The organism is Acetanaerobacterium sp. MSJ-12, assembly GCF_018917875.1.
In the GTDB taxonomy this organism is placed as follows: Bacteria; Bacillota; Clostridia; order Oscillospirales; family Ruminococcaceae; genus Bittarella; species Bittarella massiliensis.
Genome location: NZ_JAHLPK010000007.1, coordinates 115,344 through 170,697, shown reverse-complemented (window position 1 = coordinate 170,697; position 55,354 = coordinate 115,344). Strand labels below are relative to the sequence as shown.

Sequence of the window (55,354 nt, the reverse complement as noted above, 5' to 3'; positions counted from 1 at the left end):
AGCGGTTTTCCTGGGGCCGCGCCGCCCGGGAGGAGACCGCCTCCCCGGCGACGCCCGAACCGGCCGCACCGCCCGCCCCGGCGGGCGAAGAGGAGCCGCCGCGGGAGTCGGTTCCCACCCCCGCCCCCCAGGCGGAGCCGGTCGCCCCTGCCGGGAGTGGGGAAAAATCGACCCCCGTCCCGGCGGCCCCCGCCCCGGCGGAGGGCGAAGGGGAGGGGGAAGGGAGAGAAAAGGCGGTCGACGCACCGGCGGCCCCTGCGTCCGAACAGCAGGAGCGCCGCCCGGCCAGCGAGACCGACGTCTTTCGCGCCATCCGCGAGCCGGTGCCGCTGAACGTCTCCGGCCAGGAGGAGATCTTTGTCGAGCGCAGCGAGAAGCACGCCCGGGAACTGGCAGCGGAGGCCCCCTCCGGCACCTTTGACATCAGCGAGCGGATGGACCGGGAGATGCGCCAGGCGGTGGTCGAGGCCGAGAGCCTGGACACCCGGGAGCTGCTGCGCCGGGCGCGGGCGCCCAAGGTGTCCCAGTTCACCATCGAGCACGGGGCCATCGGCGACGCCGAGGCCTTTACCGGGGAGGAGGAGTCGGCCTACACCCAGGCCGAGGACGAGGAGGACTTTCTCACCGACAAGGACGAGCACACCGCCCTGGAGAAACTGATCTCCCTCAAGGGGAAGCTGAAGATGCGGATGGGCATCACCTTCGCCCTCTTCCTGCTGCTGTGCTACCACAACCTGGTGCCGGTCTTTGGGCTGCCGGTGCCCGCCTTCCTCTCCCCCGGGGAGGGGCCCTATCTCTACCTGGGGCTCAACTTGCTGCTGCTGTTGGCGGGGGTGTTCTGCTGCACCTCCACCGTGGTCAACGGCTTTCTCTACACCTTTACCCTCAAGGGGGACAACGACTCCCTGGTGGGGCTGGCCTTCTTCGGCTGCCTGGTGCAGGCGGCGGTCCTCTTTGCCAACCCCGGCTATCTCAAAAGCCCCGACGTCTTTCTCTACTCGTCGGTGGCCATGTTCTCCCTCTTTTGCAACTGCATGGGCAAGCTCAACATGGTGCACCGGGTGCTGCGCAACTACCGCTTCATCGCCTCGGACAGCGACAAGTACACCACCGAGATGGTGGAGCCGGCCTCCCTGGCGGAAAACATCGTCAAGGACCTGGCCATCCGCGAGCCGGTGCTCTGCTACCGCAAGCGCAGTCAGGTGCTCGACGGCTTTGTCTCCCACAGCTTTTCCGAAGACCCCTCCGACCGCTGGGCGCGGGTGGCGTCGGGCATCTGCCTGGTGCTCTCTCTGGCGGTGGGCTGCGGCCTCTACTTCTTCAAGCAGGACCTGGTGGGGGCGGCGGGGGCCTTCTCCCTGCTGCTTTGCCTGTCGGCCCCCTTCTCTTTGATGTTTGCCTTCAACGTCCCCTTCAGCCGCACTTGCAAGACCCTCAACCGCTATGGCGGGGTGCTGGCGGGCTACTCGGCGGTGGAGCGGCTGTACGACCTCAACGGGCTGGTGGTCAGCGACACCGACCTCTTCCCCCGGGGGAGCGTGCTGCTGCACGGCATCAAGGCCTTCGGTGGGGAGCGGATCGACGAGGCCATCCTCAAGGCGGCCAGCGTCCTCTGCGCCGGGGAGTCCGACCTGAAGCCGGTGTTTATGAAGGTGATCGAAAACCGCACCGACATCCTGCTGCCCTACGACAGCTTTGCCTATGAAAACGCCATGGGCTACTCCTGCTGGATCGAGAACAAGCGGGTGCTGGTGGGCAACCGGGAGCTGATGCGCAACCACGGCATCGATCTGCCCTCGGCCGACTACGAGGCCAAGTACCGCAAGGAGGGGGAGCGGGAGCTGCTCTACCTGGCCACCTCGGGCGAGTTGACGGCCATGTTCGTCCTCAGCTACACCCCCAACGAGCAGGTGGGCCAACTGCTGTCCCGGCTGGACAAGACCGGCGCCCTGATTGCGGTGAAGACCGGCGACCCGGGGCTGACGGTGTCCCGCATCTCCGAGACCTACGGCCTGCCGGAGGACATGTTCACCCTGGTGCACAGCCACACCGCCGCCCAGCTGGACGCCCTGCACGACGACCGGCCGGGGGACTGCGGGCTGACCACCATGGGCTCCTTCCTCTCCTTTGCCCAGGGCATCCTCTGCGCCTTGGGGGCCAAGAGCGGGGTGCTGGCGGCCCTGGTGGTGCAGTTTGTAGGGCTGGGACTGGGGGTGGCCCTGGCGGCCCTCTTCGCCCTCACCGGCGGCGCCGGACAGCTGAGCACCGCGGTGGTGCTGGGATACCAGTTTATCTGGCTGGTGTTGACCGTGGCCCTGCCCGCCCTGAAAAAACAGTGACCTCTGCGGCAAAAAGCCGCGATGCAATAAAAAGAGAGAGGGCGGCTTCCCGTTTGGGGGAAGCCGCCCTCTCTCTTTGTCTGCACGGGCAGGCGGAGCGGTCTATTTGAGCCCGGCTTTTTGCAGGGTCTCGTCGCTCTGGGCGTCGATCCAGGCCTGCAGCCGCTGCTCGGCCTGGGGACAGTGGTACTCGTCGATGACCAGGTCGCCCTTCTGGTCCTTGTAATAGGTGAAGGAAATCTCGTCGCCGGTGCGGATACAGGCACTGGGCTCATAGTCGCTGGCGGGAAAGATGCGGTAGGTGTCGGCGGTGCCCTCAGGCAGGCGGATGGAGTAGGCGGTGTAATATGTCTTGTAGGCCGCACCCTCGCCGCCCAGGTAGTCGCTATTGCTGTAACTGCCGGCGACGACCCCCTCGGCCTGGTGGAGTTCCCGTCCTTCCCAGGCCCGGTCGAGGGCCATCTTTTCGCCGTTTTTGGTGTAGTCGTAGCCGTTGCAGATGAGGTCGACAGGGTCCTCCCCCGGAAAGACGGACACCGAAATCCCTCGGTTTTCATCCAGAACAACGGGCTTTTCTATGAAAGTGTACCAAATCCAGTCCATGATGAGGGGGCGCAGGGCAATCCCCACCACCAGGACGAGGACACAGATGAGAAAGATGAGCCCCTTTTTGTTTTTCACGGCAGTTACCCCCTTTTGAGCCCGGCTTTTTGCAGGGTCTCATCGCTCTGGGCGTCGATCCAGGCCTGCAGCCGCTGCTCGGCCCGGGGACAGTGGTACTCGTCGATGACCAGGTCGCCCTTCTGGTCCTTGTAATAGGTGAAGGAAATTTCGTCGCCGGTGCGGATACAGGCATTGGGCTCATAGTCGCTGGCGGGAAAGATGCGGTAGATGTCGATGGTGCCCTCGGGCAGACGAATGGAGTAGGCCCAGTAGTAGGTTTTGTAGGCAACCCCCTCGCCGCCCAGGTAGTCGCTCTTGCTGTAACTGCCGGTGACGACCCCCTCGGCCTGGTGGAGTTCCCGCCCTTCCCAGGCTCGGTCGAGAGCCATCTTTTCGCCGTTTTTGGTGTAGTCGTAGCCGTTGCAGATGAGGTCGACGGAGTGCTCTCCCGGAAAGACGGACACTGCGACCCCTCGGTTTTCATCCAGAACAACAGGCTTTTCTATAAAAGTGTACCAAATCCAGTCCATGATGAGGGGGCGCAGGGCGACCCCACCACCAGGACGAGAATGCAGATGAAAAAGATGAGCCCCTTTTTGTTTTCACGGCAGTTTTCCTTCTTTTATCAGTATAACAGGGGGATAGCAGAAAAGATATGGAATATCTGCACATTCCGGCTCTTTTTGAACTATTAAAAACTACAAATTGATATTATTTTATATAATATGATTGATTTTTTCTTCAAAAGGACTATGCTGGGTACAGGGAGATAATTCCGTTGGACGGAGAGATTGGACGGTAGCTGGCGTTCTGCCGCTTTTATCTGGGAGAGGCAATCAGGGCGCCAGGTGGCTTGGGGTGCGGGTGTCTGCAGTGGTGGCGCTTCCCGCCTTTTCGCCCCGCCGACAGTGCGAGCGCCCATGGGGAGCGGCTGAAAAGTGCTCTTTGCCGATGCCCGCCATTGGGGAGGTCCAAAATGGTTTGACCTCACAGATCAGTTCGGTGGGTGGGCCGCAGGGAGTAGCCTTTGACGTGCTCGCCCCGTTTCCGGGGGGACGCTGTTTGGACGGTCTGCCAATCTCTGCCATTGGCGGAAAGCGTTGCGTTGGCACCGACAGCCGAAGGGGTTGGGGGTGCCTGCTGTCCCTGACGAGTAGAAAGCAAATGAGAGGGGAGGCGCTGCTTTGGCGGCGCCTCCCTATTTTGAAAGGGGATGGGCCTGGTGAAGAGGCTGGTTTGTTTGACGGTGCGGCGGTTTCGCAAAAAATCTCTGCTCTTTGCGGTGATCCTCTCCCTGGCGGCAGCCCACTTTCAGTGCCTGTCCTACCTTGGCGGGCCATTTTCAAAATACGCGGTGGAAGCGGTCAACCCGTCGATGGTCAATACCATGACACTGAGCTACTCCCTGGTGCCCTTTCTCTTCTGCCTCTTCATCGGGTATGAGTTGAGCGAGGGGATCCGCGCCGAAAATCTGCAGGAGGTCTGGGGGACCGGCAGAAACGGCCTGGGGCGGGTGGTATTGGCCCATCTGCTGGTACTGGCGGGCTTTGCCTTCCTGCTGACCCTGCAGTACGGGGGGTACAACCTCTACGCCTGCCTGCGCTACCAGGGGGCCACGGCGGGGTACGGGCTCAACCTGCTGGGCGCGCACCTGCTCTACCTCTTCCTGCCCTGCTTTGCGGCCTGTCTCATGGGAACGGTTCTGGCCCTTTTTGCCGGGCGCTACACCGCCTACGGGGTGATGGTGCTCGTCGGCTACCTCTCCTCCAGCCTCTTTGCCGAACTGCTGGAGGTGGTCAATGTCTTCGGAGGGAGGGCTGCCGGGCGGTTGCTGACCCTCTTCACCCTGCCCTTCCAGAGTCGGTCGCTCTTGGACGAGGACTACGGCTTTGGCCTGGAGGGATACCGGTTTTTCCGGGTCGCCTTCTGGCTCCTGTTGCTGGCGGGCCTTTTCTGGCTGGGCTGCCGGATGCGGCGGCGCTGGCCCGCGCTGCTGTGCGGGGGGCTGACGGTCCTCTGCGTCGGGGGCTTCTTTTTCCGCGGGTCGGCCTTGGTGCGGGAAAACGGACCGGACAGAACGTCTGACCTCCTCTACTCCTATTACGAGAAAAATCCCACTCGGAACCAGCCGGCGGACTTCGCCGTTTGCTCCTGTGACCTGAAGCTGAAAATCACCGACCGGCTCAAGGGGACGGCCACGCTTGCGGTGGAGAAAAACGAGGTGGGGGCGGACTGCCGCTTCACCCTCTACCACGGCTACAAGCTCACCTCCCTCACCGACGGGGCGGGCGACCCCCTGGATTACAAGCGGGAGGGCGACTACCTGACGATCTACCCTCCTGCGGGGGAGCGGTTGGAGGAGCTGGTTTTTCAGTACAGGGGCGAGGGTGGGCTCTCCTACTCCAACCGGCAGGCGGTCTTTCTGCCGGCGGGGTTTGGCTACTACCCCCTGGAGGGGTGGGTACCCCTGTATGAAGAGAACGAGGTGCCCTTTGCCGCCGTGGGGGCGGAGAAGGACTTCACCTTACAGGTGTCGGCCTTCTGCCCGCTGGAAGTCTCCCTTCCCCCGGCGGAGAAGGGGTATGCCGGGCGCACCCAGGGGGTGACCCTGCTGGGTGGACTGGTGACCCACGGGGACTGCGGGGGGATGGAGCTGGTGAGCGCCTCCCTCTCCCACCGCATGGGGAACATCTTCTGGGACGAGTACCAGAGCCGGCTGGACGCGGCCGCCCAGCTGGGGTTTGACTTCTCCGACAAGCTAAAAGACAAACCGGTCTTTCTCACCGACCAGTCCGACTGGGCGAACTACACCCCCTTTGTGGAGTTCTCCGACCACTATCTCTGCCGTGTCCCGCCCATGCGGTGGGTGGCGGACGAATTCGTCCACCAGGCGCTGGCGGACGCGCCGGAGAAGGAGAAGGTGGCGCAGACGGCCATCTTACTGCTGGACGAGCGCACCCGCAAGGCGTTCGAGGTCAACTGCGTGGGGGCGGGGCTGCCGGAGCCGATGCTGGGGGTCATCGACCTGGACAGGTGCGGCGGCTGGACGGTGGTGCAGCCCTTTGGCGAGGCGGTGTTCCGCCTGGGGGAGGAGCCGGTGATCGCCCAGGTGAAGGCCTACCTGGCCGACGGGACCGACACCCGCACCGCCCTGGAATTTTTGAATGACCTGCGCAGGGGGGCGGAGGGATGAACCGATTGTGTTACTGGAAGATGCGGGGGATGGGCTGGTGGTACCTGCCGCCGCTGATCGCCCTCTGGCTGGTGCTGCCAGGGATGCTGGCCGTCTGGTACCACCAGGACCCGCTTTTGGCCGCCACCAGCTACCTGCGCCTCTGCGAGCAGGTGATCCCCCTCTTTTCAGTCTGGTGGCTGGTGATGGCCCGCAAGGAGGAGCTCACCGGCGACGGGCGGGAGCTGCTCTACATCTACGGGGGCTACCGGGGCCGGCTGGGGCCGGTCCTCTTCACCCTGATCTGGTACCTCCTCCACGCGGCCCTGCCGGTGGCGGCGGGGGTCTGGCTGCTGCCGGAGATGGGGGCGGAACACCTGGTCAAGACCGGGGCGCAGGTCCTCTTTGTCTGGGGGCTCTGCCTGCTGCTGATGGAGCTCCTGCGCTCCCTGGCGGTGCCGCTGCTCCTCTGCGCGGCCTACTGCTTTGGCGCCTATCTGCTGGAGCGGGAGGTCATGGAGCAGACGACCATCTTTTTCGACGTGCACACCGGCCCCACCTTCTGGCCCAAGTGCGGGGCCATTGCGGCGGCGGGGCTGCTGCTGGCGGCCCTGGGGTGCTGGGGCCTGCGGCGGATGCGGGAGTGAAGGGGCCTTAGAGAGGGCGCAGGCAGCCTTTCAGCGGTCTCTCCCCTCCAAAAGCGGGGGAGAAGAGCCCCCAAAGACGAGTGAAGAAAAGCCGGGCGGATCCGCCCGGCTTCCTCTTTTTCCCTGTAAAACCGCTATTTTACCCCCCTGCCGTTCACAGAACGTTAAAATTGCAGTCACAATTGTAAACTATACTGCCAATTGCAGGGGTGATTCCCTCTGTTCGCTTTAGTATTGCACAATTTCGTGAAATATCTTCGCGTTTTATATTGCACAAATACCAAAAGCTGTGTACAATATAGATAATATGGTTTGGCAATACTGGCATTTTCCACAATGGAGGTGGCCGGGTCCCCCGCCCCAAGCGGGGCCCTTTTGCCGCCAGGGCCATGCACCTTCGGAAAAGAGAGGAATCGCACTATGTCTAACAGATTATTTCAGGGCATCATCCACCAGATGAAAGACACGGTGGACCGGGTCATCGGTGTGATCGATGACAAGGGGAACGTCATCTCCTGCAGCGAGCTGACCAAGATCGGCGACGTGTTTGAGGGCTGCAATCTGCAAAATGCCAATTTGAAGGAGTGCTTTGTCAAAGAGGGCTATACCTTCAAGCCCTTTGGCACCAACGAAAAGGGCGACTACGCCGTCTTCGTGGCCGGCATCGACGACATCTCCGCCAGCTATGCAGGGCTCTTGACGGTGGCGCTGACGAGCATCAAGCAGTACCACGACGAGAAGTACGACCGCAACAACTTCATCAAAAACGTCATCCTGGACAACATCCTGCCCGGCGACGTCTACGTGAAGGCGCGGGAGCTGCACTTTGGCACCGACGCCCACCGCATCGTGCTGTTGGTGCGCACCGTGGGCAAGACCGAGGTCTCGGCCTACGACGTAATCGTCAACCTCTTCCCCGACAAGCAGAAGGACTTCATCTTCAACATCTCCGAGACCGACACCGTCATCGTCAAGGAGATCCACCCCGACATCGAGACCAAGGACATTGAGAAGCTGGCCCGCAGCATTGTGGACACCCTCTCCAGCGAGTTCTACATCCGCTCCTTTGTGGGCATCGGCACCGTGGTCACCGGCATCAAAGACCTGGCCCGCTCTTTTAAAGAGGCCCAGGTGGCGCTGGAGGTCTCCAAGGTGTTCGACGCCGAGAAGACCATCGTCTCCTTTGACAAGCTGGGCATCGCCCGGCTGATCTACCAGCTGCCCACCACCGTCTGCGAGATGTTCCTCAAAGAGGTGTTCCAAAAGGGTTCCATCGACCAGCTGGACCAGGAGACCCTCTTCACCATTCAGCGGTTTTTCGAGAACAACCTCAACGTGTCCGAGACCTCGCGGGGGCTGTTTGTCCACCGCAACACCCTGGTCTACCGGCTGGAAAAAATCAAAAAACTCACCGGGCTGGACCTGCGGGAATTCGATCACGCCATTGTCTTCAAGGTGGCCTTGATGGTCAAGAAATATCTGAACTCCAACCCTGTGAAATACTGATATTGAGGCAGTTTTTACATGATTGAATTCAAAAATGTGTCCAAGGTGTACCCCAATGGCACCTACGGGCTCAAGGACGTGAGCGTCCGCATCGACGACGGGGAGTTTGTCTTTGTCCTGGGTGCGTCCGGCGCGGGCAAGTCCACCTTTTTAAAACTCATTATGCACGAGGAAAAGGTGACCTCCGGCGAGCTGGTGGTCAACGGCTTCTCCCTGGCCGGGCTCAAGCAGCGGGAAGTGCCCAAGCTGCGCCGGTCCATGGGCATCGTCTTTCAGGACTTTCGCCTGATTCCCTCGATGAACGTCTACGACAACGTGGCCTTTGCCCTGCGGGTGACCGACACCCCCTACCGGGAGATCCGCAAGCGGGTCCCCTTTGTGCTGGATCTGGTGGGGCTCATCCACAAGGCAAAGAACATGCCCAACGAGCTCTCCGGCGGGGAGCAGCAGCGGGTGGCGCTGGCCCGGGCCCTGGTCAACAAGCCGGCCCTCATCATCGCCGACGAGCCCACCGGCAACATCGACCCTGAGATGTCCATGGAGATCGTGGACATGCTCGACTCCATCAACAAGGTGGGCACCACCATTTTGATGGTCACCCACGAGCACGAACTCATTCGCCGGTACGACCACCGGGTCATCACCATTGAGGGCGGTTCGATTTTGAGCGACCGGCCGGATTGGAGGGATGCGCGGTGAAGGGAAGCGGAACGGGATACTTAGTCAAAACCGGAGTCAAGAGCATCTGGCAGAACAAGCTGATGAGTCTGGCCTCCATCGCCGTGCTCAGCGCCTGCCTGATGATTTTGGGGGTCGCGGCCCTCTTTTCGGTCAACATGGGCGAGGCCCTGGCCTATGTGGAGAGCCAAAACGAGATCGTGGTCTTTATCGCCGAGGAGGCCACCGACGAGGAGCGGGCCGATTTGGAGGCGCTGGTGGCCAGTACCGGCAACATCGAGAGCTACCAGTACATCTCCAAGGAGGACGCCCTCAAAGAGACCAAGGAGGAGTTCGGCCCCGATTCGGCCCTGCTGGACGGGCTGGAGGAAGACAACCCCCTCCCCGCCTCCTACCGCATCAAGCTGCAAAACCTCGACTACATGTACGACACCGTCTCCACCTTCCAAAAGGCCCCCGGGGTCGAGACGGTCAGCTATCCCCAGGACGTGGCGGAGACCATCGTCTCGCTGAAGAACATGGTCAGCATCTTTGGCATCGCCATCATCGCCGTCTTTGTGGCGGTGTCCCTGGTCATCATCTCCAACACCATCCGCCTGACGGTGTTCGCCCGCCGGCGGGAGATCAACATCATGAAGTACGTGGGGGCCACCAACGGCTTCATCCGGCTGCCCTTTGTGGTGGAGGGGATGTTCATTGGCCTGCTGGCCGCCCTCATCGCCTACTTCGCCGTCTGGGGCGGGTACCAGGGGATCATGAACATGATCATGGGCACCACCTCCCAGTTCTTGCAGTCCATGGCCGACAGCCTCATCCCCTTTGGCGAGATCTGGTACTGGGTGCTGGCCGGCTTTGCCCTCACGGGGATGGGGACCGGCGCCCTGGGCAGCGTGCTCTCCATCCGCAAACACCTAAAAGTCTGATTGTTTTTTGAATGAAGGAGGTCTTTCCCATGCATCGAACCCACAGAAAAAAGGCGTTGGTGTCCCTGCTGCTGGCCCTCGCCATCACCCTGGCGGGGCCCTTTGGCGGAACGCAGACGGCCAAGGGCGCGTCGGTGGACGACCTCAACTCGAAATACGACCAGCTCGACGACAAGATCAACGACCTGCAAGACAGCATCAACGACCTGAAAAACTCCAAGTCGGAGGCCCAGGCCCAGAAGGAGCAGCTGGACGAGCAGCTCTCCCTGGTGCGCCAGCAGGTGGCGGTGCTGGAGGACAAGATCGCCGCCCTCAACACCCAGATCTCCGAGAAAGAGGCGTTCATCACCCAGAAAGAAGAGGAGATCGCCGACAACGAGGAGCTCTTCCGCAAGCGGCTGCGGGCCCAGTACATGTCCCCCCGGACCGACGGGCTCACCGCCATCCTCGGGTCGGAGGACTTCAGCCAGATGCTCGTGAAGATGGACACCATGACCCGCATCGCCGACCACGACAAGCAGCTCATCGAGCAGCTGGAGCGGGAGAAGCAGGAGATCGTGGACGCCAAGAACGAGCTGGCTGCCAACAAGGCGGACATCGAGGCCTCCAAGTCCCTGCTGGACGCCAAAAAGGCCCAGTTGGCCCGCCAGGCTGAAGAGGTGGGCAACAGCATCTCCTCTCTGGAGGACCAGCAGGCCATGAACGAGAAGCAGGTGGCCCAGTACCGCTCTGAGCAGAAGGCGGTGCAGCAGCAGATCGCCGATCTGCTGGCCTCCTATGAAAATTCGGGCGACACCATGGGCGACAAGTACGTGGGCGGCCAGTTCCAGTGGCCGGTGCCGGGGTACTACCACATCTCGGCCCCCTACGGCAAGTCGGCGGCCTACGGGTGGGAGTTCCACACCGGCATCGACATCTCCCGCGGCAGCCAGGCCAGCATCTACGGCAAGCCCATCGTGGCCGCCAACGACGGCAAGGTGGCGGTGGTCCGCTACGGCAACACCGGCTACGGCAACTACGTGATGATCGACCACGGCGGCAGCCTCTACACCCTGTACGGGCACACCAGCTCGATTGCGGTGAAACAGGGGCAGTACGTCAAAAAGGGGCAGACCATCGCCTACGTGGGCAGCACCGGGAACTCCACCGGGCCCCACCTGCACTTTGAGGTGCGCAAGGGCATCAGCTACGGCAGCGACGTCAACCCCATGCCCTACCTGCAGAGTTAACGCATAGAGTCCGCCCCCGCAGGGCGGTGAGAGAGGGCCGGTTTTGCCGGCCCTCTTTTGCGCGCGGGGCGGCCCCGGCGCGATTGGGGCTGTACCCCAGGGGGCAGGATGTGCTATAATGTGATAAATATCGTTTGTTTTCACCGGGTGCGCCTGCGCGCTCCCCTGTCTCGGCTGTGCCGGGGCGGGGGCGGCCGGCGCCCCTGGCTTGCACGCGGCCGCAGCGGCCGCGATCCCGCCCGCGCCCTTTGCCGCGGGCAGAGAAGGCGGTTTTGTCTATGAACAAGAAAGTTTCTGTGGGGGTCCTCATCTCCCTGCTGGCCATGGTCTGCGCCCTGACCTTCACCATCACCATGGTCCTCTCCATCGGGCTGTTTGACAACAAGATGAACTCCACCAAGAGCCGGGAGGCCATGTACTCCAAAATTTCCGAGGTGGACACCTACGTGCGGGACAACTACGTGGGGGAACTGGCCGACCAGAGCCTGATGGACGCCATGCTCAAGGGCTATGTCAGCGGGATGGGGGACAAGTACGCCCGCTACTACACCGTGGAGGAGTGGAACAGCATCGAGTCCACCTTCAATGGCGCGGTCACCGGCATCGGGGTGGCGGGGAAGGCCGACACCTCGGGCTATATTCGGGTGACCAAGGTCTACGACGGCTCCCCCGCCAAAGAGGCCGGCATCGAGAAAAATGACCTGATCATCGCCGTGGACGGGCAGGACGTGCTGGCCATGGGGGTCACCAAGGCCATGGCCCTGATCCAGGGCGACCCGGGCTCCAAGGTCAAGGTGGACTTTCAGCGCGACAGCGTGAAAAACAGCGTGGAGATCATCCGCAAGAGCATCACCGTCCCCTCGGTGGAGTACCAGAACCTGGACGGGGTGGGCTACATCCGCATCTTTGAATTCAACAACACCACCGCCTCCCAGTTCGACTACGCCCTCAACCAGCTCAAGAGCGCCGGGGCCAGGAGCCTGATCTTCGACGTGCGGGACAACTCCGGCGGCCTGACCAAGGTCACCGCCGAGATCCTGGACACCCTGGTGCCGGAGGGGACCATCCTCTCGGCCGAGTACAAGAGCGGGGAGCAAAAGACCCTCTACACCTCGGGCAAGAGCGAGGAGACCCTGCCCATGACGGTCATCGTCAACGAGAACACCGCCTCGGCCGCCGAGATGTTTGCCGCTGTGCTGCGGGATTTCGGCAAGGCCAAGCTGGTGGGGACCGGCACCTACGGCAAGGGGGTCATGCAGGAGTACAAGCAGCTCTCGGACGGGTCGGGCATCGACATCACCGTGGCCTACCTGGTCCCCCCCTCCGGGGAGAAGTTCAACGAGACCGGGCTCAAGCCCGACTACAAGGTGACCCTCAGCACCCAGCAACAGCAGCAGGCCCACATGCTCACCGTTGAGACCGACCCCCAAATCAAAAAGGCCATCGAGGTGGTGAGCGCCGGGAACAATGCCCAGGGCGGCGCCAACTCCTCCTCTTCTGCCCCCTCCTCCGAGGGACAGGAGGAGGGCCAGCCGGAAGGCGGCGAGGGCGAAGGCGGGAGCAGCGCCCCGGAGGGCGAGTCCTCCGACAGCGGCGAGGGGCAGGAGGCCGCCTGCGGTCCCCGCAGCTGGTACGCCCTTTAAAACAAATAGAGAGATCCGCCCCTTCTCCCCCGCGGAGAGGAGGGCGGATCTTTGGCGTCACAGGGCGGGGAGGCCGCGCCCTTATAGCCCCCTTTTTCGCCGGAAAAGGGGGGAATACCCCCCGCCGCCCCCTCGTATACTGGGAAAAAGGAGGGATGGCGGATGGTGGTGCTGTTGCGGGCCGACGAGAGGCCGTTTCCCCGCAACCTCTTTGCCCGGGTGAAGTGTGAGCCCCTGCGGGAGAAGGGCTATCTCCTGCACCGGGTCACCTACCCCAGCAGCCGCAAGCTGCAGGCCTTTTTGCGGGCCCAGGAGGGGCCGGTCTACACGGTGGGGGAGGAGGAGCCGGACCCCGCCTTTCGCCGCAGCCTGGTGGAGGGGGCAGCGGAGCGGCTGCTCGCCCTGTTGGGGGATGAGGCCTGCCGCCTGCGGCTGCTGCTGTGCGACAGGGAGGGGGCTTGCCGGGAACTGGTGGCCCGCTGCCTGCGCCGGGTCAACACCCTGACGGTGGCCACTGACCAGGTGGAGGAATATCGCGCCTTTGCCGAGGAACACTTTCTGCAGACCGGGGCGCTGTTTGCCGTCTCCCCCTGGGCGGAGGCCGAGAGGACCCTCGGCCAGAGCGGCGGCGCGGTGCTGGTGCTCAACCCCCTGCGGGAGGAGGTGCGGGCGCCGGACTGCATCGCCCTGGGGGGCGGGGGCGGCATCGGCGTGGAGCCGGCCGAGTGCGCGGGGCTGCCGCTGGACTGGGTCTGGGCCCTCTGCCGGGACGGGCAGGTGGAGCCCGCCTACCTCTTTTGCGACGAGTGGGAGGTCTCCGCCAAGCGGCGCATCTCCCTGGGGGAGCTGGCGGAGTACGTGCGCCGCCAGTGCGTCCCCGCCCGGGCAGAGACCGCCGGCGGGGGGCGGGGGCGGTGAGAAATCCGCCTTGACATTGGCAGTCCCACTCCCTATAATATATATATTGCCTTGGCGTGCCCAGGTGCCCGCCGTTTACGGAAAGGAAGAAGAAACCATTGGATAAGCAGCTTATCGTGACCGAAGAAGGTCTCAAAAAACTGGAAGACGAGCTGGAGCAGCTGAAGACGGTTCGCCGGCAGGATGTGGCGGAGAAAATCAAGGTTGCCCGTTCTTTTGGCGACCTTTCGGAAAACAGCGAGTACGACGAGGCCAAGAACGAGCAGGCCATGGTGGAGGCCCGGATCGCCCAGCTGGAGCAGCGGTTGAAAAACGTGCGGGTGCTGGACGAGGACGACATCGGCACCGACCACGTCAACGTGGGCTCGGTGGTCAAATGCGCCTGTGACGCCTACGAGGGGGAGGACAACTTCACCATCGTCGGCTCGACCGAGGCCGACCCCCTGTCGGGGAAGATCAGCGACGAGTCGCCGGTGGGCAAGGCCCTGATGGGCCACCAGCAGGGCGACACGGTCGAGGTGGAGCTGCCCAGCGGCCAGCTGGTGCACTACACCATCGTGAAGATCGGCAAATAGTGCCCCGCCCCGCCGGTCAAGCGGCGGAGAGCCAAACAGTTGGGTTGCAAGGAGCGGAGCGAGGAGCCCGCTCCTTTTTTAGAGAGAATCGAGAGGACGAAAAAGGGGGATTTTTTCGTGGAAAATGAGAGAGCAGTAAGCGCCCCGGCAGAGGGCAGCGAGCTGGCGGTGCGCCGCCAGAAGCTCGAGCGGCTGAAGGCGGAGGGGCGCGACCCCTTTGTCATCACCAAGTTTGAGGTGAGCGCCCACGCCGCCGACATCCAGCGGGATTTTGAGCGGATGGAGGGGCAGATCGTCTCGCTGGCCGGGCGGCTGATGGGCCGCCGGGACATGGGCAAGGCCAACTTCATCGACCTGCAGGACAAGACCGGCCGCATCCAGATCTTCGCCAACATCGGCGGCCTGGGCGAGGAGGCGTTTGCCGAGTTCAAAAAGTGGGACATCGGCGACATCATCGGCCTGACCGGCGAGGTGTTTCGCACCCGCCGGGGGGAGATCTCGGTCAAGGCCCAGAAGATGACCCTCCTCTCCAAATCCCTGCAGCCGCTGCCCGAGAAGTTCCACGGGCTGACCGACACCGACACCCGCTACCGCCAGCGCTACATCGACCTGATCATGAACCAGGACGTGCGGGAGACCTTCGTCAAGCGCTCGGCCATCATCCGTGAGATCCGCAACTTCCTGGACAGCCAGGACTTTGTGGAGGTGGAGACCCCCATGCTGGTCGCCAACGCCGGCGGCGCCGCCGCCCGGCCCTTCTCGACCCACTACAACGCCTTGGACGAGGACATCAAGCTGCGCATCTCGCTGGAACTCTACCTCAAGCGGCTGATCGTCGGCGGGCTGGACCGGGTCTACGAGATCGGGCGGGTCTTCCGCAACGAGGGGCTGGACACCCGCCACAACCCCGAGTTCACCCTGATGGAGCTCTACCAGGCCTACACCGACTACAACGGGATGATGGATCTGACCGAGAACATGTTCCGCCACGTGGCGCAGAAGGTCTGCGGCACCACCCTCATCCCCTACGCCGAGGCCATGATCGACCTGGGCAAGCCCTTTGAGCGGATGACCATGACCGAGGCGGTGAAGAAGTACGCCGGCGTCGACTTCGACCAGGTGCCCGACACGGCGGCCGCCAAAAAGCTGGCCGACGAGCGGGAGCTGCACTACGAGGAGCGCCACACCAAGGGCGACATCCTCAACCTCTTCTTCGAGGAGTATGTGGAGGAGCACCTGATCCAGCCGGTGTTCATCATGGACCACCCGGTGGAGATTTCCCCCCTGACCAAGAGAAAGCCGGACAAGCCCGACTATGTGGAGCGCTTCGAGCTCTTCATCTACGGGCGGGAGATGTGCAACGCCTACTCCGAGCTCAACGACCCGGTGGACCAGCGGGAGCGCTTTGCCGCGCAGGAGAAGCTGCTGGCCCAGGGGGACGAGGAGGCCAACCACACCGACGAGGACTTCCTCACCGCGCTGGAGATCGGCATGCCCCCCACGGGCGGCATCGGCTACGGCATCGACCGGCTGGTGATGCTGCTGACCAACTCTCCGGCCATCCGGGACGTGCTCCTCTTCCCGACCATGAAATCCATCGGCGGCGAGAAGAAGACCGCTGCCGCCCCCTCTGCGGCGGCAGCGCCGGCGGAGAAGATCGACTTCTCCCAGGTAAAGGTGGAGCCGATTTTCGAGGAGATGGTGGACTTCGAGACCTTCAGCAAGTCGGATTTCCGCGCGGTAAAGATCGAGGCCTGCGAGGCGGTCCCGAAGTCGAAGAAACTGCTCAAGTTTACCCTCAACGACGGGACAGACCGCAAGCGGACGATTTTGAGCGGCATCCACGAGTACTACGAGCCGGAGGAGCTGGTCGGCAAGACCGCCATCGCCATCGTCAACCTGCCGCCGAGAAAGATGATGGGCATTTCCTCCGAGGGGATGCTGATTTCTGCGGTCCACGAACAGGACGGCCGCGAAGGGCTGAACCTGCTGATGGTGGACGACCGGATCCCGGCGGGCGCAAAGCTGTACTAAAGGCGTCCCGCTTGGCGTCGCCCCTCCCCATTTGCGCCGAACAATAAAAAGCCAACTTCCCGCTGCCCGTAGGGGCGGCAAAGGGCGGGCCTGCCCCGGCGGTGAGCCGCGGGGACAGACCCGCCTTTTTTGGCGCCCGATGAGGGGCGCTAGCTGCGGTGAGGATCGACAGCACCCATTTGCCCCGGCGTTTGGCAGCCCCTCGGCCGCCCTTTTTGGGGTGCAGCCCCCCTTTGTTTATGGTATAATGACCATAAAGTCCAGTATACCGAAGATGGCCGGGCAGGTGTGCAAACGCCGTTTGCCCCCTGCCCTATGGACCAAAATGCCGCTGTGCGCCCGGCTCTTGCGGCGCCCTGACCGCATGGCGGCTGTGATGCCGTTTGTGCGCAGGGCTCTCTGCGCCTTTGGCGCTTCCGACCCGGTGCGCACTGTGAAGAGGGCGTGGGGCCGAGGGCGGCCGGAAAACCGGCCGGGTCGGCATTCGGCCCAGAACAGCAAAAGGGGGGAGCGACCGTGGCGGCGCTGGCAATGACATTCACCTTGGCGGTGTCGGTGGGGCTGCCCCTGGGGGCGCTTTTCTACCTGCTGGCGCGACGGCGGGCCCTCCTTCGTCCCTTCTTGGCCGGGGTGGGGACCTTTCTCTCTTTCAACTGCTGCTGCGCATCCCCCTGCTGGGTTGGCTTAGGGAATGGGATGGGTTGGCCCTGCTGGCCTTTCGCAGCCCCTGGCTCTACGCTCTCTTCCTGGCCCTCACCGCCGCCCTCTTTGAGGAGGGGGGCCGCTATCTGGCGGCCCGGCTGCTGCTGAAAGGGCGCACCGGCTGCGGCGAGGCAATGGCCTTCGGCCTGGGCCACTGGGGGCTGGAGGCCCTGTCCCTGGTGGGGCTGCCCCTCCTCCTCTCCCTTTTGGCGGCCCCAGGTCTGACCCTGGCCGCCGGGGCTGGGGGGCTCTTGGCGGCAGGGGTGGAGCGGGTGGCTGCCCTGCCGGTCCACCTGGCGGCCACCCGCTTGGTCTTTGCCGGGGTGCGCAGGCATCGGGCGCTCCCGCTGCTGGCGGCGTTTGCCCTGCACACCCTGGTGGACCTGTTGGCCGCCCTGGGCTCCCTGGCGGGGCTGCCCCTCTGGGGGATCGAGGGCGGACTGCTGGCGGTGGCGGCGCTGCTCGCCGCCTGGATGATCGGGGACCGGAGGAGAGAGAGGAAGGGGAAGAGAGGATGCAGGTGAAAAAATGGCTGGGGACCGCCCTGGCGCTGGTGTTCGCCCTGGGCTGCCTGAGCGGCTGTGGCGGCAAACTGCCCGAGGGGTTTTCGCGCGACGAGGTGATCGCCCAGGCCAAGGCCGCCTCCCAGCTGCTGGAGGAAGAGGACTACCAGGGGCTGGTGGCGTGCTGGCGGCCGGACCTTCGGGACGACCAGCTGGAAGAGAAGCTGCGCCAGGCCTGGGAGGGGCTGGGCGGCCCCGAGCTGGGAGAGCGCAGCGAGTACACCGCCGAGGAGGTGGTGGGCAGGGAGGACGACGGCGGCGAGCCCTATGTGGTGGTGCTGCTCATCGCCAAGTACGAGCGGGGAAAGGTGCAGTACACCATCAGCCTCGACAAAGAGGGGCAGCTGGTGGGCTTTTACCTCAAATAAAATAGGACCGAGAAGAGAGACAGGGGGCGCCCTGCGGAGGAGCGCCCCTGCGAGAATTGGAGTTGTGTAGCCATGACCACCATCTACTTTGTGCGGCACGTACAGGCCGCGGGAAACATTCAGCGGACCTTTCAGGGCGCCATCGACACCGACATCAGCCCCCAGGGGGAGATCCAGTGCCAAAACCTCACCGACTACTTTGAGGATGTGGAGCTGGACAAGGTGATCTCCTCCCCCCTGCGGCGGGCGGTCCGCACCGGCGCGGCCATTGTCGGCGGGCGGGAGATCCCCCTCTACACCGACGAGCGCATCAAGGAGATCTCGGCCGGCGTCTGGGAGGGGCAGCCCATCGACCAGCTGGAGAGGGACTACCCCGAGGCCTTTCGCACCTGGCAGAGCGAGCCCTGGAACTTCGCTGTCGAGGGCAGCGAGACCATGCGCCAGGTCTTTGCGCGCTGCGCGGCGGCGGTGGAGGACATCCTGTCCCAGAACGCGGGCAAGACCCTGGCGGTGGTCTCCCACGGGTGCGCCCTGCGCTCCTGCATCGCCGCGGCGCTGGGGCTGCCGGTCGAGGGGTTGGGCCAGGTGGAGTGGGTCCGCAACGGCGGCGTCTCCAAACTGGTGTTTGCCGGCGACCAGATTCCCGGCAAGGCGGAATTTCAGGGCTACACCGGCCACATCGACGCGGGCACCATTCTGCACGGCGGCACCTTTTACAGCCGCAAGTAGGGGCAAAGGGGGAAGAGAAGATGGTCATTTTGGGGGTGGACTACGGGGACGTGCGCACCGGCCTGGCCCTCTGCGACAGGGGGGAGATGCTGGCCCGTCCGGCCGGGGTCATCTGCGAGCCGGGGCTGGACAAGACCGTCAAGGAAATCGTGGCCTTTGCCCTGGACAACGGGGTGGAGCGGATCGTGGTGGGACTGCCCAAAAACATGGACGGCAGCCGGGGCGAGCGGGCCGAACTCTGTGAAAAGGTGGCCCGCAAGATTGCCGGGCGGCTCAACGCCACCCCCATCCGGGTGGACCTGTTTGACGAGCGGCAGACCACCGTCTCGGCCATCGGCATCCTCAACGAGCAGAACGTCCGCGGCAAAAAGCGCAAGGAGACGGTGGACGCGGTGGCCGCCACCCTCATTTTAGAGGCCTACCTCCGCCGCCGCAAGAACGAGGGGGAGGCGGAAAGATGACCGGGCTGACCGCCTTTTTCCCCACCTGTGATCTGGCGGCCTGCCGCCGCTTTTACACCGGGGCGCTGGGCCTTTCCCTGCGCCAGGAGGGGGAGGGCCAGTTCATCGTGGACACCGGGCGGGGCTGCCTGGGCTTTGTGGACTACGGCGACGGCCGCCCTCTGGCCCAGGGGGTCTGTCTCTCCTTTGACTGCGCCGACCGGGCCGAGGTGGACGCCGTCTACGCCCGGCTGCAGGCGGCCGGCCTTCCCACCCTAGGGGAGGGGCCCTGCCACCACCCCCGCTTCCCGGTCTACTCCTTCTTTTTAAAAGACCCCAACGGCTACACTCTGGAGTTCCAGAAGATCGACGGGGAATAGCGGCAGTAGAAAAAGCGCTCTCCCATCCCCATTTACTGGGGTGGGGGAGCGCTTTTGCAGACGGTGGAGAAAATGAGGTCTGCCTTTTCCTTTTAGCAGGGAAGGCCTAGCAGCCGCCGCACCACCAGCGAGGCCAGGGTGTATCCGGCCACCGGGGGGACAAAGGAGACGCTGCCGGGGGAGTGCCGCCCCTGGGGGGAGTCGCCGGCAAACCCCTCCGGCGGGCGGATGACGGGGGCGGTGGAGTAGACCACCTCCAGCCGCTCGATCCCCCGCTTGCGGCAGAGGGAGCGCATCACCCGGGCCAAGGGGTCGCCGCAGCCGCCGGTATCGTAGAGGTCGCCCAGGTGAAACTGGGTGGGGTCGAGCCGGTTGCCGGTGCCCAGGCAGCACACCAGGGGGGTACCGGCCCCCTGGCAGCCCTCGATCAGGGCCAGCTTCGAGGTGACGGTGTCGATGCAGTCCACCACGTAGTCGGGCCGCCAGGCCAGCAGTTCGGGCAGGGTATCGGCGTCAAGAAAGCAGTCCCGCTCCTCCACCCGGCAGTCGGGGTTGATGGCGCGCAGCCGCTCCCCTAGCACCGCGACCTTGCGCCGGCCGACGGTCTCGGCGGTGGCCAGCAGTTGGCGGTTGCGGTTGGTGTCGTCCACCCGGTCGTGGTCCATCACCAGCAGGTCGCCGATGCCGCAGCGGCAGAGGGCCTCGGCCGCCGCGCCGCCCACCCCGCCGATGCCGATGACGGCCACCCGGCTGCGGCGCAGGGCGTCGCACCCCTCCTGGCCGATGACGAGGGCCTGTCTGTCCAGCCACATGGGCTCCACTCCTCTCTCGAATCGTCGAAAAACGCCCGTTGCCGGGGCAAAAATGGCAACAAAAATCCCGCGATGCCGTCTGCAGCCAAGTTAAAACCCGCTTTTTTCAAAACAGGGTGGATACGGGCTCCTTCGCACCGCGCGCTCCCTTCGTCCCCTTGCGGGGGAGGTCTGCAGTTGGTGAGAAGAGACGACCTTCCAATTACATACTTGTAGGATTATAAAAGGCTGCAACAAGTCGAACACCGCAGGACGGAGTATCTCTGCCACTGGCAGAGATACTCTTCGAGGCTACCCTCATTTTTTCTATGGAAAAAATGAGGGCTTTACGCCTCGGACAGGGTCGGAAGATAGATGGGGTCTGCCACCGGCAGAGGTGACCTTCGAGGACACCCTCATTTTTTCTACGGAAAAATGGGGGGGGCTTTATGCCTCAGACGGGGTCAGAAGATAAATGGGGCCTGCCACCGGCAGAGATGACCTTCGAGGCTACACCCATTTTCTTTGGGGAAATAGGTGCTTTACGCCTCGGACGGGGCCAGAAAGTCAGATGATCCTTGCCACCGACAGATGAATTTTCAGATACGCATTCGGGAAACCGCACGGGGGAGGGGAGCTACGCTTCTATCCTCTTCAGCTTTCCCGGGGGAAAAGGGGGTTATTCCTCCTCTTCGATGTCGTAGAGGTCGCTCAAGCGCTCGATGAAGATTTGGGCGATCTCGCCGAACTCCTCGTCGTCTTGAATGGGGGTAAAGACTGCCTCCTCGCCCTCGTCCTCCTCCGACTTCATGATGACCAGCTGGCCGTCGCTCTCCAGCATCTCCTGGGGCTGGTCGTACATGGGGATGAGCGCGGTGTAGAGGACACCGTCTTTTTCCATCGAGTCCACCAGCTCAAAGCTGTGCTCGCACCCGTCCTCGTCGCTCATGGTGACGATATAGGGCTCGCCGGTCTCCTGCTCGTTCTCGCTGCCCTCGGAAAGGGGCTCAAAATCCTGGGCCATGGGAATGACCTCCTCATTTGCTGATGGGCAAGGGGCCCTGCTTGCAGGGGCCTTTGCGCGGGAGGCGGCCGGTCGCCGGCGCCTTCTCCCTGTCCTTATTGTACCCTCTTTGCAGGGGGTTCGTCAACAGAAAAAGGCAGCCATTTTTCACCCCCGTCTCCGGCCGCCCCAATTTGCCAAAAAGCGCCCGCATTTTCTTGCATTTGCCGCCAAAACAGGGTAGGATAGGGGTTGCAATCCAATCGGGAGGGCGCGCAATGAATCAAAAAATTTGGTCTGTCCCCCTGGCGCTGGCGCTGGCTTGCAGCCTGCTCTTCGCCGGGTGCGGCACGGACAAAAAGGAGAGCGGAAGCAAGATGCCTATGCAGTTTCAAACCCCGGCCCAGGACGCGCCTGTGGCCGTCATGCACACCAACCAGGGGGACATCTCCCTGGTCCTCTTCCCCGAAAAGGCCCCCAAGGCCTGCGAGAACTTTCTCACCCACGCCAAGGACGGCTACTATGACGGAGTCATCTTTCACCGGGTGATCGAGGGCTTTATGATCCAGGGCGGCGACCCCGAGGGCACCGGCCGCGGCGGCCAGAGCATCTGGGGCCGCGTCTTTGAAAACGAGGTCAGCGGCGACCTGCGCCACTTTGTGGGGGCCCTCTCCATGGCCAACGCCGGCCCCAACACCAACGGCAGCCAGTTCTTCATCGTCACCGGCGACAAGGTGGACCCCTCGCTGCTGGAGCAGATGGAGCAGCTGAGCTGGCCGCAGGAGATCATTAAAGCCTATCGGGAGAAGGGCGGCAGCCCCCATCTGGACGGCGGCTACTCGGTCTTCGGCCAGGTCATCGCCGGGCAGGAGGTGGCCGACGCCATCTCCAAGGTGGAGACCAGCGCCGGCGACAAGCCCAAAGAGGACGTGGTGATCCAGTCCATCGACGTGACCACCTACGGCGAGTGGGCCCAGTAAAAAAGAGAGCGGGGGCGCCCTGTCGGCAGTGATGCCGGCAGGGCGCCTTTTTGTCAGAGAAAACCCCCGGCTGTGCCGGGGGTCCAGAAAAGCTTTGGCGCTGCGAAGAGAATAAAAATCCCTTTTGATACCATAAAAGTGCGGTCTGCCAACTGCACAAAAGGCTCAAACAGCCCTGCTGGTGGGTCACCATTGCGCCGGGGAGGAGTAAAACCCGGTCGAACACGGCAAATATTTGCGCCATCCTGCACAAGGAAAGCCCCCTTTTTTGGCTAGATTTCCAATTTTGCAAAAACGTTTTTACAACCGGTTGACGGGGCCTCTCCGAGAAGGGTACAATGGGTCTATCAAGAAGTGTCCCGGCCCCTCGGCGGGCCGGTGAGGGGAGAGATGTTCGATGGCAAAACCAGTGGTGGTATTCGGCAGTTTCGTGGTGGATCTGATGGCCCGGGCGGACCACCTGCCCGTGCCCGGCGAAACGGTCAAGAGCGACCTGTTCAAGATGGGGCCCGGCGGCAAGGGCTTTAACCAGGCGGTGGCCGCCAAGCGGGCCGGCGCCGAGGTGGAGATGGTGACCAAGTTGGGCAAAGACAGCTTTGCCAACGTCTGCCTGGAGATGATGGAGGGCGAGGGGATGGACCGCTCCCACGTCTTTGTCACCGACAGGGCGTCCACCGGCGCGGCCCTCATCATGGTGGATGAGCACACCAGCCAAAACCAGATCCTGGTGACCCTGGGCGCCTGCTCCACCTTTGACGACGCCGACATCGCCCAGGTGACCCCCCTCATCGAGGGGGCGGGCATCCTGCTGACCCAGCTGGAGACCAATGTGGACGCGGTGGAAAAGGTGATCGACATCGCCCACCGCAGCGGCACCAAAGTGGTGCTCAACACCGCGCCGGTGCAGCCCATCACCGACGAGATGCTGCGCCAGGTGGACGTGATCACCCCCAACGAGGTGGAGGCATCCATCCTCACCGGGGTGGAGATCAAGACCCCCGACGACGCCCTGAAGGCCGCCCAGGTCTTTTTGGACAAGGGGGTGGGTCAGGTGGTCATCACCCTGGGCAAACAGGGGGTGTTGGCGGTGACCCCCCAGCGCCACCAGCTCTTTGGCAACTACGACGTGCCGGTGTTGGACACCACCGGCGCGGGGGACGCCTTCAACGGCGGTTTTGTGGCCGCCCTGGCCGAGGGGAAGGACCTCTTTGAGGCCTGCGCCTTCGGCAACGCGGTCTCCAACCTGGCGGTGACCAAGATGGGCACCTCGGTGGCCATGCCCCACCGCGCCGAAGTGGACGCCTTCATCGCCGCAAACGGCCTGATGGGATAGCGCATAACTGCGCCAAAAAAAGCGGCCCGCCCCTGTTGCAGGGGGCGGGCCGCTTTGCCTGCCGCTCGAGCGCCCAAGAGCCCCGGTCCTGCCGGGGGACAAACAGGCTCTCTGGAGGGAAGTACGCCAAGACCAACGGCGCAAAAGAAGGGCGGTCTCGGAGTGCGGAAGATGCGAAAGGGCCTCCCGACTTGCCGGTTGACCGGCGGCAGGGGCGGCGCGCCCCCAACAGTTCGACGCCCCTTGTGGAGGTGCACCGGAACGGCGCCCCTCTCGGGCCTGTACCCACCGCCCGCTTTACCATCGGCTTCGATTGGGCAGGGGACTATTCCTCTTTGCGGTGGATGTAGACGGTGAGGCGGTTTTCGTCGAGGGGCTCCCCCTTTTCCAGCCGGCCGCCGCTCTCCTCCATCTGCTGGCGCTCCTCCTCTTCCCGGGCCTCCCCTTCCCGCTGGGCGGCCTCCAGCCGGGCGAGGAGTTCGCCGCTCTCGATGTCGGCGGGGGTGAGGCCGTCGATCATGATGGTGGTGCCCTTCTCGGTGGTGGTGAAAAAGTGGTAGCGGGCAAAGGTGCAGCCGGCCGCCGTCAGCTTTTGGTGGGCGGCCTCGAACATCTCCGCCAGGGCGGGGAGGGAGTCGTCCTCCCAGTCGGCGCGGATGGTGAGCTCCCACTGATCGGAGAGGGATTTGGAGAAGGGGACGTCCAGCGGCAGGGCGCGAACGACCGCCTCGGAGGAGCTGCCCTTGCCCCCCAGCGTCACCATCGAGCTGTTCCCCTCCAACCCGGGGACTGCTTGGAGGAGGGGGATCACCTCGGCGCTGTAACTCTCCTCCAGCCGCTGGCGGGTGTTCCAGCGGTCGGTGACATAGGTGCCGTAGTCGTCGTACTTGACCCGGCCGCCCCGCCAGTAGACGGCAAAGTGGGTGTCCTCGCTGTTGGGGCTCTGCACCTGGGCGGTGTACTCGCCGAACTTGAAGTTGTAGCGGGCCTTCCCCACCTGCCACTCCTGCTGGGGATAGGAGGCCTGTACGTAGGCGACGATGTCCCGCCGCGCCATCCAGGCAGAGAGGGGGTTGCCCACAAAGGCGTTTGCCAAAAAGGCCAGCAGCGCCATCAGCAGCAGGGCGGCCGCCAGGGCCAGAACTTTCAGGGCGGTTTTCTTTCGGGTTCGGTTGGCGTTCATTTTGCACCTCCTGGGTGGTGGGGTCGGGCGGGGCCGTCGGGCTCCCGCCGAAAGACAAAGGCCAACAGCCTGGCGATCACCGCCCCCACCAGGGTGAGCAGGCTGTAGATCAGGGCCATCAAGAAGGGGGAGAAGAGGAGGAGGGAGAGCCCCTCCCCCCACCCCGTGCTCCCGGGGCGGGTCAGCAGTTCCCAGCCGGCGCGGAGAAACAGCCAGAGGTAGGTCAACCCAAAGCAGCCCAGGGGCGCCCAGGGCCAGCGCCTGCCCAGGGCCAGGGCCCCCGCCGCCCCCGCCAGGGGGAGGAGGATCAGGTTGTAAAACATGTTGGCCGAATAGGTGATGGCGAGCCCCACCAGGCAGCCCAGCCCGGCCAGCAGCAGCCCTCCAGCCAGCAGCCGGCGGCGCAGGGCGGCCAGCACCCGCTCGTCGCTGGGGGGCGAGGGGGGGAGAAAGGGGGTCTCTCCGGCGGTCTCGGCCCGGCAGGACGGGCAGTGGGCCAGGTGGTCTTCCACCAGGCGGCGGCTCTCCTCGCTGGCCACCCCGTCGCAGACCAGGGGCCAGAGGTCCAGGCAGACCTGGCAGGGGATGTCGGTTCGTTCACCGCTCACAGCGATCCCTCCTTTTCCAGCGCGGCGCGCAGCCAGCGCTTGGTGCGAAAATCGATCACCCGGGCCGACGCCTCGGAAATCTGCAGACGCCCGGCGATCTCGGCGTAGGGCCAGCCGTCGGCCCGCATCCGCACCACCGTTTCGGCCGGGTCGCCCCGCCGGTGCAGCAGCTCCCCGATGCGCGCCAGGGTCTGGCGGCGGCAGAGGTCGTCCAGCCCGTCGGCCAGGTAGAGGCCCAGCCGCTCGTCGAGAGGGGCGTGGGCGCGCCCTTTTTGCAGCTGCCGCAGCCAGACGTTGCGGGCAATGCCGAAGAGCCAGGTCTTGGCCGTGGACTCCCCCCGAAAGGCGGGGAGGGCCCGCAGCGCCTCCAAAAACGTTTCGGAGAGGAGGTCTTCGGCCAGATTTGGGTCCCGCGCCAGCCCCAGCAGGTAGCGGTAGACATCGTCCCGGTACTGCCGGTAAAAGCGCTCGATGGGGTGCAAGGCGGCTCCCTCCTCTCCGGCCGTCGGGCCCGTTGGGGTGTCTTCACCTATCTGTCGTCAAAATGGGGCCCGGCGTTACACCCCCTCTCGAAAAAAAGGGGCAAAGCGCAAAATTGTTTGCTTGACGCGGGATAGGATGGGTGCTATCATCAAACATTAAAAACAGAGTGGCTGCGCCCTGCAGCCGAGAAGGAGGAGCGGGATGAACGAAAACACCATCACCTACGAGGACATTCGCAGCAACCCAAAAATTCGCACCTACATTCAAAAGGCGGACGAGATGCTCTCGGCCCTGGGCTTTACCGAACACTCCTTTGCCCATGTGACCCTCTGCGCCCAGAAGGCCGGCGACCTGCTGGCGGCCCTGGGCTACTCCCCCCGGGAGGTGGAGCTGGCCCGCATCGCCGGGTTCATGCACGACATTGGCAACACCGTCAACCGGGTGGCCCATGCCCAGTCGGGGGCGCTGATGGCCTTTCGCCTGCTGGAGGAGTTGGGGATGGCGCCGGAGGAGGTGGCCACGGTGGTGGCGGCCATCGGCAACCACGACGAGGGCACGGCCCAGCCGGTCAACCCCGCCTCGGCAGCCCTGATCCTGGCCGACAAGTCGGACGTGCGCCGCAACCGGGTGCGGGGCCCGGTGCGCCACCACGAGATCCACGACCGGGTCAACTACGCCGTCACCAACAGCAGCCTGCAGCTCTCCGAAGACCGGTCGGTCATCCTCCTGCGGCTGGAACTGGACAGCGCCATCTCCGACGTGATGGACTACTTTGAGATTTTCATGCAGCGGATGGTCCTGTGCAAAAAGGCGGCAAACTTCCTCAAGCTGCGCTTTCACCTGGAGATCAACGGGGTGCTGCTGGTCTCGTAGGGGCTAGAGCTGGATGTACTGCCGGAGTAGGCCGGGCTTTAAAAAGGTGATGGACCGATCTGTGCAGAGCAGGATCCCCTCATTCTGAAACGCCTGCAGATAGCGGTTGACCGTCCGCACGGTGCTGCCCAGCAAGTCGGCGGCCTCCCCCTTGTGGAAGGGGACGGTCCTCTTCTGCCCACCGCAGAGCCCCCACAGATATTCGGCAAATCGGTCTTTCACCGAACGGCCGAAGGTGTGGATGACGATCTGGGTGTAGTTGCCGATGCTCTGGGCGCAGTACTGGGCCTCCCAAAAGGCCAGGGCGGCGTCGCTTTTGAGGAGGTCGACAAACGCCCCGGCCCCGATCTTCAGCGCCAGGCAGGGGGTTTCGGTCACGATTTCAATGCTCGACCCGCGGGGCGCCAGGGCGTTTAGGTCCCCGATGAAGATGTGGGGGCCCAGTCCCTCTTCCGCCAAATTGCTGCCGTTGGGGAGGGGGCGCAGAATGCGCACCGACCCCTCTACTAGGTAGTGGACGTGGGTGGAGATCTCCCCCACCGAGGCAAGGACCATTCCCGCGGGGAGGGCAAGCTCTTTCCAGCGGTGAAGATAGCCGCCCCGCTGCATGATTTCATAGGGAGTTTCCATTTGCACAGCCTCCTAAATGGCAATTTACACAAAATAGAACAAGCGTATTTGTGAATTGTTTCGGGACGATGGCCCTAAGAGCCGTTTCCGTTTTTGCTTTATAATAGGCCTGACCTCTTGAGGCGCGGGGCGGGTGATCCGGAGCTCCTTTCCTGCGATGAGATTGTTCGGCCTGGCGGCGGTGGCTGAAGGGTCAGCCTGCCGCCGGCACTCTGCGGATATGGACTGGGTTTTTAGGAGGAGAAAACATGAAAAAACAGATGGCTATTTTTTTGTCTCTGGTCACGGCCGGCAGCATCCTGCTGACCGGTTGCGGTGAGCAAAAGGGGACCGACAGCGGGGCAGGCGATGGCAGCGGTGAAATCAAAAGCGTGGCCTTTATCACCGGCGCCTTGGGTGATAAGTCCTTTGCCGACCTGGCCTGGGCCGGTGTGAAAAAGGCGGGGGAGGATCACGGGATCAAAGCGAAGGTCGTAGAGTACGGCACCGACAAGGCCAAGATCACCCCCACCCTGCTGGATACCGCCGAGGCGTACGATATTGTGATTTTTACCGGCAACGAGTTTGTGGAGGCACTGGAACAGTGCTATCAGGACTACCCGAACACAAAATTTATCGGCTTCGACATCGACCCGGATTACGACCTGAAGATGGAGAATGTCTTTGCCATCACCTACATGCAGCACCAGGGCGAATTTTTGGCCGGGGCGCTGGCCCAGAAGATGTCGAGTACCGGGACCATCGGCTGCGTCATGGGGATGGAGTCGGTGGGGATCAACGACTTCCTGGTGGGCTATATCCAGGGGTCCACCTACGCCAACCCCAACGGCAAGGTGGCCAGCTCCTACATCGGCAGTTTCAGCGACACCGCCAAGGCCAAGGAGTTGGCCCTGGTACAGGTTCAGCAAAACCGGGCCGATGTTCTCCACCAGGTGGCCGGCGGCGCCGGTCTGGGCGTCTTCTCCGCCTGTCAGGAGAAGGGGATCTGGGGCATCGGGGTGGACGCCGACCAGCGGGAGTTCTTTGTGGATTCCCAGCCGGGGATCGCCGACACCATCCTGACCTCGATGACCAAGCGCAACGACACCTCTCTGTACAAGACCATCGGCGAGACCATCAAGGGGGAAACGCCCTACGGCACCAAGGTGAAATGGGGGGTCAAAGAGGGGATCACCGTGCTGGCGGAAAACGACTACTACCAGAAAAACGTGCCCCAGGAGACCCGCGACTACATCGGTGAGCTGGAGGGAAAAATCGCTTCGGGCGAGCTGAAGGTGGAGACCGCCTACGGCATGGAACAGAGCCGGCTGGTGCAGCTGCGTGACGGGGTAAAACCCTGACAACAGACGATTAGGAGGAAACGAGATGAACTGCCCTCCCATTTTACAGCAGTACTTTGAAGCCGGATACGGCCGCGAATGGCCCCAATCCGCCTGCAGCCCCGACTTTTTGGCCCGGCGCTTGCAGCGCCCCGAGGGGGGCAAGCGGCTGGCAGTGGTGCTGGACACCGACACCTTTAACGAGGTGGACGACCAGTACGCCCTGGCCTACCTGCTCAAAAATCCCCAGCGCTTTGACCTCAAGGCTATTTTAGCCGCTCCCTTCCAAAACATCAAGGCCGAGACCCCGGCTTTGGGGATGGAGCGCTCCTACCAGGAAATTTTGCGGGTCTTAAAATTGGTGGGACAGGAGGAGAAGGCCGAACTGGTCTACCGGGGGGCGGAGCGCTTTCTAAAAGGCGAGACCGAGCCGGAGGACACCCCAGCCGCCCGGCGGCTGGTGGAGTTGGCCCTGGCCCAGCCCGACGACGAACCCCTCTATGTGATCGGCATTGCCGCCGCCACCAACCTGGCCTCCGCCGTGCTGCTGGAGCCCGCCATCTGCCAGAAGATCGTAGTGGTCTGGCTGGGCGGCCACAGCCGGGACTGGCCCAACTGCAAGGAGTTTAACCTTCTGCAGGACATCGCCGCCGCGCGGGTGCTTTTGGGGACGGGCCTACCGGTGGTACAGTGCCCCTGCAATGGGGTCACCAACTCCCTGGCCGTCACCGGCCCCGAGTTGGAGCACTGGCTGCGGGGGAAAAACCCCCTCTGCGACTACCTCTGCGACGTCACCGAGAAGGAGGCGGCCATCTACCACCAGGAGGGCTGTTGGAGCCGCATCATCTGGGACGTGGCCCCGGTGGCCTGGCTGATGGAGGGCGATTTCGCCCAGAGCCGGCTGGTCACCAGTGTGCAGCCCTCTTACAGCGGCTACTACGAGGTGGGCTCCCTGCGCCACCTGATGGGCTATATTTACAGCATCGACCGGGACAGGGTGTTTACCGAGCTGTTCCGGGTGCTGAGCAGGTGAGTGCCCGCAAGGGCATTTGAAACCTCCCTTTTTTCCAAACCAGAGCGCCGGGGCCTGCGGGTCCCGGCGCTTTTGGCCGCCAAAAACGCCCCCGCCTTGTGATAAAAAGGCGGGGGCGTTTTGCGGACGCTACACGGGCAGTTCGCTCGCGAGCAGGTGCTGGAGGGCGGGGAGGGTCTCCTCCCGCAGGGGAAAGAAGAAGGCGGTGTGCCGGCAGAGCTGCAGCGGCTGTGCGTCCAGGGAGAAGGAGACCCCCATGGGACAGCGGGGGGTGCAGGCCCCGCTCCCCACCAACCGCTTGCAGGGGGCGGCGCGGCGGACGGCGTCCTTCATCCCCTCGGGCAGACTGTCGAGGAGGGCGGCGTCGGCGAGGGCGCGCTGGGGGTAGAGGCGCACCTTGGCCCCTGACTTGCGGCAGACAAAGACCGCCAGGGTGCCCCCTTTGGCCCCCCGCTTGAAGGAGAGGGTGGGCCCGCTCTTGGCCTCTTTAAGGGTACAGGGGCACCCGCCCTCGGCGAGCTGCCGGATCAGGGCCTGGGCCACAGGGCGCTCCCCCTCGCCCAGGGCGGCGAGAAAGTGCTCCGGCGCGCCGTCAGCCACGGGGGGACTCCTTCTTGACCACCGGGATCCAGACTTCGTACTGGGTGTTTTGGGGGTCGGGGTTGAGATAGACCTCCACGTCCGGGCCGTCGGTGTACTCGTAGCCCGAGGTGGGCAGCCACTCGGTGACGATGCGCTGTTCCAGCTCCTGGATGGAGCGGCCGGTGCCGCCGCCGGGGAAGACGGCCCAGGTGAAGGCGGGGATGGTGTACTCCTCCAGCCCCTCGGGCGCCGGCTGGCTGGAGGAGACGGCGATGAAATAGCGCCACTCCTCCTCGTCGCCGCAGGCGCTGACCCCCAAAAGCCCCATGGGCGGGGTGTCCATCAGGGCGGCCAGCCGGGGGATGGTGCCGTCGGTCGCGGCCCGCTCCCACATCTGGGGGACGACGGTGAAGTTCTGCTGGATCTCCCGGTGCAGGGGCGCGCTGATCCCCAGGATGCGGATGGGGCCTCTCTCTTCGATGCGGTAGTTCATTTCCTCCACTCCTTTGACGGTGATTTTGAAACTGACGGGAGGGTAGGATTTCAGGGGCACGCCGCCCTTTTTGGCCAGGGACGGGGCGATGCCGTGAACGCCCTGAAAGGCCCGGTTGAAGGCGGTGGGGGAGGCGTAGCCGTAGCGCAGGGCGATGTCGAGGACCGTCTCCTCCCCCCGGCAGAAGTCCACCGCGGCCAGGGACATCCGCCGCCGGCGGACGTACTCGGAGAGGGGGACCCCCGCCAGGTAGCTGAACATCCGCTGAAAGTGATAGGACGAACAGCAGGCAACCTTGGCCGCCTCGTCCAGGTCCAGTTCACCGGCGAGGTGCTCCTCGATATGGCGCACGGCCAGGTTCAGTTGCTCGATCCACTCCATGAAATCCACTCCTTGTCTCTATCATACCGCCGGGGGCGGAAGGGGTCCTCTCTTTTGGCGGCCGGGTCCTGCGAGGCCGAAAAAACGCGCGGCGGCGGGGGAGAGCGCCCCTGCCGCCGCGCGGGAAAAGCGGGTGACTACCTGCCCTGCAAAAAGGCCAGGGCGTTGTCCAGCACCTTGCGGCTGAGCCGCTGGTTCATCTGGAGGGAGGCGCCGGAGCCCCGGTGGGTCAGCAGCACCCCCCGCAGCCCCTCCAGTTCGGGGGCGGCATCGCCGATGCCGCAGCCGTCGCAGAGGTAGTAGTTGTCCCCGTCCTCCGCCAGCCACGCCTTGAGGGCGGCCCGGTCGAAGGTGTCCCCCAAAGAGGTGTTGAGCAGCAGCTTCCCGCCGGTGAAGGCGGCAAACTCCTTCTGGCCCAGCAGGCGGGTCCCCCGGGGCAGGTGGGTGGAGACGGCGTCGCAGGTCTGCAGCAATTCCTTCAGGGGCAGATAGCGGATGCCCAACTCCTTTTCCACCTGGGGCTTGGGGGTGCGGCTGAAGTAGTAGAGCTGGGCGCCGAAAAACTGCAGGGCGCGGGCCAGCTTGATGCCCACCGTCCCCAGGCCGATGATGCCCACCTTGAGTCCCCCCAGCTCCCGCGGCTCCCCCCGCCAGAGGGGCCCCTCGAAGCCGTGGAGCAGGTTGACCAGGGCGGCCACCTCGTACTCGATGACCCCCTCGTCGCCGTAGTCGAAGATGCCGGTCACCGGGATGCCCCGGGCCTCGGCGGCGCGGATGTCCACGTTGGCGCTGTCGGCCCCGTAGAGGCTACAGCACATCCCGATGTAGCGCAGGCCCGGCGCGGAGGCGATGGCTGCGGCGGAGATGGGGGTCTTGTAGGAGACAAAGAGGGCATCGCACCCCGCCATCCGGCGGACGGTCTCCTCCTCGCTGTCGGGGGCCGTGTCGAAAAAGTCGACCCGGTCGCAGAGGGCGCGCAGCTCCGCCCGCCCCTCATCGGTCAGATTGGTGGGGTCGATGACCACCGCATGGGAAAATCGCTCCATCCTGTATTCCTCCCTCGGTCGATGAAAATTCAGTAGCCCAGCACGTCGGTCAGGGAATCGTCCTCGTCCACCCAGGCGGACTGGACGTCGATGACCCGGTACTCGTCCCGGGTGTCGCGGATGACCACCGTCTTGATGCCGGCGTTGATGATGAGCCGCTTGCACATGGAGCAGGAGCTGGCGTTCTTGACGTAGTCGCCCCCCTCGCACTCCCGCCCCACCAGGTAGAGGGTGGCGCCGATCATCTTCTGGCGCTCGGCGGAGATGATGGCGTTGGCCTCGGCGTGGACGCTGCGGCAGATCTCATAGCGCTCCCCCCGGGGGATGCCCAGCTTGCTGCGCATGCAGTAGCCCAGGTCGCAGCAGTTCTTGCGGCCCCGGGGCGCGCCCACATAGCCGGTGGAGATGATCTCGTCGTCCCGCACGATGATGGCCCCGTACTTTCGCCGCAGGCAGGTGCCGCGGGTGAGCACGCTCTCGGCGATGTCCAGGTAGTAGTTTGTCTTGTCCCGCCGTCTTTCCATATCCGATCCCTCCCAGGTTGCTTTTTCAAGTTGGTGGCGTTTTCTCTATCATAGGAGATTTTGAAACCGTTTGCAAGGAAATCCCCAATTTTCCAGCGGGGGATGGGGGCTGTTCCCAGCCAGAGAAGTGTGCTATAATGGCCGCAGGACAGCCCGCCCGGCGCGACCGGGCCCAAGCGGGCGGCCCCACCGGCCGCCACCTGATTTTGAGGAGGTCATTTCCATGACAAAAGAGCAAGAGAAGATTCTCATCGAAAAATCCATCGCTTCCTGCGAGGGGGCCTACGTGCCCTACAGCGGCTTTCACGTGGGCGCCTGCGTGCTGGGCGAGGACGGCAAGTTCTACACCGGCTTCAATGTGGAGAACGTCTCCTACGGCGCCACCATCTGCGCCGAGCGCTCGGCGGCCATCAACATGATGACCAACAGCTCCTCCCGCAAGATCCTCGCCCTGGCCGTGGCCGCCGGCGACACCTGCGACACCATGCCCTGCGGCATCTGCCGGCAGTTCCTCTGCGAGTTCATGGAGCCCGACGCCCCGGTCTACACCGTGGCCAGAAACGGCGACTACATGGTCAAGACCTTTGCCGAGATCATGCCGTTTGCCTTCACCTCCTTCAAGAAGGACTAGCGGATGCCGCAGCTCTGGAAGATCGGCTCCATCAAGGACATCCTCTCCCGGCACGGCTTCACCTTCTCCAAGGCCCTGGGCCAGAACTTCCTCATCAACCCCACTGTCTGCCCCCGGATGGCGGAGGTCTCCGGCGTCACCCCCGACAGCGGGGTGATCGAGGTGGGCCCTGGCATCGGGGTGCTGACCGCCGAGCTCTCCAAGCGGGCGCGCAAGGTGGTGGCCATCGAACTGGACGCCCGGCTGCTGCCGGTGTTGGAGGAGACCCTGGGCGAGCGGGAGAATGTGACGGTGGTGCACGGCGACATCCTGAAGATCGACCTGAAAGGGCTCATCGATCGGGAGTTTGCCGGGATGGAGGTCTGCCTCTGCGCCAACCTGCCCTACTACATCACCTCCCAGGTCATCATGCGCCTGCTGGAGGAGCGGCTGCCCCTGAGGTCCATCACCGTGATGGTGCAGAAGGAGGCGGCCGCCCGCCTCTGCGCCCCCCTGGGCAGCCGGGAGTGCGGCGCAGTGACGGTGGCGGTGCGCTATTTCAGCGAGCCGCGGGTGGTCTTTGGGGTCTCGGCGGGGAGTTTTCTCCCCGCCCCCAAGGTGGACTCGGCGGTGATCCAGCTGGCGGTGCGGGAGCGCCCCCCGGTGGAGGTGGAGAGCGAGCGGGCCTTTTTCCGGGTGGTGAAGGCCGCCTTTGCCGGCCGCCGCAAGACCGCCGTCAACAGCCTCTCCATGAACCTGGGGCTGCCCAAGGAGACGGTGTCCGCCGCCTTTGCCGGTGCGGGGATCGCCCCCACCGCCCGGGCGGAAAACCTCTCCATGGAACAGCTGGCCGCACTAGCGGCCGTCCTCTTCCCCCAGACGGGATCGCCGCAGGGTGAAAAAGAGAGATGACAGAAACCGTTCTCGCGGGCCACATGTAGGCCCGCGAGAATGTTTTATAAGCGGGAAAGGGGGACACCTCTTTCTGTGCGGTGGAGATCGGGGGAGTTCAGGACTGTGGTCTGTTTGCCGAGCAAAAAGGCGCCTGCGGCCACCGCCTTTGCCGGTGCGGGGATTTGCCCAACCGCTCGGGCGGAAAACCTCTTCATAGACCAGCTGGCCGCACTGGCGGCCGCCCTCTTCCCCCAGACAAGATCGCCGCAGGGTGAAAAAGAGAGATGACAGAAACCATTCTCGCGGGCCACATATAGGCCCGCGAGAATGGTTTATAAGCGGGAAGGGGGGACACCTCTTTCTGTGTGGTGGAGATCGGAGGAGTTCGGGACTGTGGTCTGTTTGCCGAGCAAAAAGGCGCCTGCGGCCGCCGCCTTTGCCGGTGTGAGAATCACCCCCACCGCCCGGGCGAGAAACTCTTCCATGGACCAGCTGGCCGCACTGGCGGCCGCCCTTTTCCCCAGACGGGATCGTCGCCGGATGAAAAAGAGAGGTAACAGAAGAAAAAGTTCCCGCGGGCTGCCAGGCCTGTGGGGATTTTTTTGTGTAGGGGAGGAGAAGGGGACGGGAAGGGTTCGGGGCTGTGAGCCGAGACAAAAGAAGTGGTTTCCGCCAGCTTTGCCGGTGTGAGACCCCCCACCGCCCGGGCGGAAAACCCCTCCATGGACCAGCTGGCTGTGTCGGCGGCCGTCCTTTTCCCCGGACGGGATTGTCGCCGGATGAAAAAGAGAGGTAACAGAAGAAAAAGTCCCCGCGGGCTGCCAGGCCTGTGGGGATTTTTTTGTGTAGGGGAGGAGAAGGGGACAGGAAGGGTTCGGGGCTGTGAGCCGAGGCAAAAGAAGTGGTTTCCGCCGCCTTTGCCGGTGTGAGCCCCCCCACCGCCCGGGCGGAAAACCCCTTCCATGGAACAGCTGGCCGCGCTGGCGGCCGCCCTTTTCCCCCGGACAGGATTGTCACAGGGTGAAGAAGAGGGATAACAGGTCAAAAAATCCCCGCGAGCCGCGTAAGCCTGCAGGCTTTTTTGAGCGGGAGGGGGGAGACGTCTTCTTCGCGGCGGAAGTTGGAGGGATTTTTCTGTAGGTGGGGGGTAAGGGGGATGTCTTTTTCTGCGCGGCGAAGGCCGGGGCGGCTCAGAGCTGCCTGCCAGGGCTCAACAGACGACGCCCATTGGCTTTGCCGGGAGGGGGCATTTGGAGGGCCTCTCGGCGAGGCTGCTTTTCATCTCGTCTCCCCCTCCTTTTTTCGAGTGGGTCGTCGCGAAGGGGAAGGGCAGCTCACTTTGTCCACAAGCTGTCGGGTCAGCGGGCTAAGATGGAGGCGGGAGCAGCCTTTCTCCATCTGCGCAAGGGGGAGAATCGGCGGCAAGCCCACCTTCTCCACGCAAAAGGACAGGTGTTTCTCGCCCCCCGAACTGCCGACGCATCTGGGCTCGCAGGGGTGGCGGGAGGGAACACCTGCGGGTCTGCACCCAAAATAGAAAAACCGCTTGACAAGAGAACGATTGTTAGCTAACATAATGGCGAACGAATGTTAGCTCAATGGTGGCCTGTCGCCGAGGAGGTTTTATGAAACTCTATTTTGGAAAGTCGACCCTGACCACCCTGCTGCTGGCGGGGTTTGTGGCCTATGCGGCCCTCGCCTTCTGGCGGCGGGCGGAGATCCAGCACTGGGGCCGCAGGACCCTGTTGGTGTTGGCCTGGGGGCTGGTGCTCTGTGTGCAGGCCGCCGTGCGGGACGGCTACCACCTCTCGGTGCAGCACGCCATCGACGGCAGCTGTGCCCCCGGCCTCTTTGCCGCCGCGGGTCCCCAGGCCATCGTCGGCGGGGCGCTGGCGGCAGCGGCGGTCCTCTGCGCGATCGTTACCCCCCTTGTGGGCAGCCAGTCGGGGCGGCGGGGGTTGTTTTTCGCGGCCACCGGGTGTATGCTGGTGAAAATTGCCTTTGTGGAGCTCTCCCGCGTCTGGTTCTGGCTGTCGGGGAGCACGGGCTGGAAATTCTGACGGAAAAGAGGGATCGTATGCCCAGGCGAAATACCAAGGAGATCATTTTGGAGAGAGCGCTGGGCCTCTTTTCCCAGCGGGGGTACGCCGGGGTCAGCGTGCGGGACATCGCCGCCGCCGTGGGCATCCGCGAGAGTTCGCTCTACAAGCACTTTCCGGGCAAGCGCGCCATCTTTGACGCCATTGTGGAGGAGATGCGGGGCCGGTATGCCGCCGCCGAGCGGGCCCTGCGGGTCCCCCAGGCGGGGGAGGGGGACCTCGCCGCGGCCTACGGCGAGATCGGGCTGGAGCAGCTGGCGGACCTCTGCCGGAAGATGTTCCTGCACAGCACCCGCGACCCCTACGCCGCCCAGTTTCGCAAGATGCTCACCATCGAGCAGTACGCCTCGCCCGAGGTGATGGAGACCTACCGGGAGTTCTTTTTGGACGGGCCGATCGCCTTTCAGAGCGAACTCTTTTCCCGGATGATCGCCCAGGGGTATTTTCGCGAGGGGGATGCAAAGGCCATGGCCCTGCAGTTTTACGGGCCCATCTTCCTGCTGCTCTCCCGCTGCGCCGGGCCGGGGGACGAGGCGGACTGCCTGGCTCTGTTGGAGCGCCATGTGGCCCAGTTTGCCGCCGACCACGGGAGCGGTGCAGAAAAGTAGAGAGAGGGGCGACCGGTGATTCGGTCGCCCCTCTCCTTTTGACTGTCATTGCAAAAAGGAGGGGGTGGGCGGCGCTCCGCCTGCGGGCCGGCCGCCCGACTTTGCGCGAGGCGCTTGCCGCAGAAGAGCGGCCCGATCCCGCCCTCTCCACCGGTATTTCGCGGGGAGGGATGACCGGGTGTCCCCCCTCTGCTGGGGGTGCGATCCCCGCCCCGCGCTGGCGAGAGTCAAAACCGGGCAGAGCCCAGGGAGAAAGAGAGGGGCGGAGGCCGCCGCTCTCTAGGCAGAGAGCCCCTTCCACCCCCGGTACCAGTGGGGGATCAGCTGGGCAAAGCCGTCGTAGTCGGCCAGGGCGCTGCGGCAGCGCGCCTGCATATCCGCCACCTTGGCGGGGCCAAAGGCCTCGGCCCAGTTGACGGCGCCGAGGGAGTTGTAGGCCACGTAGGCCGCCAGGACCTGCCAAAAGGGCTCCGGTGGCTCCCCCTGCCAGTAGCCCTGCACCTGCCCCACCGAGAAGGGGATGCTGACGGGGACGTCAAAGGCCTGGACCATGCGAAACTCCTCCCACCCGTCGCCGACGCGCTGGCGGTTGAAGTCGATGACCCCCACCCGCCCCTGTGGGGTGAAAATCAGGTTGCCCAGGTGAAAGTCGCCGTGCAGGTAGACGGCCGGTCGGGCTGCCAGCAGGGGCAGCTGGGTTTTGACCAGGTCGAGGGCGGCCTGGTCCCCCTCGACCCGCGCGCCGCCCTGCTCGTACCGGGCCAGCTTGTCCAGCCGCCGGTCAGTCAGGTCCTCCGCCCCCTCCCCCGGCGAGAGGGGGAGGCTGTGCAGCGCCCGCAGGAACTGGCCGGCCTCCCGTCCCAGCCGGTACTGCTCATCCGGCGCAAGGCGGGGGAGGGCGGTCTCCAGCGACTCGCCCTCGACCCATTCCAGCAGCATGTAGAGGGACCTGCCGCCCTGGCACTCGCCCATCTCCACCGCGCGGGAGAGGGGGAAGGGCAGCTCGCCAAAGCGGCGGATGCGCCGGTACTCCACCTCTTTTTGGGGGCGCTGCTGTGCATCGGTGATTCGCAGGAGAAAGTCCTCTCCCGCCCGGGTGCGCACCCGGTACTTTCGCTCGGCCGACCAGCCGGCGAGGATGGGGGTCACCTCGTCCCAGCGCCCGGCGCCGGGGATGTCCTGCCACTCGCTCACACGCGCTTCCTCCTTTTTGGGCCGCCTTTCTGGCGGCATTTTGCCGTGGTAGGGAAAGGATACCACCCGGCGGACAAAAAGACAATGGCGCGGTCGCTTTTTTGAAGGGGAAATGGAAAAAGTTCACAAAATCTTCCCTTTTGCTCCGGCGCGCCGATGGTATACTAAAGACGGCCTATGGCCTGTACGGGAAACACGAGAGCCGGGAGGTTTGGAATGAAGGACCTACAAGACTGCTATATTTTGAAAAACGGCGTCAAAATGCCCTGTGTGGGCTATGGCACCTACAAGACCCACGAGGAGGAGACCTACCGGGCGGTGCGGGCGGCCATCGACATCGGCTACCGCCACATCGACACCGCCTCCCTCTACGGCAACGAGGCGGCGGTGGGCCGGGCCATTCGGGACTGCGGCCTGCCCCGGGAGGAGCTGTTTGTCACCAGCAAACTGTGGAACGACGACCAGGGCTACGAGTCCACCCTGGCGGCCTTTGCGCGCACCCTGGAGCAGCTGGGGATGGACTACGTCGACCTCTACTTGATCCACTGGCCCATCCCCGAGGGGCGGGAGGGGGACTGGCAGACCCTCAACCAGGAGAGCTGGCGGGCCATGGAGGAGCTCTACCGGGCCGGCAAGATCCGGGCCCTGGGGGTGAGCAACTTCCTCCCTCACCACCTGCAGTCGCTGATGGACACGGCGCAGGTGCCGGTGATGGTGGACCAGCTGGAGATCCACCCCATGCGCCACCAGCGGGAGGCAGTGAACTTCTGTCAGCGAAACGGCATTCAGGTGGAGGCCTGGGCCCCCCTGGTGCGGGGGCGCGCCTTTGATGACCCGGTGCTGCGCTCGCTGGCCGAGAAGTACCAGAAGACAGTGCCCCAGATCTGCCTGCGCTGGAGCATGCAGCAGGGTATCGTCCCCCTGCCCAAATCGTCCCACGAGGGGCGGATCCGGGAGAACGCCGACATCTTTGACTTCGCCCTGGCCCCCGAGGACATGGCAAAACTCCTCTCCCTGGACGGCGAGCTGGGGGTGGGCCGCCACCCCGACCACTTCGGCGAGAAGAAGTAGCGTCTGCCCGGCTGCAAAACCTGTCGATCGGTGGGCGCACAGCGGTGGAAAATAGCGGTTTTGGTTGCTTTTTGACCTCCTTTTGTGCTATCCTTAAAACCAAGTAAGGCCGCGCAGGCAGCTGTGCTGTTGGCGCGGCCGGTTTAAGAGGAGTGCAATCGTATGAAATCCATCTTCCGCAAGATCGCCTGTCTCTCCCTGGCGGCGCTGGTTGCCCTGGGCGCCCTCACCGGCTGTGGGAAGAACAGCTACGTGTCCAAGCTCAACGAGGTCACCGAGGCCTGCAACCCCATCGTCGACGAGTTCAACACCGCCCTGAAAAACTTCGAGTCCGAAGAGGGCGCGGGCCAGATTGGGGACATTCTGGACCGGCTGCAGACCGAGTACAAAAAGATCCTCGAGGTCAAGGCCCCCAAGGGCTATGAGGACTGCACCGAGAAGTTCCAGGAGGCGGCCGACAAGCTGGACGCGGGCATCGCCCTCTACAAAGAGGCCCTCGCCACCCCGATCAGCGACGAGATGACCGCCGAGGAGCGCAAGGCCTACACCGAGAAGATCTCCCAGGGCGACGATCTCTTTAAGGAGTATCAGACCGCCTACCAAGAGGGGATCAACCTGGTCAACAGCAAATAGGGGCAGCCGCCCAAAGAAGAAACCCCCTCTCCCGAACAGTGGGAGAGGGGGTTTTTGCGTTCTGTTTTACTCGGCCGCGAGGGCCTCTTCCCGGGGGGCGGATCTCTTTTGGCGGGGGAAGATCAGCTGGCAGACGGCGGCCATGGCCACGGCGGTCACGGCAAAGGTGGCGTAGGCGGGCCGGTAGCTGCCCATGCTGTCAAAGACCGCGCCCATCACCAGGGGGGTCAGCATGTCGCCAAAGCGGGTAAAGGCGGTGAGGAAGCCGTAGATGGCGCTGTAATCCCGCAGCCCGTAAAGGCTTTGGGTCAGGATGGGGTAGGCCACCGAGCCGTAGGCGCAGCCCAGGCCGGCGCCGAGGACCACCAGCACCAAAAAGAGAGGGGAGGCGTGGGCAAAGAGGCAGCCGATGAGCCCCACCACCGTGGCGGCGTAGGCCGAGAGGGTGGCGATGCGGATGCCCAACTTGTCGTAGAGGGTGCCCAGCAGCAGTTTGCCCACTGCCAGCGAGCCCATGCAGGCCGCCGAAATCAGGGCCGAGGTCTGCAGGGAGTAGCCCACGTCGCTGACGTGGGGGGCGATGTTGATCATCAGCCCGTACATGCACAGCTCACTGACGATGATGCAGAGGCAGAAGGCCCAGAAGCGGGGGGTCTTGACCACCTGGCCGAAGGTGAAGCCCTCGCCCATCTGGGCGGTGGGGGCCTGTTTCCCCTTCTCCCCCAGGGGGAGAAGGCCCATGTCCTCCGGCCTGTTGCGGATGACGAAGAAGACGATGGGGATGAGGGTGATCCCCATGATGGCCGCCAAAATTTGAAAGCTGACCCGCCAGCCCATCCCCTCGATGAGGACCCCGGCCAGGGAGTTGAAGAGCATGCCGCCCACGCCGCTGCCCATAAAGGCCAGCCCCAGGGCAAAGCCCCGCTTCTCGTGAAACCAGTTGCTCAGCAGGATGGAGAGGGGCACCATGTGCACGGTGCCCAGCGCCAGCCCCAGCACCGCTGAAATCAGGTAGAAGACCCAGATGGACGAGGCCAGGGAGTAGCAGAAAAAGCTGACAGTCAGGGCGATGGAGCTGACCTTCATCACCTGTTTGACGGCGAAGCGGGAGAAGATCCTGCCGCTGAGCAGGGCGGTGACCATCATCGCCGCATTGGAGATGGTCTGCATGGCCCCCACCGACTGGCGGGAAAAGCCGAAATGGGCGCAGATGGGCTTGATGAACAGGCTGAAGCAGTTGGTGGCGATGCCCATGGAGACCGCCATCACCACAAAGGCCGCCCCCACGATCACCCAGCCGTAGAAAAACGGTTTGCGTGTCTTTTGCACGGTGTTATCCTCCTCGACGTCCTGAAAGCCGGGCGGCCGCCCAGCTTTCGACAATACGTGTTCATTCTATCGCAATTTGGCGGGGCGGGCAAGGGGCAGCGCAAAATTTGAGGGCCGCCCCCGCCGGGACGGCCCTCTTTTGGAGGGAAAAAGCCTGTCAGCGCCGGTTGAGACCGGCGAACACCCCCGCCCCCAGGGGGAGAAAGCAGACCGGGTACTGAAGGAGGAAGGTGGCTGCCCGCGAAAAGGCATAGGTGGGAAACCCGCCCAGGAGATAGACCCACAAAAACCCCCAGAGAAACAGAAAGAGCGCCGCGCAGAGCAGACCCATCCCTCTGCGCACCTCGCCCCGGCGGATGCGCAGGTCCCTCCAGACCGAGGGGAGGGCGAGGATGACCGCCCCCGCCAGCCCGTAGTAGAGGGGGGAGAGGGCCGCCACAAAAAGCAGGTAGGGGCGGAGGTTGTAGGTGTGCACCCCCTGCTCGTGCAGGCCGGGCCCCACCAGGGTGCGCACCAGCAGCGCCGCGGCGAAGAGGACCGTCAACACCGCGGCCCGCACCGCCCGCTGCCGCCGCCCGGCGGCAAAGCTCTCACACCCCAAGTCGGCCATCACCTCGTCGGCAAACTGGCGGGGAGGGCCCAGGCGGGCGATGGTCTCCGTCTCCCCCTCGCCGTGCTCGGCGGCGGAGGCAAAGCTCTCGCGCAGGCCGGCGAGGACGCTGGCCTCGGCCTCCCGCGACAGCAAAAGCCGGTTTTTCACCTGTTTGATGTAACGCTCTTTCACTTGACTGCGCCTCCTTTTTTCGCGCTTTCGACGAAGCCGTCGACACAGGACACATAGCGGCTCCAGTAGGCGGTGAGCTCCTCTAGCAGGGCCCTGCCCGCCGGGGTGATGGAGTAGTACTTCTTGGTCCCCCCGTTGGCCGCGGCGGGGGCGGTGCGGCTCTGGATCAGGCCGCCGCCCTCCAACCGGTAGAGGATGGGGTAGACCGTCCCCTCCCGGGCGGGGCCGAAGATGTCGCCGCCCCGCTGCCCCAGATGGGTGATGATCTCGTAGCCGTAACTCTCCCCCTCGGCCAGCAGGCAGAGGAGCACCATCTCCAAAGACCCCTTTTTGAACTGCTGGATGTACTTGGCGTCCAACCGCACCCCTCCCTTGCACTGCTATTTAGTATTGCTAGGTATATTTCTGCCTTCAGTATACCCCTCTCGGGGCCGCCTGTCAACGGGGAAAGGGGTATCTGCCGGCGCTGGCGGGTGGGATTTTACCCAGGGGGACTTTGCAAAGCCGTGGGCGCGATAAAGAGAAAGGGCCGAAGGACAGCCGTTCGCCCCCGCACAACATCGCCTTGTGCAGTGGAGATGCCAGATGTGCCAGACGGTTGTCAAGACCTTCTCGCCCTCTTCGCCGGCAGCCGGGTGGCAGTGGGAGGCCACAGGCGCTGGCGGCTTCCTTCGCCGCGCGCCCGCGACTTTCCTCCGCTATCGCCCGACGCCGTCCTCTTCCCGCGCGCGGGCCGCCCGCGGCGAAGGGCAAAAAAGGGGGCACAGCCATTTGGCTGTGCCCCCTTTGGGCATATGGGAAATAGGCGCTACATCGACTCCGGCGCCGAGATGCCCAGCATCTCCAGCACGTTGCGCAGCACCTGGCGAACGGCCAGGCAGAGGTTCAGGCGGGCCTGCAGCAGCCCCTCCGCCTCGCCCTTGACGTGGCAGGCGTTGTAGAACTTGTGGAAGAGGGTGGCCAGCTCGACGCAGTACTTGGTGATCTTGGAGGAGTCCAGCGCCTTGACGCTGGCGTTGACTACGTCGGGCAGGGTGGCCATAAAGCGGACCAGTTCCCGCTCCTGCTCGGTCTGCAGCAGGTCCAGCTCCTCCCGGGTGCAGGCGCGGGGGGAGATCCCCTCGGCTGCCAGGGACTTGAGGATGGAGCAGATGCGGGCGTGGGCGTACTGGACGTAGTAGACCGGGTTCTGCGAGGACTCGCTCACCGCCAGTTCCAGGTCGAACTCGCAGTGGGTGTTGGGCTCCCGCTGGTTAAAGAAGAAGCGGGCCGCGTCCACCGGGATCTCGTCCAGCAGGTCGGCCAGGGTGATGGCCTTGCCGGTGCGCTTGCTCATCCGGGCGACCTCGCCGCCCCGCATCAGCCGCACCAGCTGCATCAGCACCACGTCCAACTTGCTGCCGTCCAGCCCCACGGCATCCATCGCACCCTTGAGGCGGGCCACGTGGCCGTGGTGGTCGGCCCCCCAGACGTTGATGACCCAGTCAAAGCCCCGCACGGCGAACTTGTTGTAGTGGTAGGCGATGTCGGCGGCAAAGTAGGTGGGGTTGCCGTTGGCGCGCACCAGCACCTCGTCCTTCTCGTCGCCAAAGGCGGTGGCCTTGTACCAGACGGCCCCGTCCTTCTCGTAGGTGAGGCCGCGGCTGCGCAGCAGCTCGATAATCCGCCCGACGCTGCCGTCCTCGTGGAGCTGGCTCTCGTGGAACCACACGTCGTAGTGGATGCGGTACTTGGCCAGGTCTTCCTTGAGCTTTTGGATGTTTTTGGGCAGGGCGTAGTCGATGAGGGTCTGGCTGCGCAGCTCCTCGCTCTCCTTTTCAAGGCCGGTGCCGTGCTCGTCGATATACTGTTGGGCCAGCACCCGGATGTCGGCGCCCTGGTAGCCGTCCTCGGGGAAGACCACCGCGTCATCGCCCAGCACGATCTGCAGGTAGCGGGCGGAGAGGGACTTGCCGAACTTTTCGATCTGGTTGCCGGCGTCGTTGATGTAAAACTCCCGGGTCACGTCGTACCCGGCCCAGCGCAGCACGCTGGCCAGGCAGTCGCCCAGGGCGCCGCCCCGGGCATTGCCCAGGTGCATGGGGCCGGTGGGGTTGGCCGAGACGAACTCCACCATCACCTTTTTGCCCTGGCCCAGGTCGGTGGTGCCGTAGCGCTCCCCCTCTTCCAGCACCGCTTCCACCGCGCCGGTGAACCAGCTCTGGTCCAAGAAAAAGTTGAGGAAGCCGGGGCCGGCCACCTCGATGCGGGAGAAACCGGTCCCCTCCAGTGCGGCGTGGGCTACGATGGCGTCGGCGATCTTGCGGGGGGCCATCTTGTAGGTGCGGGCCCCGGCCATGGCGAAGTTGCAGGCAAAGTCGCCGTGGCTGTGGTCGGCGGGGATCTCGATGCCGTACTCCCCGGCGGGGCAGTCGGGCAGGTCCCCGGCGGCAATGGCGGCGGCCGCCGCCCGGTCGACGATTTGGGCGATCTGGCCTTTGGCTTGTAAAATTGGGTTGATCATAGGCTTGTCCTCTCTTCTGGTTGGGAAATTTGACCGGCGGGCGGCAGCCCTTTGCCGGGTAGACTGACTGTTTTTAGGGGGGGCTGCGGCCGCTATACCGCAAGCGCCGCGCGCGGCGGGATTTGGCCATGGGGCGGGGGGCAAAGGGCGTTTGCGCCTCTGCCTGGCCACTCCCGGTGTAATCGCCACTCTGTGGCCATTATATCACACCGGCGTCCCCCAGGGCGCTATTGGGGTAAAAAAGACTGGTCGCGCAGCCGCACCGAGATCTGCACCCGGTTGACCGCCAGCAGGGCGTGGTTGCAGTCGATGTGGTAGATCAGCACCACCTCGCCCCCCTCGGCGGTGAGGCGGTTTTGGATCTCCCGGCCCACGATCTCCAGCTCCAAGACCCCGCTGCCGGTGTCGTACTGGCAGTAGTGGCGGCGGCCCGGCTCCACGATCAGCCGGGTGCGGCTGTCGCCAAAGCGCAGGAGGGTCGCCCTCTCCTCCCCCTCGATGCGCAGGGTGGTGGTGTCGCCCTCAAAACCGGTGGCGACGGTCTCCTGGTAGGTGAGAAAGGCGCGCTCCCCCTGCCAGCCAAAGTTTCCCTCGGTGACCAGCTCGGTGGTCTCCTCCTCGTCTCCGGCCGACTGGGTGGCCCGAATGGTGATGACAGCAGGTCGTTTCACAGTTCGGTTCCCTCCTTCCGCCCCGCGGGCAGTCGATTGCAGTAACTGATTCATTTTACCGCATTGTCTGTCAAAAAACAAGGGCGACTCGGCCTGCCCGGCCCCGGCCCATCGGGCAATTTCCTCCCGCCGTGTTGAGGCGCGGGGGCCGATGTGATATGGTAGAGGAAAGAGGGCGTTTGTGCGGGGCGGACGCGGTCCCACGCGGTTTTGAATGGGGGGACACAGGTGAAAAAAGCCTATTTCAATTGGAGCGGCGGAAAGGATTCCGCCTTGGCGCTGTACCGCGCGCTCCAGTCTGGAGAATACGAGGTCTCCCTCCTCTTTTCGGCCGTCAAAAAGGGGGATGCGCGCCTCGCTATGCACGAGACGGGTGTCGACCTGCTGAAAAAACAGGCCGCGTCCATCGGCATCCCCCTGGTCGTGTGGGAGTGGGACCCGGCATCGCCTGTCGAGGAGTACCGGGCGGCCATGGGGCGGCAAGTCGCCCAATTGAGAGAAATGGGCATAGAGGCGGCGCTGTTTGGCGACCTCTACCTGGAGGAGCTGCGCGCGCACAGGGAGAAAAACTGCGCTGCCTCGGGGATGGAGGCGGCCTTCCCCCTCTGGGGGATGGGCGCGGAGCAGGTGATGGGGGCGTTTGTCGCCTCCGGCTTCAAGGGGGTCGTGACCTGCGTCGACGGCGCTGTGTTGGGCGAGGACTTTTTGGGCAGGGCAATCGACGAGGAGTTTTTCCGCGACCTGCCGCCGGGGGCGGACATCTGCGGGGAGAACGGGGAGTACCACTCCTTTGTCTTCGACGGCCCGATTTTTCAAGCCCCTGTTCCCTTTTGCGTTTTGGAGAGGGGGTATAGGGAGTATCCGGACCCGTCGGGAACAGGGACCCACCGGTTTTGGCACTGCCGGCTGGCGTGAGGGAGGGCCAAAGGGCTGTGTTGCAAACGGGCGCGCGGGTCTGCCCTCTGCCCGCCGGTGTGCAAAGGCCCGGAGGAGAAGCGCGCCCGCCCCGCCGCCTTCGGTGAGGCGGGCGGGGCGGGGACTCGCAGGGGGGATGCGGGGCGGGAACCCTACAGTGTGCCCCCCAAAGCGTGCGCGGGCCCGCAAGAGGGCAGCTCACCGGGCGCGCCCGTTTCCGGCAGGGCGTTTGGGAACCCGGCGAAAAGGAGGAACCTTCTGGCCAGTCCGCGGTTGGCCAGAGAAGGGGCCCCAAGCGCCCGGCTGCCTCTGTGGCGCGTTGCCGGGGGTGGGCTGTGGGGGAAAGCGCGGCCCGCGGCGCCCAAAAAGGCCCTTTGCAAAAAAAGAGAAAATGTTGCGCCACCGCCGCGGGGGCGGGGGGATGGCAGAGGCTGTCCCCCGGGGGCAGAGGGCCTTTTTTCGGGCTCCCCTATAGGGGCAAAAGACAAAAGGGGGCGGGTATTGCCCGCCCCCCTTGCAGGAGCTCTGCTCGAGTGGTCGCTGCCGCCGCTAAAAGGCGTCGATGTCCACCTGTTTGACCTGGCCGCTCCAACTGTCCCCCATGAAGAGGGAGGCCACCGCCTCAAAGTCGTCGGTGCGGTCGCTGACGTAGTAGCGGTCTTCAGCGGGAAAGGCGAGGCCGCTCTCCATCCCCTCTCTCTCGAGAAAGTCCCGCAGGTGGTAGGCCACGCAGATGCCGGGGTCGATGAGCTTGACCTCGTCCCCCACCACCGGGCCGATGATCGATTTGAGCAGGGGGAAGTGGGTGCAGCCGAGGATCAGGGTGTCGATCCCCTCCTCCGGCACAAAGGAGAGGTAGTCTTTCGCCACCAGGGTGGTGACCGGGTTGCCCGGCTCCACATAGCCGTTTTCCACCAGGGGGACAAAGAGGGGACAGGGGCGGGAGTGGACATGCACCCCCGGCCGGTGACCCGTCACCGCCCGCTCAAAGGCGCCGCTGCGCACGGTGGCGGCGGTGCCGATGACCCCCACCTGGCCGCTGCAGGTGGTCTCGGCCGCCATCCGGGCGGTCACCTCCACCACCCCCATGTAGGGCACCGGCAGGGAGTGGGCGAAGCCCTCGTCCACCGTGGTGCTGATGGTGCCGCAGGCGGCCACCAGCATCTTCACCCCGTGGGAGAGCAGGAAGCGGCTGTCCTGCCTCGCGTAGTGCAGCAGGGTCTGGCGGCTGCGGTTGCCGTAGGGGACCCGGGCGGTGTCGCCAAAGTAGACGATCTGCTCCCGGGGGAGCAGCCGCTTGACCTGTTTGACGATCGAGAGCCCGCCCAGGCCGGAGTCGAATACGCCGATGGGGCGAGGGTCCATGTCAGTCATCTCCTTTTCAATGGGCCGGCAGCCTCACTCCGCCGCCCGCTCCAGGGCCAGGTCCACCAGCCGGTCCAGCAGCTCCCCGTAGGGGATGCCGGCGGCCTCCATCATCTTGGGGTACATGCTGATGGAGGTGAAGCCCGGCAGGGTGTTGATCTCGTTGAGGCAGATGCCGAACTCGCCCACAAAGAAGTCGATGCGGGAGAGGCCGGCGCAGCCCAGCACCGCAAAGGCCCGCTTGGCGGTCTCCTGCACCTGGTCCAGCAGGGCGGGGGAGAGCCGGGCGGGGACGACGGTGGGGCTTTGGGAGACGTACTTGGCGTCGTAGTCGTAAAATTCGCTCTCGGAGAGGATCTCCCCGGGGATGCCGGTGATCAGCTGGCGGTTGCCCAGCACGGCGCACTCCACCTCCTGGCCGACCATGGCCTTTTCCACCAGCACCTTGTCGTCGTGGGTAAAGGCCAGCAGCACCGCGTCCCGCAGCTCCTCCTCGCACTTGACCTTGGTGATGCCCACCGAGCTGCCGGCGTTGGCGGGCTTGACAAAGCAGGGGTAGCCCAGGTCCTGGGCGATCTCTTTTTTGTAGGCGTCCAGCCGGTCGATGTCGCCTTTGGAAAACCAGAGGAAGGGGGCCGTCTGGATCCCCGCCTGTTCCAGCAGCACCTTGGTGACCACCTTGTCCATGCAGCAGGCCGAGGAGAGGACACCGCAGCCCACGTAGGGGATGCCCGCCAGATCCAAAAGCCCCTGTACGGTGCCGTCCTCGCCGTTTTTGCCGTGCAGCACCGGGAAGGCCGCGTCGATCTTGACGCAGGAGGTGGTGCCGTCGGGCAGGTACTTGACGATGCCCCGGCGGCTGCGGTCGGGGCTGATGGAGCAGCCCACGCAGTCGGGGTGGGTCTTCCAGCTGCCGTCGCGCACCAGCTCATAGTTGCCGGGGAAGTAGAGCCAGCGCCCCGACTTGGTGATGCCCACCGGGAACACCTCGTAGCGCTCCTGGGGGATGTTTTGCAGCACGTTGTAGGCCGACTGCAGCGACACCTCGTACTCGCTGGAGACGCCGCCGAACAGGACGGCCAGTTTGATTCTCGACATAAGCGGTTTTCCTCCTCACCGGGGCGCGCCGGGCGCGCGCTCCCCCTTCATCTATATGCGCGGGGCGCGGCAAACAAGCGCCCCCGGTTCATTTACCCGCCCATCATAGCACAAAAGCGGCGGCGATTCAACGCAAACCGGGCGAAAAAGGCGGGCCAAAGCCTTGACGCGGGGGAGCGCATGTGCTATAGTAGTTGTACCTCTAAAAAAGGGCTCTTTTTTTGTGCGCATTTTTTGCGGGGCAAAATGGGCTCTGCTGAGGGAGGCCAAAAAATCCGATACAATCAGGAGGTGCCGAAATGAGAGTGAAAGTCACTTTGGCTTGCACGGAATGCAAGCAGCGCAACTACAACAAGATGAAAAACAAGAAGAACAACCCCGACCGACTGGAGATGAACAAGTACTGCCGTTTCTGTCGGAAACACACGCTCCATAAGGAGACGAAGTAGAGGCGAAAGGTAGGGTCAGCCAATGGCAAAAACCACTGCGGACAAGCCCGCCAAGAAGAAGGGGCGCTTCAGTCCCAAACGCATCGCCTCGCGAATCGCCAAATACTTTCGAGATTTCAGGAGCGAGCTGAAAAAGATCGTCTGGCCGTCCAGAAAGCAGATCGTGAAGAGCACCGCCGTCGTCTTGCTGATGGTGTTCATCGCGGGTGTGGTCATCTGGGGCTTTGACACCATCTTGGGCTTCCTCGTCAACCTGCTTCTCAAAAACGCTTGACCGAATGCCGCCCGACCGGGCGAATGACTTGGCGTGTGGAGGGATGATTCATGTCAGATTCTGCAAAATGGTATGTGGTGCACACCTACTCGGGCTACGAGAACAAGGTGGCACAGAACCTGGAGAAACTGGTGGAAAACAGAAATCTGCAGTCCCTCATCCATGAAGTGAGGGTCCCGACGGAACTGGTGGTCGAACAGAAGGACGACACCCAGAAGGAAGTCGAGCGCAAGATGTTCCCCGGTTATGTCTTGGTAAAAATGGAGATGACCGACGACTCCTGGTATGTTGTCCGCAACATCCGGGGGGTCACCGGCTTTGTCGGCCCCGGCTCCAAGCCGGTCCCCCTCTCCCCCAAAGAGGTAGAGGCGCTGGGCGTTGAGAAGCGCTCGTACAAGGTCGACTACGCCGTGGGCGACAGCGTCAGCATCAAAGAGGGCCCCCTGGAGGGCTTTACCGGCGTCGTCGAGGCGATCGACCCGGAAAACGGCACGGTACAGGTGAAAGTCTCCCTGTTCGGGCGGGACACCCCCGCCGAGCTGGAGCTCTCGAAGGTACAGCCGGTCTAGTGACGCGACCTCTTCGCGCCAGCCGTACCCACTCGGCTGTGGGAGGAAATGGGACCCCGGTCCCCCTCGTTTTCCGCTTACCACAATATTTATGGAGGTGCAAACAATGGCACAAAAGGTAGTAGGCTACATCAAATTGCAGATTCCCGCCGGCAAGGCGACCCCGGCTCCCCCGGTCGGTCCGGCCCTGGGCCAGCACGGCGTGAACATCATGGCATTCACCAAAGAGTTCAACGAGCGCACCAAAAACGACGCCGGCCTGCTGATTCCCGTCGTCATCACCGTGTACGCCGACCGCTCTTTCAGCTTCGTTACCAAAACCCCTCCGGCCGCTGTGCTGATCAAAAAAGCCATCGGTCTGGACAAGGCTTCCGGCGAGCCCAACAAGAAAAAGGTTGGCTCCATCACCAAAGAGCAGATCCAGAAGATCGCCGAGCAGAAGATGCCCGATCTCAACGCCTCCAGCGTCGAGAGCGCCATGAGCATGATCGCCGGCACTGCCAGAAGCATGGGTATCACTGTAGAGGACTAGCCGCCAGCGGCTTTTCAGGCGCAAGGCCTGTTTGGCGGCGTCCCTTTTCGCTGCCAAAACCCCTACCCGTGGGAGGAAATTTCCGCTAATTACCACTATTACAGGGAGGAACGAAAGTGAAACACGGTAAAAACTATACAGACAGCAAGAAGATCGTCGAGAGCGACAAGCTCTACGACCTGGCAGAGGCCTGCGAGATGGTCTGCAAGACCGCCAAGGCCAAGTTTGACGAGACCGTCGAGCTGCACGTCCGCCTGGGCGTCGACTCCCGCCACGCCGACCAGCAGGTCCGCGGCGCCGTCGTGCTGCCCCACGGCACTGGCAAGAACGTCCGCACCCTGGTGTTCGCCAAGGGCGACAACGAGAAGGCCGCCCAGGAAGCTGGGGCCGATTTCGTGGGCGCCGAGGAGCTGATCCCCAAAATTCAGGGCGGCTGGATGGACTTCGACGTGGTCATCGCCACCCCCGACATGATGGGCGTGGTCGGCCGTCTGGGCAAGGTGCTGGGCCCCCGTGGCCTGATGCCCAACCCCAAGGCCGGCACCGTCACCCCCGACGTGGCCAAGGCTGTCACCGAGGCCAAGGCCGGTAAGATCGAGTACCGCCTGGACAAGTCGAACATCATCCACTGCCCCACCGGCAAGGTCTCCTTCGGCTCCGAGAAGCTGCAGGACAACGTGCAGACCCTGATGGACGCCATCGTCAAGGCCAAACCGGCCGCCGCCAAGGGCGTCTACATCCGCTCCTGCGTGATTGCCTCCACCATGGGCCCCGGGGTCAAAGTCAACCCCAACAAGTTCATGCAGCAGCAGTAAATCAGCCAAAAAGCCGGGTCTGTCCCGGCTTTTTTGTTGCCTGTACAAAGCTGTGAAAGGCAGGGCGCGCCCGGTTTGGGCCATGGGCGGGAACGGGGCGCGCCAAAAAAACGGGCCGCCCCCCTGTCCTGCGGCCGCTTGGCCGGACAGGGGACAGCCAATGTGTTGATTTGTGGGAGGAGGAGAGGCCGGTGAAGGGGGAAAACAGCCCCACCCTGTACACCCAGCGGCTGGTTTTGCGCCGGTTCACGCCGGCGGACCGGGAGGCGCTGCTGGACATCTACGGCGACAGGGAGGTCAACACCTTCCTGCCCTGGTTCCCCATCTCCACTCTGGAGGAGGCCGACGCCCTCTTTGCGGCGCGATACGAAGCCGCCTACCGGCAGCCCGGCGGCTACCGCTACGCCCTCTGCCGGCGGGCGGACGACCGCCCCATCGGCTATCTCCACCTGCAGGGGGAGGGGGCGTACGACTTTGGATACGCCCTGCTGCGCCCCTTTTGGGGGCGGGGCTACGCCACCGAGGCGGGCCGGGCGGTGCTGGAGCGGGCGCGGGCGGACGGCGTCCCCTTTGTCACCGCCACCCACGACCGGCAAAACCCCGCCAGCGGCCGGGTGATGCAGCGGCTGGGGATGGCCTACCGCTACTCCTACCGGGAGCAGTGGCAGCCCAAGGACCTGCCGGTGGTCTTTCGCCTCTACCAGCTCAATTTCACCTGCCCGGAGGACTGGGTCTATCGGGGGTACTGGGAGCAGTACCCCGAACACTTTGTGGAAGCGGGGGTGTGAGCCCGGCAGCTGCGCCCCGTCGCCGCGCGGAAGGCCCGCGCTGAGAGTGTCGCCCCCTCTTGGGAAACTGCCGGGGAGGGCGGCTCCTTTTTCCCACTCCGCAGGGCCGGAGAGCGCAAAAATCGGGCCGGTTGGGCCAATTTTTGGCGAGGTGGGGCGGGGCCGGTTTGCCGAGAGCTTCGGCGGAGTGACGGCTGGGAAAGTGGCGATCCCGGCCCTGCCTTTTGCCGGCTTTTCCCCTGTTTCCCCTCTCCCAACCGGGGCGGGCCGACCCCGGCATATCCGACTGCCCGCTCCGGGGCGGTGGGGAAACCGGCCGCGGCGGCGATTGCCCAAAATTTTGGTTGACAAACCGACCGTCCTTTGCTAAACTATATACGTTGTCATTCGTAGACAGCAGGTGCAACTGCGTAAGGGCTTCGGCCCGCCTGCCGAGGATGAGGCGAGAAATGTTTGATTTTTCTGCCCTTCCTCTGCGCGAGGAAGGGTTTTTTCTTGCGCGAATGACCGAAACCAGGTGTGGAGGTGAATGAATTTGCCAAGTGAACTGACTTTGAACAAGAAGAAGGAGTATGTCTCCCAGCTCAGAGAGAAGGTCGAGAACTCGGTTGCCGGTGTGGTGGTGAGCTACCAGGGCATCAGCGTGGCCGACGATACCTCCCTGCGCAAAGAGCTGCGCGAGGCCGGGATCGACTACAAGGTCGTGAAGAACACCATGCTCCGCTTCGCTGTGGAGGGGACCGCCTTCGCGGACTTAAGCAACGTGCTGGAGGGCTCGACCGCTCTGGCCGTCTCCAACGAGGACCCCATTGCCGCCGCCAAGATCCTGGCCAAGTACGCCGACAAGATCGAATCTTTCGAGCTGAAGGCCGGCTATCTGGACGGGAAGGTGCTCGACGCCGCCGGCATCTCCGAGATCGCGAAGCTGCCCGGCAAGCAGGAGCTGCTGTCCATGCTGTGCAGCGCCCTCAGCGGCAACATCAGAGGTCTGGCTGTGGCCATCAACGCCATTGCCGAGAAGCAGGGCGACGAGGCCGTTTCCGCCTAGCGTTTCCCCCAACCCAACGACTGGCCGCCCAGGGCGGCCCCTACAACATCAAAAAATAGGAGGTAGCTATCATGGCTTCTGAGAAAATCCTGAAATTTGTTGAAGACATCAAAGAGCTGACTGTTCTCGAGCTGAACGAGCTGGTCAAAGCGATCGAGGAGGAGTTCGGTGTTTCCGCCGCTGCTCCCGTCGTCGTCGCCGGTGGCGCCGCTGCCGGTGCTGCCGCTGCCGAGGAGAAGACCGAGTTTGACGTGGTGCTGGCCGACATCGGCGGCAACAAGATGCAGGTCATCAAGGCCGTCAAAGAGATCACCGGCCTGGGCCTGAAAGAGTCCAAAGAGCTGGTCGAGAGCGCTCCCAAAGCCATCAAAGAGGCCGTCGCCAAAGACGAGGCCGAAGAGATGAAGAAGAAGCTGGAAGAAGTCGGCGCCAAGATCGAGCTGAAGTAGTTTCACCTGACACCGAAGAGAGAGAGCGGGTTTCCGCTCTCTCTTTTTTTGCCCTTTTGTCGAAAAATGTCGCCTCTTTCTGGCCCTTCTGTCAATGGCCGGCCTCCCTGTGACCCGGTATACTAAAGGGGAAGAGAGATCTATCCCGCCGCCTGCAAAGGAGAGGAGCGCACGCCAATGAAGCGAAAGAGCACCCACGCCACCTACACCGCCGCCAAGCGGGCCGGTCTGCTGGCCCTGGCCGCCTGTCTCATCTTCACCGGCTGCGGCGGGGCGGGCGAATCCGCCGCCCCGCCGAATGGACCGGCCCCCATGGAAGAGGTGCCCTCCCTCCTCCGCTCGCCCCCTGCGGTGGCGGCCTTTCTGGCCGGGGCCGGGGAGGCGGTGTTGGAGGAGAGGACAGGCCTTATCTGCTACGCCCCCTGGGAGGGGTGGGAGAGCGCCTTCCCCGACGGGTCGGTCACGGCGACCGAGTTCCATCTGGACGACAGCAGCGGCTGGGACGGCTTTTCCCCCTTTGCCGTCCAGGGGGACTGGGTCTACGGCACCCGCAGCGACCGCTCCTACTTCACCAAGACGGCGGTCTGGCGCTTGAACCGGGCCACCGGCCGGGGGCAGCGCCTGCTCTTCTCCGACCAGTTCACCTATCTCATCCCGCCGGAAACCTCTCCCTACTCCGAGAGCAATACGGTGGTCATCACCCTGAACGCCCTGTCGGAGGAGCGGCTTTTCTTCACCGTCTCCCTGGGGGTCGTTTTGGGCCCGGTGGGACAGAGGCGGCTGTACAGCTGCAACCTGCAGGGGGGAGAAGTGCGCCTTCTCTACGATTTCCCCGAGGAGGGGGCGGAGAACACCCTCTGGGGCACCTGGGGGGAGCGGTACCTGCTGGCGGAAGACGCCCTCTACTTCTGCGCCATACGGGAGGAAGAGGGGGCGTTCGACCCGGAGCGCAGCCCCTTTCCCGACACCGTCCTCCTGCGCTGCAACCTGAAAAGCGGGGCGGTGACCACCCTGCTGGAGGGCGGCTATGCCCCCATCCTCCGCGGCGGCCAGGTCTGCTGTTATCAAAAAGGGGAGGGACTGGTGCGGCTGGTGCGGCTGGACGGGACGGTGTTGGAGACCCTGCCCGGCGACGCCTTCTCCCGCTGGTACAGCATCGGGACGGGGGAGGACGGCGCGCTGGCGGTGTCCACCGATTTTGACAGGCGGGAGCACAGCCTCCTCAGACAGGGGGCGGGGCTTCAGGGCGGCGGCAGCGATCTGGTCGTGTTGCGGGCCGCGGGCGTCGACCTAACAGAGCGGATCTCCGACGGCTGGTGCCTCCTTCAGGGCGGGGCGTTCACCCCCCTCTTCGCCAGCTATATGGGCTGGAGCGGCGTCTCCAGTTCTGCCCCGGTGCTGTCGGCGGACGGGCTGCTCTGCTGGGATCAGCGAGATGAGAAGGGGCGGCTCCCCCTCTGGCTCTACGACCGCGAGGGGGAGCGGTTCCTCACCCTGCCGATCCCCCTGTCCGACGACTGGCAGGCCGTTCCCCTAAAGGACGGGGAGGGCCTGGCCCTCTGGGTCGTCACCCGCTCGCTGGGGGATGGGGAAGGGGAGAGCGCCTGCCGCTACACCCTCTACCGGCTGACCACCGCGCCGCAGGGGTGAATCAAAAGGGCCAGCGGGACAGGCGGCGTGTGCCGGTCTGAAAGGGGCGTCACACGGGCCCTGCCCCTCAAGGGGCATCGCTTGTGATGGCATTGCACCCGCTGCCAGCGGTGATTTAGGGCAACATCTCCTGCCATCGCTCGCCAAAGGCCGCCTTTCTGTTGCCCCTTCAGCGCCCTTCCCTTCAAGAGATTTTACGTCAAGGTCGATTTGCCTCTCCCGGCAGAACGGGGGG

The 55,354-nt window shown here is 64.1% G+C and carries 57 protein-coding genes and 1 other annotated feature (1 of these 58 running past the window's edge); of the genes, 37 read left to right on the top strand and 20 right to left on the bottom strand.

Annotation, left to right across the window (positions count from 1 at the left end):
* Positions 1–2,339 carry the 3' portion of a hypothetical protein gene (locus tag KQI11_RS09560; protein WP_216401951.1) on the top strand. 520 nt of this gene lie to the left of the window's left edge, so only the last 2,339 of its 2,859 coding nucleotides appear in the window; its start codon lies off the left edge, out of view; the stop codon is at positions 2,337–2,339.
* A 102-nt stretch (positions 2,340–2,441) separates the two neighbouring features.
* Here KQI11_RS09560 and KQI11_RS09555 read toward each other — a convergent pair whose 3' ends face one another.
* Positions 2,442–3,020: a chitin-binding domain-containing protein gene (locus KQI11_RS09555; protein WP_216401950.1), complete on the bottom strand. Its 579-nt coding sequence runs from the start codon at positions 3,018–3,020 to the stop codon at positions 2,442–2,444.
* Positions 3,021–3,025: 5 nt separating this feature from the next.
* Positions 3,026–3,466 carry a chitin-binding domain-containing protein gene (locus tag KQI11_RS09550; RefSeq protein WP_216401949.1) on the bottom strand — a complete coding sequence of 147 codons (441 nt, stop codon included), beginning with the start codon at positions 3,464–3,466 and terminating at the stop codon, positions 3,026–3,028.
* A 758-nt stretch (positions 3,467–4,224) separates the two neighbouring features.
* Here KQI11_RS09550 and KQI11_RS09545 point away from each other — a divergent pair.
* From KQI11_RS09545 to KQI11_RS09475, 15 genes are all read left to right on the top strand, one after another.
* Positions 4,225–6,195 carry a hypothetical protein gene (locus tag KQI11_RS09545; protein ID WP_216401948.1) on the top strand — a complete coding sequence of 657 codons (1,971 nt, stop codon included), beginning with the start codon at positions 4,225–4,227 and terminating at the stop codon, positions 6,193–6,195.
* Positions 6,192–6,821, top strand: coding sequence for a hypothetical protein (locus KQI11_RS09540; protein WP_216401947.1), 630 nt, complete (start codon positions 6,192–6,194; stop codon positions 6,819–6,821). Before KQI11_RS09545 ends, KQI11_RS09540 begins: the two co-directional genes overlap by 4 nt.
* A 420-nt stretch (positions 6,822–7,241) precedes the next feature.
* A complete protein-coding gene (locus KQI11_RS09535; RefSeq protein WP_021660332.1) occupies positions 7,242–8,327 on the top strand; it encodes a PucR family transcriptional regulator in 1,086 nt (361 codons plus the stop codon).
* A gap of 18 nt (positions 8,328–8,345) precedes the next feature.
* Positions 8,346–9,026: a cell division ATP-binding protein FtsE gene (ftsE, locus tag KQI11_RS09530; RefSeq protein ID WP_185916359.1), complete on the top strand. Its 681-nt coding sequence runs from the start codon at positions 8,346–8,348 to the stop codon at positions 9,024–9,026.
* Entirely contained in the window at positions 9,023–9,928 is a 906-nt protein-coding gene (gene ftsX, locus KQI11_RS09525; RefSeq protein WP_216401946.1) for a permease-like cell division protein FtsX, read from the top strand. The genes ftsE and ftsX overlap by 4 nt, the downstream gene beginning before the upstream one ends.
* Before the next feature lie 29 nt (positions 9,929–9,957).
* Positions 9,958–11,157, top strand: a complete 1,200-nt coding sequence (locus KQI11_RS09520) for a murein hydrolase activator EnvC family protein (protein WP_216401945.1) — start codon at positions 9,958–9,960, stop codon at positions 11,155–11,157.
* 278 nt (positions 11,158–11,435) lie between these two features.
* Complete coding sequence (locus tag KQI11_RS09515; protein WP_216401944.1) at positions 11,436–12,800, top strand: S41 family peptidase; 1,365 nt, start codon at positions 11,436–11,438, stop codon at positions 12,798–12,800.
* A gap of 162 nt (positions 12,801–12,962) precedes the next feature.
* Positions 12,963–13,718, top strand: coding sequence for a hypothetical protein (locus tag KQI11_RS09510; RefSeq protein ID WP_216401943.1), 756 nt, complete (start codon positions 12,963–12,965; stop codon positions 13,716–13,718).
* 98 nt (positions 13,719–13,816) lie between these two features.
* Positions 13,817–14,293: a transcription elongation factor GreA gene (gene greA / locus KQI11_RS09505; protein ID WP_185916354.1), complete on the top strand. Its 477-nt coding sequence runs from the start codon at positions 13,817–13,819 to the stop codon at positions 14,291–14,293.
* A 117-nt stretch (positions 14,294–14,410) separates the two neighbouring features.
* A complete protein-coding gene (gene lysS / locus KQI11_RS09500; RefSeq protein WP_216401942.1) occupies positions 14,411–16,327 on the top strand; it encodes a lysine--tRNA ligase in 1,917 nt (638 codons plus the stop codon).
* A 701-nt stretch (positions 16,328–17,028) separates the two neighbouring features.
* Positions 17,029–17,553, top strand: coding sequence for a YhfC family glutamic-type intramembrane protease (locus KQI11_RS09495; protein WP_216401941.1), 525 nt, complete (start codon positions 17,029–17,031; stop codon positions 17,551–17,553).
* Positions 17,544–17,960: a DUF3887 domain-containing protein gene (locus KQI11_RS09490; protein ID WP_216401940.1), complete on the top strand. Its 417-nt coding sequence runs from the start codon at positions 17,544–17,546 to the stop codon at positions 17,958–17,960. The genes KQI11_RS09495 and KQI11_RS09490 overlap by 10 nt, the downstream gene beginning before the upstream one ends.
* Before the next feature lie 72 nt (positions 17,961–18,032).
* Entirely contained in the window at positions 18,033–18,689 is a 657-nt protein-coding gene (locus KQI11_RS09485) for a histidine phosphatase family protein (RefSeq protein WP_185916350.1), read from the top strand.
* Positions 18,690–18,709: 20 nt separating this feature from the next.
* Complete coding sequence (gene ruvX, locus KQI11_RS09480; protein WP_021660347.1) at positions 18,710–19,150, top strand: Holliday junction resolvase RuvX; 441 nt, start codon at positions 18,710–18,712, stop codon at positions 19,148–19,150.
* The gene (locus KQI11_RS09475) at positions 19,147–19,509 is read left to right on the top strand and encodes a VOC family protein (RefSeq protein ID WP_216401939.1); all 363 of its coding nucleotides are present in this window, start codon (positions 19,147–19,149) and stop codon (positions 19,507–19,509) included. The genes ruvX and KQI11_RS09475 overlap by 4 nt, the downstream gene beginning before the upstream one ends.
* A 92-nt stretch (positions 19,510–19,601) precedes the next feature.
* On the opposite strand, the gene KQI11_RS09470 is transcribed toward KQI11_RS09475, so the two are convergent.
* Positions 19,602–20,321, bottom strand: a complete 720-nt coding sequence (locus tag KQI11_RS09470) for a tRNA threonylcarbamoyladenosine dehydratase (RefSeq protein ID WP_216401938.1) — start codon at positions 20,319–20,321, stop codon at positions 19,602–19,604.
* 658 nt (positions 20,322–20,979) lie between these two features.
* Positions 20,980–21,324 carry a DUF1292 domain-containing protein gene (locus KQI11_RS09465; RefSeq protein WP_185916348.1) on the bottom strand — a complete coding sequence of 115 codons (345 nt, stop codon included), beginning with the start codon at positions 21,322–21,324 and terminating at the stop codon, positions 20,980–20,982.
* Between the two features lie 257 nt (positions 21,325–21,581).
* On the opposite strand from KQI11_RS09465, the gene KQI11_RS09460 reads away from it, so the two are divergent.
* Positions 21,582–22,283, top strand: coding sequence for a peptidylprolyl isomerase (locus tag KQI11_RS09460; protein ID WP_216401937.1), 702 nt, complete (start codon positions 21,582–21,584; stop codon positions 22,281–22,283).
* A gap of 397 nt (positions 22,284–22,680) precedes the next feature.
* On the top strand, positions 22,681–23,616 hold the full coding sequence (gene rbsK, locus KQI11_RS09455) for a ribokinase (RefSeq protein ID WP_216401936.1): 936 nt from the start codon (positions 22,681–22,683) through the stop codon (positions 23,614–23,616).
* Positions 23,617–23,941: 325 nt separating this feature from the next.
* Here the strand turns inward: rbsK and KQI11_RS09450 are convergent, their stop codons facing one another.
* From KQI11_RS09450 to KQI11_RS09440, 3 genes are read right to left on the bottom strand one after another with little or no spacing between them, the layout of a single operon-like run.
* A complete protein-coding gene (locus KQI11_RS09450) occupies positions 23,942–24,799 on the bottom strand; it encodes a YfjL-like protein (protein ID WP_216401935.1) in 858 nt (285 codons plus the stop codon).
* On the bottom strand, positions 24,796–25,407 hold the full coding sequence (locus KQI11_RS09445; protein ID WP_216401934.1) for a zf-HC2 domain-containing protein: 612 nt from the start codon (positions 25,405–25,407) through the stop codon (positions 24,796–24,798). Before KQI11_RS09445 ends, KQI11_RS09450 begins: the two co-directional genes overlap by 4 nt.
* Positions 25,404–25,889: an RNA polymerase sigma factor gene (locus tag KQI11_RS09440; RefSeq protein ID WP_216401933.1), complete on the bottom strand. Its 486-nt coding sequence runs from the start codon at positions 25,887–25,889 to the stop codon at positions 25,404–25,406. Before KQI11_RS09440 ends, KQI11_RS09445 begins: the two co-directional genes overlap by 4 nt.
* Positions 25,890–26,091: 202 nt before the next feature.
* On the opposite strand from KQI11_RS09440, the gene KQI11_RS09435 reads away from it, so the two are divergent.
* Positions 26,092–26,763, top strand: a complete 672-nt coding sequence (locus tag KQI11_RS09435) for an HD domain-containing protein (RefSeq protein WP_059003639.1) — start codon at positions 26,092–26,094, stop codon at positions 26,761–26,763.
* 3 nt (positions 26,764–26,766) lie between these two features.
* On the opposite strand, the gene KQI11_RS09430 is transcribed toward KQI11_RS09435, so the two are convergent.
* Positions 26,767–27,393, bottom strand: coding sequence for a Crp/Fnr family transcriptional regulator (locus tag KQI11_RS09430; protein WP_185916342.1), 627 nt, complete (start codon positions 27,391–27,393; stop codon positions 26,767–26,769).
* A gap of 248 nt (positions 27,394–27,641) precedes the next feature.
* Between KQI11_RS09430 and KQI11_RS09425 the strand changes: the two genes are divergently transcribed.
* Together KQI11_RS09425 and KQI11_RS09420 are read left to right on the top strand one after the other, a co-directional pair.
* The gene (locus KQI11_RS09425) at positions 27,642–28,733 is read left to right on the top strand and encodes a BMP family ABC transporter substrate-binding protein (protein WP_185916341.1); all 1,092 of its coding nucleotides are present in this window, start codon (positions 27,642–27,644) and stop codon (positions 28,731–28,733) included.
* A gap of 25 nt (positions 28,734–28,758) precedes the next feature.
* Positions 28,759–29,745, top strand: coding sequence for a nucleoside hydrolase (locus KQI11_RS09420; RefSeq protein WP_185916340.1), 987 nt, complete (start codon positions 28,759–28,761; stop codon positions 29,743–29,745).
* A 129-nt stretch (positions 29,746–29,874) separates the two neighbouring features.
* Here KQI11_RS09420 and KQI11_RS09415 read toward each other — a convergent pair whose 3' ends face one another.
* From KQI11_RS09415 to KQI11_RS09400, 4 genes are all read right to left on the bottom strand, one after another.
* Positions 29,875–30,345, bottom strand: a complete 471-nt coding sequence (locus KQI11_RS09415) for a hypothetical protein (protein ID WP_185916339.1) — start codon at positions 30,343–30,345, stop codon at positions 29,875–29,877.
* Positions 30,338–31,201, bottom strand: coding sequence for an AraC family transcriptional regulator (locus KQI11_RS09410; RefSeq protein WP_216401932.1), 864 nt, complete (start codon positions 31,199–31,201; stop codon positions 30,338–30,340). Before KQI11_RS09410 ends, KQI11_RS09415 begins: the two co-directional genes overlap by 8 nt.
* A 137-nt stretch (positions 31,202–31,338) precedes the next feature.
* A complete protein-coding gene (locus KQI11_RS09405) occupies positions 31,339–32,247 on the bottom strand; it encodes an NAD(P)-dependent oxidoreductase (RefSeq protein WP_216401931.1) in 909 nt (302 codons plus the stop codon).
* A gap of 29 nt (positions 32,248–32,276) precedes the next feature.
* A complete protein-coding gene (locus KQI11_RS09400) occupies positions 32,277–32,771 on the bottom strand; it encodes a deoxycytidylate deaminase (protein WP_021660367.1) in 495 nt (164 codons plus the stop codon).
* Between the two features lie 223 nt (positions 32,772–32,994).
* Between KQI11_RS09400 and cdd the strand changes: the two genes are divergently transcribed.
* The 4 genes from cdd (at position 32,995) to KQI11_RS09380 (ending at position 36,982) form a co-directional block, all read left to right on the top strand.
* The gene (cdd, locus tag KQI11_RS09395; RefSeq protein WP_185916335.1) at positions 32,995–33,402 is read left to right on the top strand and encodes a cytidine deaminase; all 408 of its coding nucleotides are present in this window, start codon (positions 32,995–32,997) and stop codon (positions 33,400–33,402) included.
* A gap of 3 nt (positions 33,403–33,405) precedes the next feature.
* A complete protein-coding gene (gene rsmA, locus KQI11_RS09390; protein ID WP_216401930.1) occupies positions 33,406–34,293 on the top strand; it encodes a 16S rRNA (adenine(1518)-N(6)/adenine(1519)-N(6))-dimethyltransferase RsmA in 888 nt (295 codons plus the stop codon).
* Positions 34,294–35,900: 1,607 nt separating this feature from the next.
* Positions 35,901–36,335: a hypothetical protein gene (locus KQI11_RS09385; protein ID WP_216401929.1), complete on the top strand. Its 435-nt coding sequence runs from the start codon at positions 35,901–35,903 to the stop codon at positions 36,333–36,335.
* 17 nt (positions 36,336–36,352) lie between these two features.
* Complete coding sequence (locus tag KQI11_RS09380; RefSeq protein WP_216401928.1) at positions 36,353–36,982, top strand: TetR/AcrR family transcriptional regulator; 630 nt, start codon at positions 36,353–36,355, stop codon at positions 36,980–36,982.
* A 279-nt stretch (positions 36,983–37,261) separates the two neighbouring features.
* Here KQI11_RS09380 and KQI11_RS09375 read toward each other — a convergent pair whose 3' ends face one another.
* The gene (locus KQI11_RS09375; protein ID WP_216401927.1) at positions 37,262–38,176 is read right to left on the bottom strand and encodes a phosphotransferase family protein; all 915 of its coding nucleotides are present in this window, start codon (positions 38,174–38,176) and stop codon (positions 37,262–37,264) included.
* Between the two features lie 216 nt (positions 38,177–38,392).
* Here KQI11_RS09375 and KQI11_RS09370 point away from each other — a divergent pair, with 216 nt between their 5' ends.
* Together KQI11_RS09370 and KQI11_RS09365 are read left to right on the top strand one after the other, a co-directional pair.
* Entirely contained in the window at positions 38,393–39,247 is an 855-nt protein-coding gene (locus KQI11_RS09370; protein ID WP_185916330.1) for an aldo/keto reductase, read from the top strand.
* 162 nt (positions 39,248–39,409) lie between these two features.
* On the top strand, positions 39,410–39,880 hold the full coding sequence (locus KQI11_RS09365) for a hypothetical protein (RefSeq protein ID WP_059003661.1): 471 nt from the start codon (positions 39,410–39,412) through the stop codon (positions 39,878–39,880).
* A 66-nt stretch (positions 39,881–39,946) separates the two neighbouring features.
* Here the strand turns inward: KQI11_RS09365 and KQI11_RS09360 are convergent, their stop codons facing one another.
* The 5 genes from KQI11_RS09360 to KQI11_RS09340 form a co-directional block, all read right to left on the bottom strand.
* Positions 39,947–41,209 carry an MFS transporter gene (locus tag KQI11_RS09360; RefSeq protein WP_216401926.1) on the bottom strand — a complete coding sequence of 421 codons (1,263 nt, stop codon included), beginning with the start codon at positions 41,207–41,209 and terminating at the stop codon, positions 39,947–39,949.
* A 157-nt stretch (positions 41,210–41,366) separates the two neighbouring features.
* A complete protein-coding gene (locus KQI11_RS09355; protein ID WP_216401925.1) occupies positions 41,367–41,993 on the bottom strand; it encodes an HAAS signaling domain-containing protein in 627 nt (208 codons plus the stop codon).
* Positions 41,990–42,352: a PadR family transcriptional regulator gene (locus KQI11_RS09350; RefSeq protein ID WP_216401924.1), complete on the bottom strand. Its 363-nt coding sequence runs from the start codon at positions 42,350–42,352 to the stop codon at positions 41,990–41,992. The genes KQI11_RS09355 and KQI11_RS09350 overlap by 4 nt, the downstream gene beginning before the upstream one ends.
* 449 nt (positions 42,353–42,801) lie before the next feature.
* A complete protein-coding gene (argS, locus tag KQI11_RS09345; protein ID WP_216401923.1) occupies positions 42,802–44,496 on the bottom strand; it encodes an arginine--tRNA ligase in 1,695 nt (564 codons plus the stop codon).
* 227 nt (positions 44,497–44,723) lie between these two features.
* On the bottom strand, positions 44,724–45,167 hold the full coding sequence (locus KQI11_RS09340; protein WP_216401922.1) for a YwiB family protein: 444 nt from the start codon (positions 45,165–45,167) through the stop codon (positions 44,724–44,726).
* A 228-nt stretch (positions 45,168–45,395) separates the two neighbouring features.
* Here KQI11_RS09340 and KQI11_RS09335 point away from each other — a divergent pair, with 228 nt between their 5' ends.
* The gene (locus KQI11_RS09335) at positions 45,396–46,082 is read left to right on the top strand and encodes a Dph6-related ATP pyrophosphatase (protein WP_353653962.1); all 687 of its coding nucleotides are present in this window, start codon (positions 45,396–45,398) and stop codon (positions 46,080–46,082) included.
* Between the two features lie 549 nt (positions 46,083–46,631).
* Here KQI11_RS09335 and murI read toward each other — a convergent pair.
* Positions 46,632–47,447 (bottom strand): glutamate racemase, encoded by an 816-nt coding sequence (gene murI / locus KQI11_RS09330; RefSeq protein ID WP_216401920.1) that lies wholly within the window; start codon positions 47,445–47,447, stop codon positions 46,632–46,634.
* A gap of 33 nt (positions 47,448–47,480) precedes the next feature.
* Positions 47,481–48,545 carry a D-alanine--D-alanine ligase family protein gene (locus KQI11_RS09325; RefSeq protein ID WP_216401919.1) on the bottom strand — a complete coding sequence of 355 codons (1,065 nt, stop codon included), beginning with the start codon at positions 48,543–48,545 and terminating at the stop codon, positions 47,481–47,483.
* Positions 48,546–48,844: 299 nt separating this feature from the next.
* On the opposite strand from KQI11_RS09325, the gene rpmG reads away from it, so the two are divergent.
* From rpmG to KQI11_RS09280, 9 genes are all read left to right on the top strand, one after another.
* Entirely contained in the window at positions 48,845–48,994 is a 150-nt protein-coding gene (rpmG, locus tag KQI11_RS09320; RefSeq protein ID WP_021660391.1) for a 50S ribosomal protein L33, read from the top strand.
* Positions 48,995–49,016: 22 nt separating this feature from the next.
* Positions 49,017–49,268 (top strand): preprotein translocase subunit SecE, encoded by a 252-nt coding sequence (gene secE / locus KQI11_RS09315; protein ID WP_021660392.1) that lies wholly within the window; start codon positions 49,017–49,019, stop codon positions 49,266–49,268.
* A 50-nt stretch (positions 49,269–49,318) separates the two neighbouring features.
* Positions 49,319–49,837, top strand: a complete 519-nt coding sequence (gene nusG / locus KQI11_RS09310; protein ID WP_021660393.1) for a transcription termination/antitermination protein NusG — start codon at positions 49,319–49,321, stop codon at positions 49,835–49,837.
* 106 nt (positions 49,838–49,943) lie between these two features.
* Positions 49,944–50,369, top strand: coding sequence for a 50S ribosomal protein L11 (rplK, locus tag KQI11_RS09305; protein ID WP_185916319.1), 426 nt, complete (start codon positions 49,944–49,946; stop codon positions 50,367–50,369).
* 116 nt (positions 50,370–50,485) lie between these two features.
* Positions 50,486–51,184 (top strand): 50S ribosomal protein L1, encoded by a 699-nt coding sequence (gene rplA, locus KQI11_RS09300; RefSeq protein ID WP_185916318.1) that lies wholly within the window; start codon positions 50,486–50,488, stop codon positions 51,182–51,184.
* 191 nt (positions 51,185–51,375) lie between these two features.
* The gene (locus tag KQI11_RS09295; RefSeq protein WP_216401918.1) at positions 51,376–51,972 is read left to right on the top strand and encodes a GNAT family N-acetyltransferase; all 597 of its coding nucleotides are present in this window, start codon (positions 51,376–51,378) and stop codon (positions 51,970–51,972) included.
* A 369-nt stretch (positions 51,973–52,341) separates the two neighbouring features.
* Positions 52,342–52,476, top strand: a sequence feature (ribosomal protein L10 leader region).
* A gap of 25 nt (positions 52,477–52,501) precedes the next feature.
* The gene (gene rplJ, locus KQI11_RS09290; protein ID WP_353653961.1) at positions 52,502–53,020 is read left to right on the top strand and encodes a 50S ribosomal protein L10; all 519 of its coding nucleotides are present in this window, start codon (positions 52,502–52,504) and stop codon (positions 53,018–53,020) included.
* A 71-nt stretch (positions 53,021–53,091) separates the two neighbouring features.
* Complete coding sequence (gene rplL, locus KQI11_RS09285) at positions 53,092–53,469, top strand: 50S ribosomal protein L7/L12 (RefSeq protein WP_021660400.1); 378 nt, start codon at positions 53,092–53,094, stop codon at positions 53,467–53,469.
* 177 nt (positions 53,470–53,646) lie between these two features.
* Entirely contained in the window at positions 53,647–55,119 is a 1,473-nt protein-coding gene (locus KQI11_RS09280) for a hypothetical protein (RefSeq protein WP_216401917.1), read from the top strand.
* Positions 55,120–55,354 lie beyond the last annotated feature (235 nt).

What these genes read in the sequence shown, in the direction of transcription:
- KQI11_RS09540 (WP_216401947.1), top strand. Translation starts at nt 6,192, where the DNA reads ATGAACCGATTGTGTTACTGGAAGATGCGGGGGATGGGCTGGTGGTAC.
- KQI11_RS09535 (WP_021660332.1), top strand. Translation starts at nt 7,242, where the DNA reads ATGTCTAACAGATTATTTCAGGGCATCATCCACCAGATGAAAGACACG.
- ftsE (WP_185916359.1), top strand. Translation starts at nt 8,346, where the DNA reads ATGATTGAATTCAAAAATGTGTCCAAGGTGTACCCCAATGGCACCTAC.
- KQI11_RS09520 (WP_216401945.1), top strand. Translation starts at nt 9,958, where the DNA reads ATGCATCGAACCCACAGAAAAAAGGCGTTGGTGTCCCTGCTGCTGGCC.
- KQI11_RS09515 (WP_216401944.1), top strand. Translation starts at nt 11,436, where the DNA reads ATGAACAAGAAAGTTTCTGTGGGGGTCCTCATCTCCCTGCTGGCCATG.
- KQI11_RS09510 (WP_216401943.1), top strand. Translation starts at nt 12,963, where the DNA reads ATGGTGGTGCTGTTGCGGGCCGACGAGAGGCCGTTTCCCCGCAACCTC.
- KQI11_RS09490 (WP_216401940.1), top strand. Translation starts at nt 17,544, where the DNA reads ATGCAGGTGAAAAAATGGCTGGGGACCGCCCTGGCGCTGGTGTTCGCC.
- KQI11_RS09485 (WP_185916350.1), top strand. Translation starts at nt 18,033, where the DNA reads ATGACCACCATCTACTTTGTGCGGCACGTACAGGCCGCGGGAAACATT.
- ruvX (WP_021660347.1), top strand. Translation starts at nt 18,710, where the DNA reads ATGGTCATTTTGGGGGTGGACTACGGGGACGTGCGCACCGGCCTGGCC.
- KQI11_RS09475 (WP_216401939.1), top strand. Translation starts at nt 19,147, where the DNA reads ATGACCGGGCTGACCGCCTTTTTCCCCACCTGTGATCTGGCGGCCTGC.
- KQI11_RS09470 (WP_216401938.1), bottom strand. Translation starts at nt 20,321, where the DNA reads ATGTGGCTGGACAGACAGGCCCTCGTCATCGGCCAGGAGGGGTGCGAC.
- KQI11_RS09465 (WP_185916348.1), bottom strand. Translation starts at nt 21,324, where the DNA reads ATGGCCCAGGATTTTGAGCCCCTTTCCGAGGGCAGCGAGAACGAGCAG.
- KQI11_RS09460 (WP_216401937.1), top strand. Translation starts at nt 21,582, where the DNA reads ATGAATCAAAAAATTTGGTCTGTCCCCCTGGCGCTGGCGCTGGCTTGC.
- rbsK (WP_216401936.1), top strand. Translation starts at nt 22,681, where the DNA reads ATGGCAAAACCAGTGGTGGTATTCGGCAGTTTCGTGGTGGATCTGATG.
- KQI11_RS09450 (WP_216401935.1), bottom strand. Translation starts at nt 24,799, where the DNA reads ATGAACGCCAACCGAACCCGAAAGAAAACCGCCCTGAAAGTTCTGGCC.
- KQI11_RS09435 (WP_059003639.1), top strand. Translation starts at nt 26,092, where the DNA reads ATGAACGAAAACACCATCACCTACGAGGACATTCGCAGCAACCCAAAA.
- KQI11_RS09430 (WP_185916342.1), bottom strand. Translation starts at nt 27,393, where the DNA reads ATGGAAACTCCCTATGAAATCATGCAGCGGGGCGGCTATCTTCACCGC.
- KQI11_RS09425 (WP_185916341.1), top strand. Translation starts at nt 27,642, where the DNA reads ATGAAAAAACAGATGGCTATTTTTTTGTCTCTGGTCACGGCCGGCAGC.
- KQI11_RS09420 (WP_185916340.1), top strand. Translation starts at nt 28,759, where the DNA reads ATGAACTGCCCTCCCATTTTACAGCAGTACTTTGAAGCCGGATACGGC.
- KQI11_RS09410 (WP_216401932.1), bottom strand. Translation starts at nt 31,201, where the DNA reads ATGGAGTGGATCGAGCAACTGAACCTGGCCGTGCGCCATATCGAGGAG.
- KQI11_RS09405 (WP_216401931.1), bottom strand. Translation starts at nt 32,247, where the DNA reads ATGGAGCGATTTTCCCATGCGGTGGTCATCGACCCCACCAATCTGACC.
- KQI11_RS09400 (WP_021660367.1), bottom strand. Translation starts at nt 32,771, where the DNA reads ATGGAAAGACGGCGGGACAAGACAAACTACTACCTGGACATCGCCGAG.
- cdd (WP_185916335.1), top strand. Translation starts at nt 32,995, where the DNA reads ATGACAAAAGAGCAAGAGAAGATTCTCATCGAAAAATCCATCGCTTCC.
- rsmA (WP_216401930.1), top strand. Translation starts at nt 33,406, where the DNA reads ATGCCGCAGCTCTGGAAGATCGGCTCCATCAAGGACATCCTCTCCCGG.
- KQI11_RS09385 (WP_216401929.1), top strand. Translation starts at nt 35,901, where the DNA reads ATGAAACTCTATTTTGGAAAGTCGACCCTGACCACCCTGCTGCTGGCG.
- KQI11_RS09380 (WP_216401928.1), top strand. Translation starts at nt 36,353, where the DNA reads ATGCCCAGGCGAAATACCAAGGAGATCATTTTGGAGAGAGCGCTGGGC.
- KQI11_RS09370 (WP_185916330.1), top strand. Translation starts at nt 38,393, where the DNA reads ATGAAGGACCTACAAGACTGCTATATTTTGAAAAACGGCGTCAAAATG.
- KQI11_RS09365 (WP_059003661.1), top strand. Translation starts at nt 39,410, where the DNA reads ATGAAATCCATCTTCCGCAAGATCGCCTGTCTCTCCCTGGCGGCGCTG.
- argS (WP_216401923.1), bottom strand. Translation starts at nt 44,496, where the DNA reads ATGATCAACCCAATTTTACAAGCCAAAGGCCAGATCGCCCAAATCGTC.
- murI (WP_216401920.1), bottom strand. Translation starts at nt 47,447, where the DNA reads ATGGACCCTCGCCCCATCGGCGTATTCGACTCCGGCCTGGGCGGGCTC.
- KQI11_RS09325 (WP_216401919.1), bottom strand. Translation starts at nt 48,545, where the DNA reads ATGTCGAGAATCAAACTGGCCGTCCTGTTCGGCGGCGTCTCCAGCGAG.
- rpmG (WP_021660391.1), top strand. Translation starts at nt 48,845, where the DNA reads ATGAGAGTGAAAGTCACTTTGGCTTGCACGGAATGCAAGCAGCGCAAC.
- secE (WP_021660392.1), top strand. Translation starts at nt 49,017, where the DNA reads ATGGCAAAAACCACTGCGGACAAGCCCGCCAAGAAGAAGGGGCGCTTC.
- nusG (WP_021660393.1), top strand. Translation starts at nt 49,319, where the DNA reads ATGTCAGATTCTGCAAAATGGTATGTGGTGCACACCTACTCGGGCTAC.
- rplK (WP_185916319.1), top strand. Translation starts at nt 49,944, where the DNA reads ATGGCACAAAAGGTAGTAGGCTACATCAAATTGCAGATTCCCGCCGGC.
- rplJ (WP_353653961.1), top strand. Translation starts at nt 52,502, where the DNA reads ATGAATTTGCCAAGTGAACTGACTTTGAACAAGAAGAAGGAGTATGTC.
- rplL (WP_021660400.1), top strand. Translation starts at nt 53,092, where the DNA reads ATGGCTTCTGAGAAAATCCTGAAATTTGTTGAAGACATCAAAGAGCTG.
- KQI11_RS09280 (WP_216401917.1), top strand. Translation starts at nt 53,647, where the DNA reads ATGAAGCGAAAGAGCACCCACGCCACCTACACCGCCGCCAAGCGGGCC.